The 47,729-nt window shown below is 72.6% G+C and carries 43 protein-coding genes (1 of these 43 cut by a window edge); 27 read left to right on the top strand and 16 right to left on the bottom strand.

Going from position 1 to position 47,729, the window contains the following annotated elements:
* A protein-coding gene (locus tag ACFWVC_RS22855) for an SDR family NAD(P)-dependent oxidoreductase (RefSeq protein ID WP_384288933.1) crosses the window boundary here: on the bottom strand, window positions 1–192 show its start. The gene continues 600 nt to the left of window position 1, outside the view; the window shows 192 of its 792 coding nt (coding positions 1–192); its start codon is at window positions 190–192; its stop codon lies beyond the left edge, outside the window.
* Between the two features lie 357 nt (window positions 193–549).
* Between ACFWVC_RS22855 and ACFWVC_RS22860 the strand changes: the two genes are divergently transcribed.
* The 4 genes from ACFWVC_RS22860 to ACFWVC_RS22875 all read left to right on the top strand — a co-directional run bounded on the left by ACFWVC_RS22860 (window position 550) and on the right by ACFWVC_RS22875 (window position 3,991).
* Entirely contained in the window at window positions 550–972 is a 423-nt protein-coding gene (locus ACFWVC_RS22860; protein ID WP_384288935.1) for a VOC family protein, read from the top strand.
* Window positions 969–2,057: an adenosine deaminase gene (locus ACFWVC_RS22865; protein WP_384288937.1), complete on the top strand. Its 1,089-nt coding sequence runs from the start codon at window positions 969–971 to the stop codon at window positions 2,055–2,057. The genes ACFWVC_RS22860 and ACFWVC_RS22865 overlap by 4 nt, the downstream gene beginning before the upstream one ends.
* Before the next feature lie 242 nt (window positions 2,058–2,299).
* Complete coding sequence (locus ACFWVC_RS22870) at window positions 2,300–2,866, top strand: hypothetical protein (protein WP_384288939.1); 567 nt, start codon at window positions 2,300–2,302, stop codon at window positions 2,864–2,866.
* Between the two features lie 144 nt (window positions 2,867–3,010).
* Window positions 3,011–3,991 carry a hydroxyacid dehydrogenase gene (locus ACFWVC_RS22875; protein WP_384288941.1) on the top strand — a complete coding sequence of 327 codons (981 nt, stop codon included), beginning with the start codon at window positions 3,011–3,013 and terminating at the stop codon, window positions 3,989–3,991.
* 26 nt (window positions 3,992–4,017) lie between these two features.
* Here ACFWVC_RS22875 and ACFWVC_RS22880 read toward each other — a convergent pair whose 3' ends face one another.
* The 5 genes from ACFWVC_RS22880 to ACFWVC_RS22900 all read right to left on the bottom strand — a co-directional run bounded on the left by ACFWVC_RS22880 (window position 4,018) and on the right by ACFWVC_RS22900 (window position 10,535).
* The gene (locus ACFWVC_RS22880) at window positions 4,018–5,289 is read right to left on the bottom strand and encodes an alpha-L-fucosidase (RefSeq protein WP_384288944.1); all 1,272 of its coding nucleotides are present in this window, start codon (window positions 5,287–5,289) and stop codon (window positions 4,018–4,020) included.
* Window positions 5,290–5,419: 130 nt separating this feature from the next.
* Entirely contained in the window at window positions 5,420–6,346 is a 927-nt protein-coding gene (locus ACFWVC_RS22885; protein WP_384288947.1) for a carbohydrate ABC transporter permease, read from the bottom strand.
* Window positions 6,343–7,692, bottom strand: coding sequence for a carbohydrate ABC transporter permease (locus tag ACFWVC_RS22890; RefSeq protein ID WP_384288949.1), 1,350 nt, complete (start codon window positions 7,690–7,692; stop codon window positions 6,343–6,345). The genes ACFWVC_RS22885 and ACFWVC_RS22890 overlap by 4 nt, the downstream gene beginning before the upstream one ends.
* A gap of 9 nt (window positions 7,693–7,701) precedes the next feature.
* Window positions 7,702–9,033 carry an ABC transporter substrate-binding protein gene (locus ACFWVC_RS22895; RefSeq protein WP_384288951.1) on the bottom strand — a complete coding sequence of 444 codons (1,332 nt, stop codon included), beginning with the start codon at window positions 9,031–9,033 and terminating at the stop codon, window positions 7,702–7,704.
* A gap of 224 nt (window positions 9,034–9,257) precedes the next feature.
* Window positions 9,258–10,535: an ABC transporter substrate-binding protein gene (locus ACFWVC_RS22900; protein ID WP_384288954.1), complete on the bottom strand. Its 1,278-nt coding sequence runs from the start codon at window positions 10,533–10,535 to the stop codon at window positions 9,258–9,260.
* A gap of 170 nt (window positions 10,536–10,705) precedes the next feature.
* Here ACFWVC_RS22900 and ACFWVC_RS22905 point away from each other — a divergent pair, with 170 nt between their 5' ends.
* From ACFWVC_RS22905 to ACFWVC_RS22925, 5 genes are all read left to right on the top strand, one after another.
* Window positions 10,706–11,212, top strand: coding sequence for a PadR family transcriptional regulator (locus ACFWVC_RS22905; protein WP_384288956.1), 507 nt, complete (start codon window positions 10,706–10,708; stop codon window positions 11,210–11,212).
* Entirely contained in the window at window positions 11,209–11,985 is a 777-nt protein-coding gene (locus ACFWVC_RS22910; RefSeq protein ID WP_384288958.1) for an ABC transporter ATP-binding protein, read from the top strand. Before ACFWVC_RS22905 ends, ACFWVC_RS22910 begins: the two co-directional genes overlap by 4 nt.
* 5 nt (window positions 11,986–11,990) lie before the next feature.
* The gene (locus ACFWVC_RS22915) at window positions 11,991–14,318 is read left to right on the top strand and encodes an FtsX-like permease family protein (protein ID WP_384288961.1); all 2,328 of its coding nucleotides are present in this window, start codon (window positions 11,991–11,993) and stop codon (window positions 14,316–14,318) included.
* Between the two features lie 174 nt (window positions 14,319–14,492).
* Window positions 14,493–15,578, top strand: coding sequence for an S-(hydroxymethyl)mycothiol dehydrogenase (locus ACFWVC_RS22920; protein WP_384288965.1), 1,086 nt, complete (start codon window positions 14,493–14,495; stop codon window positions 15,576–15,578).
* Window positions 15,578–16,207 (top strand): MBL fold metallo-hydrolase, encoded by a 630-nt coding sequence (locus tag ACFWVC_RS22925; protein ID WP_384288968.1) that lies wholly within the window; start codon window positions 15,578–15,580, stop codon window positions 16,205–16,207. Before ACFWVC_RS22920 ends, ACFWVC_RS22925 begins: the two co-directional genes overlap by 1 nt.
* Before the next feature lie 47 nt (window positions 16,208–16,254).
* On the opposite strand, the gene ACFWVC_RS22930 is transcribed toward ACFWVC_RS22925, so the two are convergent.
* From ACFWVC_RS22930 to ACFWVC_RS22945, 4 genes are all read right to left on the bottom strand, one after another.
* Window positions 16,255–16,518, bottom strand: a complete 264-nt coding sequence (locus ACFWVC_RS22930) for a DUF4190 domain-containing protein (RefSeq protein WP_384288970.1) — start codon at window positions 16,516–16,518, stop codon at window positions 16,255–16,257.
* Window positions 16,515–16,673 (bottom strand): hypothetical protein, encoded by a 159-nt coding sequence (locus ACFWVC_RS22935; RefSeq protein ID WP_384288973.1) that lies wholly within the window; start codon window positions 16,671–16,673, stop codon window positions 16,515–16,517. Before ACFWVC_RS22935 ends, ACFWVC_RS22930 begins: the two co-directional genes overlap by 4 nt.
* Before the next feature lie 84 nt (window positions 16,674–16,757).
* Entirely contained in the window at window positions 16,758–17,702 is a 945-nt protein-coding gene (locus ACFWVC_RS22940; protein ID WP_384288979.1) for a D-2-hydroxyacid dehydrogenase family protein, read from the bottom strand.
* A 118-nt stretch (window positions 17,703–17,820) separates the two neighbouring features.
* Entirely contained in the window at window positions 17,821–20,769 is a 2,949-nt protein-coding gene (locus ACFWVC_RS22945) for a SpoIIE family protein phosphatase (RefSeq protein ID WP_384288984.1), read from the bottom strand.
* Between the two features lie 373 nt (window positions 20,770–21,142).
* Here ACFWVC_RS22945 and ACFWVC_RS22950 point away from each other — a divergent pair, with 373 nt between their 5' ends.
* Window positions 21,143–21,670 (top strand): GNAT family N-acetyltransferase, encoded by a 528-nt coding sequence (locus ACFWVC_RS22950; RefSeq protein ID WP_384288987.1) that lies wholly within the window; start codon window positions 21,143–21,145, stop codon window positions 21,668–21,670.
* A gap of 144 nt (window positions 21,671–21,814) precedes the next feature.
* On the opposite strand, the gene ACFWVC_RS22955 is transcribed toward ACFWVC_RS22950, so the two are convergent.
* From ACFWVC_RS22955 to ACFWVC_RS22965, 3 genes are read right to left on the bottom strand one after another with little or no spacing between them, the layout of a single operon-like run.
* The gene (locus ACFWVC_RS22955; protein WP_384288989.1) at window positions 21,815–23,908 is read right to left on the bottom strand and encodes a prolyl oligopeptidase family serine peptidase; all 2,094 of its coding nucleotides are present in this window, start codon (window positions 23,906–23,908) and stop codon (window positions 21,815–21,817) included.
* Entirely contained in the window at window positions 23,905–25,332 is a 1,428-nt protein-coding gene (gene lysA, locus ACFWVC_RS22960; RefSeq protein ID WP_384288992.1) for a diaminopimelate decarboxylase, read from the bottom strand. The genes ACFWVC_RS22955 and lysA overlap by 4 nt, the downstream gene beginning before the upstream one ends.
* Before the next feature lie 5 nt (window positions 25,333–25,337).
* Window positions 25,338–25,988, bottom strand: coding sequence for a helix-turn-helix domain-containing protein (locus ACFWVC_RS22965; RefSeq protein WP_384288997.1), 651 nt, complete (start codon window positions 25,986–25,988; stop codon window positions 25,338–25,340).
* 123 nt (window positions 25,989–26,111) lie between these two features.
* On the opposite strand from ACFWVC_RS22965, the gene ACFWVC_RS22970 reads away from it, so the two are divergent.
* The 15 genes from ACFWVC_RS22970 (at window position 26,112) to ACFWVC_RS23040 (ending at window position 41,929) form a co-directional block, all read left to right on the top strand.
* On the top strand, window positions 26,112–27,053 hold the full coding sequence (locus tag ACFWVC_RS22970) for a MurR/RpiR family transcriptional regulator (RefSeq protein WP_384289002.1): 942 nt from the start codon (window positions 26,112–26,114) through the stop codon (window positions 27,051–27,053).
* Between the two features lie 59 nt (window positions 27,054–27,112).
* The gene (locus ACFWVC_RS22975) at window positions 27,113–28,459 is read left to right on the top strand and encodes a M20/M25/M40 family metallo-hydrolase (RefSeq protein ID WP_384289005.1); all 1,347 of its coding nucleotides are present in this window, start codon (window positions 27,113–27,115) and stop codon (window positions 28,457–28,459) included.
* 55 nt (window positions 28,460–28,514) lie between these two features.
* Entirely contained in the window at window positions 28,515–30,371 is a 1,857-nt protein-coding gene (locus tag ACFWVC_RS22980; protein ID WP_384289009.1) for an ABC transporter substrate-binding protein, read from the top strand.
* A gap of 3 nt (window positions 30,372–30,374) precedes the next feature.
* Window positions 30,375–31,484 (top strand): ABC transporter permease, encoded by a 1,110-nt coding sequence (locus tag ACFWVC_RS22985; protein ID WP_384289011.1) that lies wholly within the window; start codon window positions 30,375–30,377, stop codon window positions 31,482–31,484.
* Window positions 31,481–32,398, top strand: a complete 918-nt coding sequence (locus tag ACFWVC_RS22990) for an ABC transporter permease (RefSeq protein WP_384289014.1) — start codon at window positions 31,481–31,483, stop codon at window positions 32,396–32,398. The genes ACFWVC_RS22985 and ACFWVC_RS22990 overlap by 4 nt, the downstream gene beginning before the upstream one ends.
* Window positions 32,395–33,411, top strand: coding sequence for an ABC transporter ATP-binding protein (locus ACFWVC_RS22995; RefSeq protein WP_384289016.1), 1,017 nt, complete (start codon window positions 32,395–32,397; stop codon window positions 33,409–33,411). Before ACFWVC_RS22990 ends, ACFWVC_RS22995 begins: the two co-directional genes overlap by 4 nt.
* Window positions 33,408–34,496, top strand: coding sequence for an ABC transporter ATP-binding protein (locus tag ACFWVC_RS23000; protein ID WP_384289020.1), 1,089 nt, complete (start codon window positions 33,408–33,410; stop codon window positions 34,494–34,496). The genes ACFWVC_RS22995 and ACFWVC_RS23000 overlap by 4 nt, the downstream gene beginning before the upstream one ends.
* Window positions 34,493–35,344: a hypothetical protein gene (locus tag ACFWVC_RS23005; RefSeq protein WP_384289022.1), complete on the top strand. Its 852-nt coding sequence runs from the start codon at window positions 34,493–34,495 to the stop codon at window positions 35,342–35,344. Before ACFWVC_RS23000 ends, ACFWVC_RS23005 begins: the two co-directional genes overlap by 4 nt.
* 11 nt (window positions 35,345–35,355) lie before the next feature.
* Window positions 35,356–36,507 (top strand): o-succinylbenzoate synthase, encoded by a 1,152-nt coding sequence (gene menC, locus ACFWVC_RS23010; RefSeq protein WP_384289025.1) that lies wholly within the window; start codon window positions 35,356–35,358, stop codon window positions 36,505–36,507.
* A complete protein-coding gene (locus ACFWVC_RS23015) occupies window positions 36,504–37,343 on the top strand; it encodes a M55 family metallopeptidase (protein ID WP_384289029.1) in 840 nt (279 codons plus the stop codon). The genes menC and ACFWVC_RS23015 overlap by 4 nt, the downstream gene beginning before the upstream one ends.
* The gene (locus tag ACFWVC_RS23020) at window positions 37,336–38,541 is read left to right on the top strand and encodes a M20/M25/M40 family metallo-hydrolase (protein WP_384289031.1); all 1,206 of its coding nucleotides are present in this window, start codon (window positions 37,336–37,338) and stop codon (window positions 38,539–38,541) included. Before ACFWVC_RS23015 ends, ACFWVC_RS23020 begins: the two co-directional genes overlap by 8 nt.
* Complete coding sequence (locus ACFWVC_RS23025) at window positions 38,538–39,467, top strand: LD-carboxypeptidase (protein WP_384289033.1); 930 nt, start codon at window positions 38,538–38,540, stop codon at window positions 39,465–39,467. Before ACFWVC_RS23020 ends, ACFWVC_RS23025 begins: the two co-directional genes overlap by 4 nt.
* A 155-nt stretch (window positions 39,468–39,622) precedes the next feature.
* Window positions 39,623–40,072 carry an RrF2 family transcriptional regulator gene (locus ACFWVC_RS23030; RefSeq protein ID WP_384289036.1) on the top strand — a complete coding sequence of 150 codons (450 nt, stop codon included), beginning with the start codon at window positions 39,623–39,625 and terminating at the stop codon, window positions 40,070–40,072.
* A gap of 82 nt (window positions 40,073–40,154) precedes the next feature.
* The gene (locus tag ACFWVC_RS23035; RefSeq protein ID WP_384289038.1) at window positions 40,155–41,354 is read left to right on the top strand and encodes a globin domain-containing protein; all 1,200 of its coding nucleotides are present in this window, start codon (window positions 40,155–40,157) and stop codon (window positions 41,352–41,354) included.
* Window positions 41,355–41,371: 17 nt separating this feature from the next.
* Window positions 41,372–41,929 carry an NUDIX domain-containing protein gene (locus ACFWVC_RS23040; protein WP_384289042.1) on the top strand — a complete coding sequence of 186 codons (558 nt, stop codon included), beginning with the start codon at window positions 41,372–41,374 and terminating at the stop codon, window positions 41,927–41,929.
* On the opposite strand, the gene ACFWVC_RS23045 is transcribed toward ACFWVC_RS23040, so the two are convergent.
* Together ACFWVC_RS23045 and ACFWVC_RS23050 are read right to left on the bottom strand one after the other, a co-directional pair.
* Window positions 41,881–43,713 carry an AMP-dependent synthetase/ligase gene (locus tag ACFWVC_RS23045; RefSeq protein WP_384289046.1) on the bottom strand — a complete coding sequence of 611 codons (1,833 nt, stop codon included), beginning with the start codon at window positions 43,711–43,713 and terminating at the stop codon, window positions 41,881–41,883. The two genes, ACFWVC_RS23040 and ACFWVC_RS23045, sit on opposite strands and share 49 nt — an antisense overlap.
* 192 nt (window positions 43,714–43,905) lie before the next feature.
* Window positions 43,906–44,853, bottom strand: a complete 948-nt coding sequence (locus ACFWVC_RS23050) for an alpha/beta fold hydrolase (RefSeq protein ID WP_384289051.1) — start codon at window positions 44,851–44,853, stop codon at window positions 43,906–43,908.
* Window positions 44,854–45,140: 287 nt separating this feature from the next.
* On the opposite strand from ACFWVC_RS23050, the gene panD reads away from it, so the two are divergent.
* Together panD and ACFWVC_RS23060 are read left to right on the top strand one after the other, a co-directional pair.
* On the top strand, window positions 45,141–45,563 hold the full coding sequence (gene panD, locus ACFWVC_RS23055) for an aspartate 1-decarboxylase (RefSeq protein WP_384289056.1): 423 nt from the start codon (window positions 45,141–45,143) through the stop codon (window positions 45,561–45,563).
* Between the two features lie 271 nt (window positions 45,564–45,834).
* Window positions 45,835–46,947 (top strand): substrate-binding domain-containing protein, encoded by a 1,113-nt coding sequence (locus ACFWVC_RS23060; protein WP_384289060.1) that lies wholly within the window; start codon window positions 45,835–45,837, stop codon window positions 46,945–46,947.
* 70 nt (window positions 46,948–47,017) lie between these two features.
* Here the strand turns inward: ACFWVC_RS23060 and ACFWVC_RS23065 are convergent.
* Window positions 47,018–47,729 (bottom strand): hypothetical protein (locus ACFWVC_RS23065; RefSeq protein WP_384289063.1); only part of this gene is annotated, 712 nt, incomplete at its 5' end.

Raw genomic sequence — 47,729 nt, forward strand, 5'->3', positions numbered from 1 at the left:
CAGATCGGCGACGACGACGTGCGCCGGGCGGCCGTGACGGCTCTCCAGCTCCGCGGCGAGTTCCGCGAGGCGCTGCTCACGGCGTGCCACCAGGACGACCTGGCATCCGCGCGCCGCGAGTTCCCGCGCGAACGCGGCTCCGATTCCCGATGAGGCTCCGGTGATGAGGGCGGTGCGCCCTTTGTAGTCCATGCAAAGGCCTGTCTGCGAAGGGGAGGGATACGGGGGATGAGCCCCGCCGGAGCGAGGTGTCATGCCGGGAAGGATTTCGGGCCGTCGCGGACCGTCGGCCGGACCGGAAACGCCCGCCTGAATTCGCCTCCTTGTCAAGGGGAATGAAGCGGGATCCGGGTGGCGCGCCGGAATCCGCCAGGACCGGGATCCCGCCGGGGGCGCTCCGGGACCGCCCGTGCGATCGCGTTCACACAGGCACGTGATGCGAACCTGCTGGATGGGCGGCGGCACTGCCAGGCCCAATCTGTACCCGGCAGCCGTCGTCGCGCGGGGCGCGCCTTGCCCGTCCGGAGGTGTTACGTATAACGTTGGCGTATGTCCCGCATAGCCCTGGTCACCCTCGTCGTCCCCGACCAAGACGAGGCCATCGCCTTCTACACCGGCCCGCTCGCCTTCGAACTCGCCGAGGACGAGCCGCGTCCCCGCGGCGGCCGGTGGGTCGTCGTGCGCCCGCGCGGCGCGGGGGAGGGGAGCGGGCTGCTGCTCGCGCGGGCGAAGAACGAGGCGGAGCTCGCCCGCGTCGGCGACCAGACCGGGGGGCGGGTCGGCTTCTTCCTGCACACCGAGGACTTCGCCGGCGACTACGCCCGGATGCGCGCCGCCGGGGTGACCTTCCTGGAGGAGCCCCGCCACGAGGCGTACGGCTCGGTCGTCGTCTTCCAGGACCCCTGGGGGAACCGCTGGGACCTCCTCCAGCCCGCCGCCCCCACGACCGCCGACCAGGAGCCCACCGCGTGACCACGGCCGCCCCCGACACCGCCACCGATCTCATCCGCCGGCTGCCCAAGGCCGTGCTGCACGACCACCTCGACGGCGGCCTGCGCCCGGCGACGCTCGTGGAGCTGGCGGGGCGGATCGGGCACACGCTGCCCGCCACCGACCCCGCCGCGCTGGCGGCCTGGTACTACGACGCCGCGAACTCCGGCGACCTGGTCCGCTACATCGCCACGTTCGAGCACACCATCGCCGTGATGGGCACCCGCGAGGGCCTGCTGCGCGTCGCCGAGGAGTACGTGCTCGACCTGGCCGCCGACGGCGTCGTCTACGGCGAGGTCCGCTACGCCCCCGAACTGCTCGTCCACAGCGGGCTGGCGCTCGCCGAGGTCGTGGAGACCGTCCAGGAGGGCCTGGCCGCGGGCATGGCCAGGGCCGCCGCGGCGGGCACCCCGGTCCGGGTGGGCACACTGCTGTGCGCGATGCGGATGACCGACCGCAGCCGCGAGATCGCGGGCCTGGCCGTCGCCTACCGGGACGCGGGCGTGGTCGGCTTTGACATCGCGGGAGCCGAGGACGGCTTCCCGCCCGCCGACCACCTGGCCGCCTTCGCGTACCTGCGCGAGGAGAACATGCCGTTCACCATCCACGCCGGCGAGGCCCACGGCCTGCCCAGCATCCACCAGGCCGTGCAGGTCTGCGGGGCGCTGCGGATCGGCCACGGCGTCCGGCTGGCCGACGACATCGTGGACGGCAAGCCGGGCCGCCTCGCCCACTGGATACGCGACCGCCGCATCGCCCTGGAGGTCTGCCCGACCTCCAACCTGCAGACCGGCGCGGCGGTCTCCGTGGCCGACCACCCCATCACCCTCCTGCGCGACCTGGGCTTCCGGGTCACCGTCAACACCGACAACCGCCTGGTGTCCGGCACGACGATGACGCGCGAGATGGAACGCCTGGTCACGGAGGCCGGCTGGACCGTGCCGGACCTGCGGACAGCGACCGTGGACGCCCTCAAGAGCGCGTTCATCCCCTTCGACGAGCGCAACGCGCTCATCCGCGACGTCGTCCTGCCGGGCTACGAGGCCGCGCTCGCCGGCGGCCGCTGACCGGGCCCGCCCCGACTGGCCGGGCGGCGCGGCGCCCTGACGCGGCATCGGTCCTGACATGCGGGCACGGAGGGTGTGCCGCAGCATGGAGGGGCCGGTACGGGCAGGCGGGAGGCGCCATGGACGGGGACGACGCTGAGGCATCCGCATCCGCATCCGCATCCGCATCCGCATCCGCATCCGCATCCGCGCGGGGCGCGGGCAAGCGCGCCGCGCGGCGGTCCGCGGGCGGGCGCGCCGGGGTGTTCTTCGCATTCGTGCCGTGGATCGCCTTCGACATCGTCGCCGGGCCCAGCACCTGGAAGCTCGCCGCCCTCGTGGGCCTGATCGCGTCCGTCGTGCTGAGCGTGCCGGACGTCGCGCACGGCAGTGTGAAGCTGCTGGACGTCACCGGGATCGTCTTCTTCACCGTCATCACGCTGCTGGGGCTGTCCCTCGACCGGCAGGACCTGCTGTGGCTGGAGACCTACGCCCAGGTGCTCGCCAACGCGGTCATCGCGGCCGTCGCCCTGGGGTCGCTCGCCTTCGTGCCCTTCACCGAGCAGTACGCCCGCGAGTCCACGCCCCCGGAGATCTGGGAGACGCCCGCCTTCCATCGCACCAACCGGGTGCTGACGCTCGTGTGGGGCGGGGTCTTCCTGGTCACCGCGGTCCTGGGGCTGGTCGCCGTGCACGTCACCGCGGGGACGGACTGGCTCAACTGGGTGATCCCGATCGCGCTGCTGGTGCTCGCGGTGCGCTTCACCAACTGGTACCCGCAGTACGTGCACGAGCAAGTCCACAAGGGCGAGGGCGAGCCCGCCCGCTGACCCGGCCCGCCCTCCTCGCAGGGTGCGGTCCGTCCTTGACTTCGTCCGGCGCCCTGCGAATGATGGCGGTCGCTCGCCTTGCCCGCCCGCTCCGGCCACAGGACGGTCCTCCTCGTGCAGCCTGCCCCCCGTACCGTTCTGGCGATGAGCGCGCGGACCCGGGACGCCGTGTTCGACGCCCGCGCCATGGAAGGCCTCGCGCGCGTCGCGCGCTTCGAACCGGGCCTGCTCGTCGAGGACTTCGCCGCGCCGGTGGCGCAGGAGGCGCTCGCCGCGGCCGAAGTGCTGCTCACCGGCTGGGGCTGCCCGCCGCTGGACGAGGGCGCACTCGCCCGGATGCCGCGGCTGCGGCTGGTCGCGCACGCGGCCGGCACCGTCAGGCACCACGTCACCGGGGCCGTGTGGTCGCGGGGCGTGCTCGTCTCCACCGCGGCCGCGGCCAACGCGCTGCCGGTCGCCGAGTACACGGTGGCCGCGGTGCTTCTCTCCAACAAGCGCGTCCTGGACGCGGCCCGCGCCTACCGCGAGACCCGGGGCGACATCGGGGCGTTCGACGCGCTCGCCGGGGCGGGCAACTACCGCCGCACGGTGGGCGTCGTCGGCGCCTCACGAATCGGCCGGCGGGTGCTCGAACTGCTCCGCCCGTACGATCTGCGGCTGCTGGTCCACGACCCGTACCTCGACCCGGCCGGGGCGGCGGCGCTGGGCGTGGAGTCCGTCGGACTCGACCAACTGTGCCGGGCCAGTGACGTGGTGAGCATCCACGCCCCCGAACTGCCGGAGACCCGGCACCTGTTCGACGCCGCGCGGCTCGCGTTGCTGCGTGACGGGGCCACCCTGGTCAACACCGCGCGCGGTTCGCTCGTCGACACCGCCGCGCTCACCGCCGAGCTGGTCACCGGGCGCCTCCACGCGGTTCTCGACGTGACCGACCCCGAGCCGCTGCCCGCGGACTCCCCGCTGTGGGACCTGCCCAACGTGCTGCTCACCCCGCACGTCGCCGGGTCGCTCGGCACCGAGCTGGCCCGGCTGGCCGACACGGCGATCGACGAGATCCGGCGGTACGCCCGCGGCGTACCCCTGGAGCACGCCGTGCGGGCCGAGGACCTCGAACGCTCCGCCTGACCCGCGGAGCTTTGGAGGACCGCGGGTCAGGACCGGCCGGTGCCGCGGTAGAGGTCGAGTTCGCCGTCGAGTTCGACCGCGAGCACGGTCGCGTGGGGGTCCACGTCGGTGGCGGGCGGGGCGTCGATCCAGGTGACGCCGGGCACCTCGTGCAGTCCGCCGGTGACGTCGTGGCCCAGCTCGGTGCCGGTTCCGACCACCGACACCCGGCGCACGCGGTTGCGCAGGCCCCGTACCGACACGGCCTCGCGCGGGGCGTCGAAGCAGACCAGGTAGAGGGTGCGGCGGTCCGCGGACAGGGTGCTGGGGCCGTAGTGGTGGCCGGGGGGCAGTCCGGCGACCGTGCCGTGGACGGCGTCGGCGTGCGCGCGGATCCAGGTGCCGAGGCCCTCCAGGCGCTCGGTCTGCTCGGGGGTGATCGTGCCGTCCTCACGGGGGCCGACGTCCAGCAGCAGGTTGCCGCCCGCGCCGATGGTCTCGGTGAAGTAACGGACCAGCCGGGACACCGACTTGTGGTGGTGGTCGCCGTGCTGGAACCCCCAGGAGTCGTTCACGGTCAGGCACAGCTCCCAGGGCCCGGACGGGGGCTCGACCGGGATGCCCTGCTCGGGGGTGGCGTAGTCGCCGTGGCTCATCATCCGGGCGTTGAGCACGGTGTCCGGGTTCCCGGCCAGGATCACGGCGGCGAGCGCGTCCAGGCCCCACTGCTCCTCGCTGCGCTCCCACTCGCCGTCGAACCACAGCAGGTCGGGCCGGAACCGGTGGACGAGTTCGGCCACTTGGGCATCCCGGTAGGCGAGGTAGCGCCGCCAGGCGGCCAGGTCCTGCCGGCCGTCCGCGGGGACGACCCAGCGGCTGGTGGACACGTCCGGCATGGGCGGGTCGGGGTGCGTCACGCTGGCGTAGTCGGGGTGGTTCCAGTCCGAGTGCGAGTAGTACAGGCCGACCTTCAGGCCCTCCTCGCGCAGCGCCCGCGCGTACGGGTCGATCAGGTCGCGCCCGGCCGGGGTGCGGCGTGCCACCGACAGGTCGCCCTCGGCCGTGTCCCACAGCGCGACGCCGTCGTGGTGGCGGGCGGTGAGGACGGCGTACCGGGCGCCCGCGCGGGCGAACAGCCGGGCCCAGGAACCCGGGTCGTAGCGCGCGGCGGTGAAGCCGTCGAGCTGGCGCATGTACCGCTCGTGGCTGACCCGGCCGTCGTAGAAGGACCACGACTCGGGGACGCCGTCGACCGCGTAGATCCCGTAGTGGACGAAGATGCCGAGCTTGGCGTCGGGGAACCAGGGCTGCATGGGCATGGGGGCGGGGTCCTTGCCGGTCGGGGCGGAGACGTCGGAGGGTTCCGGCCTGCCGGGCCGACTCTAAAGTGGTATGGACCACCTGGCAAGCAAGTCCTCCGATGTCTCCGCCCGGCCGGTTCGCCGCGCGTCACTTCACCGAACCGGCCATGACCCCCTCCACGAAGTGCCGTTGGAAGGCGAAGAAGACCGCCAGCGGCACGATCAGCGACAGGAAGGCGCCCGGCGCCAGCACGTCGATGTTGGAGCCGAACTGCCGCATCTGCGACTGGAGGGCGACGGTGAGCGGCTGCGACCCGGGGTCCGCGAAGATCAGCGCGACGAGCATGTCGTTCCAGACCCACAGGAACTGGAAGATGGCCAGGCTCGCGATCGCCGGACGTCCCACCGGCAGGACGAGCTTGCGGAAGATCGTCCACTCGCTGCCGCCGTCCATCCGCGCCGCCTCCAGCATCTCGCGCGGGATCTCGGCGAAGTAGTTGCGCAGCAGGAAGATCGCGAACGGCAGCCCGTACGCGACGTGGAAGAGCACCACGCCCGCGGTCGTCCCGAACAGGCCGACCGCCCCGAAGAGCCGGGCGACCGGCAGCAGGCCGATCTGCACCGGCACCACCAGCATGGCGACGACGACCAGGAACACCCAGTCCCGGCCCGGGAACTCCAGCCAGGCGAAGGCGTATCCGGCCAGCGCGGCGAGCACCACGACGGTCGCGGTCGCGGGGACCGAGATCAGCACGGTGTTCCAGAAGGCCTGGGTGATGCTGCTGTCGGCCAGGATGGCCGAGTAGTTGCCGAAGCCGAGCGATCCGGGGTGCAGCAGCCCGGTCCACCAGCCGGACGTGGAGGTGTCGTCGGAGTCGCGCAGCGAGGAGACGAACAGCCCGGCGGTCGGCGTGAGCCAGACCAGCGCGATGACGGTCAGCAGCGCCTGGACCAGCCCGCCGCGCAGCAAGCCGGCGATCCGGCGGGCTGCCGAGGGCCGGCCGGAGCCGCCGCCGGAGCGCGTGGCGGATGTGCTGGGCGGGGCGGGCCGCGGCGCGGCGCTCTGCACGGTCATCGCGAACTCCTGCGGAAGCGTCGGATGTTGAGGGCCATCGCGGGGAGCACGAGCAGCAGCAGGACGACGCCGATCGCGCTGCCCAGGCCCTGGTTGTTGCCGCCGCCGAAGGAGACCAGCCACATCTGGAGGGCCAGCACGTTGGCGTCCTCCTGCACCGGGCCCGGGGCGATGATGTACACGAGGTCGAAGACCTTCATCACGTTGATCACGAGCGTCACGAAGACCACACCGAGCACGGGGGCGAGCAGGGGCACCGTGATGCGGCGGAAGATCTGCCACTCGCCCGCCCCGTCCATCCGGGCCGCCTCCAGGGTCTCGCGCGGCAGCGAGGACAGTCCGGCGCCGATGAGCACCATTGCGAAACCGGTCCAGATCCACAGGTAGGCGCCGATGATCGCCGGGGTGATCAGCGTCGGGCCGAGCCACGAGACGCCCGTGTACGGGGGCGCGAAGTTCTTCGCCGGGAGCCGGACCTCCCCGCCTCCGGCGGCGTCGGTGAAGCGGAAGGAGCCGTCGTCGGCGGTGGTGGTCGTGGCGACGACCCCGCCGGGCTTCACCAGCTCCACCGCCATGTGCGGCAGGCCCTTCTCCTGCGGGTCGACCTCACCCGGTTTGCCACCGCCGCCCGGGACGAAGTCCAGGTAGACCACGCCGCTGATGGCGTCGTCGCTCGCCGCGGCGGGTGCGGCGGCGTGGGCCGTCGTGGGAAGCGACGCGGGCGGGAGGCCGACCAGGCCGAGGACGAGGCTCTCGCCGGGTTCCGCGGGCTTCACGGTCCTGAAGCCGCCGTCGGACGCCGTGAGCACGTCGTTCCCGCGCGGCCGGGCGCCGGGGTAGGCCGAGGCGTCGCTGAAGGAGTCGTGGATCGCGACCGCCGCCGCGTTCAGGACGCCGCGCTGCGGGTCCTGGTCGTACACCAGGCGGAAGGTGATTCCCGCGGCCAGGAAGGAGACTGCCATCGGCATGAAGATCAGCAGTTTGAACGCGGTGGCCCAGCGGATCCTCTCGGTGAGCACGGCCAGGATCAGGCCCACGCCGGTGAGCAGCGCCGGCGCGACCACGACCCAGATCGCGGTGTTCCGGACGGCCTTCAGCGTGGCCGGATCGGCGAAGATCTCCTGGTAGTTGTCCAGCCCCACGAAACGGTCGCCGCTCGCGTCGAAGAGGCTGCGGCCGACCGAGAAGAGGATGGGGTAGCCGACCAGGGCGCCGAGCAGTGCCAGCGCCGGCAGCGCGAAGGCGACCGCGGTGACCTTGGCCCGGCGCGAACGGCGCCGTACGGCCGGCGGGGCGGTGCCGCCCGCCGGGGCGGACGGCACCTTGCGGTTGAGCGCGGAGGACATGACGGGACCTCAGCCCTGGTAGGCCTTGGCGGCCGCGGCCTCGAGCTTGGCCGCGGTGGCCTTGGGGTCCTTCGGGTCGGCCAGGAAGTCCTGGAGGATCTTCCACTCGCCCTTGCCGGGCGTGCCGCCGAAGGCGGGAGGGGTCTGGTCGGACATGTCGAAGCGCACCGTGTCCCCGGCGCCGACCAGGGACTTGGCCGTCTCGCGCGTCGTGTCGTCCGCGTACGAGGCCGGGTCGAGCTTCTGGTTGGGGGACAGGAAGCCGCCCGCCTTCGCCCAGATCTCCGCCGCCTCGGGGGTCGCCAGGTACTCCAGCAGCTTCATCCCGGCCTTGGTGTTCTTGCCGGACTTCAGCGCCACCGCGGCGTCACCGCCGCCGACCACCGGCGCGGGACCGCCGTCCACGGAGGGGAACGGGAAGAACTTGGCGTCCTCGCCGACCGTGCGGCCCAGGTCGCCGGAGACGACACCGGCGACGAAGTCGCCCTCGTAGACCATGCCGGCCTTCTGGGTCTTGCCGAAGACCTGCGCGACGGAGTCGGGGAAGCTGGTGGCCAGGGCGCCCTTGCGGCCGCCCGCGATGAGGTCGTCCTTGCCGAACAGCTTGCCCAGGGTGCCGAGCGCCTTGACGACGGTCGGGTCGCTCCAGGGGATCTCGTGCGCGGTCAGCTTGTCGTAGTTCTCCGGGCCGGCCTGCGAGAGGTAGACGTTCTCGAACCAGTCGGTGAGCGTCCAGCCGTCCGAGCCGCCCACGGCGAAGGCGGGCAGGCCCGAGTCGGATATCGCGCCGGCGGCGTCCAGCAGCTCCTGGAAGGTCTTCGGCGGCTGCACGCCCGCGGTGTCCAGCGCCTGGGGGCTGTACCAGACGGTCGACTTGTCGGAGGCCTTGAAGTACAGGCCGTAGTAGGTGTCGTCGACCGTGCCGAACTTCTGCCAGACCTTCGCGAAGTTCTGCTCCGCGGCGCTCTTCACGGCCGGGGACAGCGGCAGGAGCCAGCCCTTGCCCGCGAACTGCTGGACCACGCCGGGCTGCGGCGCCATGGCGACGTCGGGCGAGTCGCCGCCCTCGATCTTGCTGCCCAGGACGGTGGCGAAGTTGTCGCCGGTGGACACGTAGGCCACCTTCGCCCCGGTCTTCGCGGTGAAGCCGTCCAGGACCTTCTGGAAGTTCTTCTGCTCGGTGCCGGTCCACACGGCGGCGACCGTCACCGTCTGGCCCTTGAGCTCCTGACTGCCGGAACTCGCACCGGAGTCGGAGGCCGTCTTCGTGTCGCCGCCGCAGGCGGTGGTGGTGAGGGCCAGGCCGCACAGGGCGGTGGCCGCGACGAGCGTGCGCTTCATCGGGGTGGTGTCCTTTCCTCGGCGGAGTGGTGCGTGAACGGACACGGCACGCCGCGTCAACTGGCTCGTTATACATGCATGTTAAGTAGCCGTGTCGGGACGATGTCAATGGAGCTGCCGACAGTCGACGCACACTGGGGGCATTTGTGGTGATAGATGCAGGACGCGCGAAGGCAGGCTGCCTCAGCCAATACCTAACAAGTAACTAGTAAAGAAGGAGGGGTTCAACCGCCCCGCACGATCTCCCGCAGCTCGCGGTCCAGCCGCGCCACCGCCTGCTCCGGCGTCGCGTGCTGCGCCAGCGCGTCCCGGCTCACCGCCGCGACCGCCAGGCTCACTTGCTCGTACCGCGCGCTCTTCGGACGCGGCTTGGCCGCCCGCACGCTCTGCTCCAGCACCGGCAGGTACGGATAACGGCGCACCAGCACCGGGTCGCGGTACAGGTCCGCCCACACCGGCGGCAGCGAGCCCTCGGTGAGCACCTGCCGCTGCACGGACTCGCCCGTCATGTACGCCATCAGATCGGCCGCCGTGCGCGGATGCCGCGCGTGCGCGTTGACCGCCAGGTTGGAACCGCCGAGCACACTGGAGCCCGGACCGTCCGGGCCGGGCAGCGGCACGGCGCCGAACCGGCCCGCCACCTTCGAGTCCGGCCCGGACGCCAGGTCGTACACGTACGGCCAGTTGCGCAGGAACAGCAACTCGCCGTCCTGGAAGGCGCGCCGGGACTCCTCCTCCTTGAACCGCAGTGCCGCGCGCGGGATCCAGCCCTCGCGCACCCCCCGGACGAGGAAGCCCAGCCCCTCCCGCGCCGCCGCCGAGTCCACCGTGACGCGGCTTCCCTCGCCGCCGAGGATGGCGCCGCCGGCCGACTGCACGGCCTCGGTGACATTGACCGTGAGCCCCTCGTACGGCAGGAACTGCCCGGCGTAGCCGCCGATCCGGTACTTCGGGGCGAGCGTCTTCGCCTGCTCCTCCAGCTCCGCCCAGGTACGCGGCGGGGCCAGGTGCTCCCGGTCGAGGATGTCCTTGCGGTAGTACAGCAGCCCGGCGTTGGTCACGTACGGCACCGCGTACAGCCGGCCGTGGAAGGTCGCGGTGTCCACGACCGAGGGCAGCAGCCGGTCCAGCGGGAGCCCGCGCGGGTCGACCGGCGCGATCCACCCCGCGCCCGCGAACTCCGAGGTCCACGCCACGTCGATGTTGAGGACGTCGAAGCGGTCGCTGCCGGAACGCAGGCTGTCCGCCATCTGCGCGCGCACCTCGTCGGCCGCCTCCGGCAGTTCCACCAGCGTGGCCCGCTCCAGGGGATGGGCGCGGTTCCAGCCGTCCAGGACGTGCTGGAGGTACCCGGTCAGATCTCGTCCGGTGGCCAGCGTCACGGGCCCCCGGCCGCCCTCGCCGGGCGGTCCGTCGGAGGCGCGGGCGCCGGCGCCTCCGTACCCGGTGAGCAGCAGGGCAGCGAGGAGCAGAGCTCTGCCCCCGGCCCGCGCCCAGCGCATGTGTTCCTCCAGGTCCCGCCCCGGCACGACGTCGTCGTCGTCCGAAGGGCCATGTATACCTGTTGGACATGCGCGATACTAGCCATTGCGGCAATATGGCCTGCCCGACGACGGGCCGGGGCGACTGGGGCCCCTAACACGCAGGTAGCCGGGGAGGAGGCGGGACGAGCGTGCGTCTTCCCCTCATGGCACTGCTCGCCAAGGGGCCCGCCCATGGTTACGAGCTCAAAACGGAGCTTGAGAAGCTTTTCGGCGCTGCCTATCCTCAACCGAACATCGGCCAGATCTACGTGACGCTGGCGCGCCTGGAGAAGTCGGGACTGATCCGGGGCGAGGACGTCACCCAGTCCGGCCGCCCCAACAAGCGGATCTACGAACTCACCGACGCCGGGCGGGAGGCGGTCTCCGCCTGGTTCGAGGAGCCCTCCAGCGAGCCGCGGGTGCGCGACGAGTTCTTCATGAAGCTCGCCCTCGCCCCGGCCACGGGAATGGCCGACCAGGTCTCCCTGATCAACAGGCAGCGCCGCCACTACCTCAACCTGATGCGGGCCATGTCACGGCTCGCCGCGGGGGAGGACCGGGACAACCGCATCGCGCAACTGCTCATCGAGGGCGCGACCCTGCATCTGCAGGCCGACCTCGACTGGCTGGAGCGCTGCCAGGAGGAGCTGGAATGAGACGGGCCGAGCCGCCCCTCCCGCGGGCACCCCACATGCTCCGGGTCGAGGGCCTGATCAAGACGCACCGCGTGGACGGCGGCGAGGTCAGGGCGGTGCGCGGGGTCGACCTGGAGGTGCGGCCCGGCGAGTTCGTCGCCGTCACCGGGCCGTCGGGCGCGGGCAAGTCCACCCTGCTGCATCTGCTCGGCGGCCTGGAGCGGCCCGACCGCGGCCGTATATGGCTGGACGGGCAGCGGGTCGACGAGCTCAGCGAGGCACGCTGGGCGGTGCTGCGGCGGCGCGGCGTCGGCATCGTCTTCCAGTTCTTCAACCTCGTCTCCACCCTCACCGTCGCCGACAACATCGAGCTGCCCGCCCTGCTGGCCGGCCGCTCACCGCGCCAGGTGCGCGCCGCCCGGCAGGAACTGCTGGCCGAACTCGGCCTGGAGGGCAAGGAGGACAGCACTCCCGCGGACCTGTCCGGCGGCGAGCAGCAGCGCGTCGCCCTCGCCCGGGCCCTGGTCAACCGCCCGGCCCTGCTTCTGGCCGACGAGCCCACCGGCAGCCTGGACAGCAAGGGCAGCCGGGAGGTCCTGCGGCTGCTCGCCCGCTGCCATGAACGCGGTCAGACCATCCTGCTGGTCACGCACGACGCCAAGGTGGCCAGCGCCGCGGACCGGGTGATCAGCCTCTTCGACGGCGAGATCGTCGACGACGTCGTCCTCGACGGACCGGCGGCCGGCGCACGTCCCTCCCGCGCCGCCGCCGACGTCGTGAAGCTGCAGGGCTGACCGCCGTGCGCGCCACCGTCCGCTGGGCCCTCGCCGATCTGCGCACCCACCGCGGGCAGGCCCTGTCCATCGTCCTGGCCACCGCGGGGATCACCGTGGCGCTGCTGCTGTCCGTGGCACTGCTGGTCTACGCTGCCAATCCCTGGCAGCGGATGTTCGCCGCCACGGAGGGCGCCCACGTGTGGCTGCGCACCGACGGCACCGGCACCGCCGCCGGCACCGCGGCGCTGTCCCGGCTCGACGGTGTCACCGGCGTCTCCGGCCCCTTCCGCACGCTCACCGTCACCGCCCAGCACGGCCGCGAGAAGGCCGCCCTCGACCTGCGCGCCTCGGGTGCGACCCCGCCGCGAGTGGGCCGCCCGTTGCTGGACCGCGGCCGCTGGCTCGACGGCGGCGCCGGCGACGGTCTCGTGCTGGAAGAGTCGGTGGCCACCGCGCTGTGGGCCGAGCCCGGCGACGAGATCACCCTCACCGGGGGCGGACGGCGCAGCACCGTACGGGTGGTGGGCGTCGCCGCGACCGCGGAGCCGCGCTACGCCCCCGGCGACACACCGGGCGTCGGCTGGGCCGCCTCCGCCCTCGTCGGCTCTCTCGACTCGGGGGCGGGGGCGGGGGCCGTACGTCCGGGGGAGACGGTCGGGCTGCGGCTCGCGGACCCCGCGGACGCGGCCTTCGTCGTGCAGCGGGCCGTCACCGCCGTGGGCTCCGACCGGGTGCTGACGGTCTCCACCTGGCGCGAGGCGCGCGCCGACGCCGAAGGCGACAACCACCTTCTCGGGCTGCTGCTCGGGCTGTTCGGGCTGGCCGCGCTGCTGGCCGCGGCGATCGCGGTGACCGGCGGCATCGGCACGCGCGTGCTGGCGTACGTGCGCGACATCGCGGTGCTGAAAGCCGTCGGCTTCACCCCGGCGCAGGTCGTGCGGATGTTCCTGGTGCAGCACGCCGTGCTCGCCACGGCCGGGGTGCTGCTCGGCGCGGTCGCCGCGGAGACCCTGGCACCGGGCATCCCGGGCCCGATGGGCGAGGCCGTCGCGCTGTGGCAGGGGCTGCCGCAGCACACCTGGGCGCTGCCCGGCACGGCCGCCGCCACCGTGCTGGTCATCGCCCTGGCCACCGTGCTGGCCGCGTGGCGCGCCGGCCGGGTGCCACCGATTCCCGCCGCGCGCGGGGCCGTTCCGGGCCGGCGGCGGATGTCGGGCGCGGCCAGGGCCGCGCTGCGGCTGCGCACCCCGCCCGCCCTCGTCCTGGGCTGCCGCGGGGTGCTGCACCGGCCGCTGCGGTCGGCGGTCGCGGTCGCCCGGCTGGCGCTGCCGGTGCTGATGATCACCGTGGCGCTCGGCACGTGGGCCACCCTGGACCGCTTCGAGCGGCACCCAGAACAGGTCGGCCAGGCAGGGGCGTTGACCGCCCGCCCCAACGGGCTGACCGACGCGGCCGTCCACCGGCTGCTGGCCGCGGAGCCGGCGGTGACCGCCGTCCACCCGGGCGCCGAACTCACCGCGCTGGCGCCCGGCCAGTCGCAGTCCGTCACGCTGCGCGGTATCGGCACCGTCGCGGATCCGTACCCGTTCGCCGTCGCCGAGGGCCGCCGCCCCACCGGGCCCGACGAGGCCGTCGCCGGGCAGGGCCTGCTCGACGCGCTGCACGCCGGTGTCGGGCAGTGGGTGCGGGTGACGGTCGGCGGGACCCCGCACATCCTCCACATCGTGGGGCGCAGCATCGAGACCGGGCACGGCGGCCGGGTGATCTCGGCGCCGCTGGACGTGCTGCGGGCCCAGGACGGTTCGATCCGCCCCGCGTACTACAGCCTGGTGCTGCGGCCGGACGCGGACCGGGCGGCCGTGCGCACGCGGCTGTCGGAGATCTCGGGCGGTGCGCTGGAGGTGCGCGAGGTCGCCGGGCCCGGAGCCGAACTCTCCCCGGTGCGCGGGGTCGTCATCGGCCTGGTGACCGTGCTGACGCTGATCGCGCTGGCGGAGCTCTCCACGGCCGTCGGCACCGGCATCCGCGACCACGCCCGCGACATGCGCGCCTACCGCGCGGTGGGCCTGACGCCCCAGCAGACCGTGGCGACCGTGGTGACGGGCATCGGGCTGACCGCGCTGACGGCCGCGGTCGCCGGTGTCACGGCCGGGGTGTACGCGTCGGACTGGCTGATCGACCTCCAGGGGCGGTCCAGCGGCGTCGGTGCGGGCATCGCCCAGTCGCCGCCGTGGGCGGTGCTCCTGCTGGTCGGTTTCGTGTGCGTGACGGTCGCCGTGACGGCAGCGCTCCTCCCGGCCGCCCGCGCGGCGGGCGACCGCGGCGCACGCGTGCTGCGGCACACCGCCTGACGGGCGCCCCGCTCGCGGGGAAAGGTCCCTGGTAAGAATGGACCAGGTCGGCCGGGCGGTGCGATCCTTGACCGTTCTGTCCGGAGTCGCCGATGCTTGCGTTGCGATACGTGCGTTGTGTGCCGCAATGAGAAACATCCGTCTGCAGGATTCGTACCAGCCGAGGAGTGCCCCATGGCTCACCAGGTCCGTGCCGTCGTCGCCCGGGAGAAGGGTTCCCCCGTCAGCCTGGAGACGATCGTCGTGCCCGACCCGGGGCCGGGCGAGGCGCTGGTGAAGATCCAGGCGTGTGGGGTCTGCCACACCGACCTGCACTACCGCGAGGGCGGCATCAACGACGACTTCCCCTTCCTCCTCGGCCATGAGGCGGCGGGCGTCGTGGAGTCCGTCGGCGAGGGCGTGACCGACGTGGCCCCCGGCGACTTCGTCATCCTCAACTGGCGTGCGGTGTGCGGCCAGTGCCGTGCCTGTCTGCGCGGCCGCCCCTGGTACTGCTTCAACACCCACAACGCCAAGCAGAAGATGACGCTGCTGGACGGCACGGAGCTCTCCCCGGCCCTGGGTATCGGCGCCTTCGCGGAGAAGACCCTCGTCCACGCGGGCCAGTGCACCAAGGTCGACCCCGCCGCCAGCCCGGCCGTCGCCGGGCTGCTCGGCTGCGGCGTCATGGCCGGCATCGGGGCCGCCCTCAACACCGGCAATGTCGACCGCGGGGACAGCGTCGCGGTCATCGGCTGCGGCGGCGTCGGCGGGGCCGCGGTGATGGGCTCGCGGCTGGCGGGCGCTTCGAAGATCATCGCGATCGACATCGACCCGCGGAAGCTGGAGACGGCGAAGAGGCTCGGCGCCACCCACACCGTCAACTCCAAGGAGACCGACCCCGTCGAGGCGGTCCGCGAGCTGACCGGCGGCTTCGGCGCCGATGTCGTCATCGAGGCGGTCGGCCGCCCGGAGACCTACAAGCAGGCCTTCTACGCCCGCGACCTGGCCGGCACCGTCGTCCTGGTCGGCGTCCCGACCCCGGAGATGAAGCTGGATCTCCCGCTGCTGGACGTCTTCGGCCGCGGCGGCGCCCTGAAGTCCTCCTGGTACGGCGACTGCCTGCCCTCCCGCGACTTCCCCATGCTCATCGACCTTTACCAGCAGGGCCGGCTCGACCTGGGAGCCTTCGTCACCGAGACCATCGCCCTGGACGAGGTGGAGAAGGCCTTCGAGCGCATGCACGGCGGCGACGTCCTGCGTTCGGTGGTGGTCTTCTGATGGCCGCCCGCGTGGACCACCTCGTCACCTCCGGCACCTTCTCCCTCGACGGCGGCACCTGGGACGTCGACAACAACGTCTGGATCGTCGGCGACGACAGCGAGGCGATCGTCATCGACGCCGCCCACGACGCCGACGCCATCGCCGGCGCGCTCGACGGGCGGCGTCTGCTCGCCATCGTCAGCACCCACGCCCACAACGACCACATCGACGCGGCCCCCGCGCTCGCGTCGCTGACCGGCGCGCCGGTCCTGCTGCACGGCGACGACCTGCCGTTGTGGAAGCACACCCACCCCGACCGCGCCCCCGACGGCGAGTTGACGGACGGTCAGCGGTTCACCGTGGCCGGCACGAGCCTCACGGTCCTGCACACCCCGGGCCATGCTCCGGGCGCCGTCTGCCTGTACGCACCGGAACTCGGCACGGTCTTCACCGGCGACACCCTCTTCCAGGGCGGCCCGGGTGCCACGGGGCGGTCCTTCTCGGACTTCCCCACGATCGTCGACTCGATCCGCGACCGTCTGCTGACGCTGCCGCCGGAGACGGTCGTCCGCACCGGCCACGGCGACAGCACGACGATCGGCGCCGAGGCGCCGCATCTCGAGGAGTGGATCGCCCGCGGCCACTGAGCCGCGTGACGCTGTCGGGGGGAGGACCGCCAGGTCCTCCCCCCGAGTCAGAACGACCAGACGAAGGTGTGGTCGTGCGCGGCGACCACGGCCAGTACCACCAGGTCGGCCGCGCCGAGGACCAGCCCCAGCACGGCCCGGGCCCGGTGGGCGGTGCCCTGGAGCAGGGCCAGGGCGCCGAGCACCAGGGCGGAGGGGCCGAGGACCACGCTGAAGACCAGCAGTCCCGTCAGCCCCAGGACGAACGAGGCCGCCGCCGCGCCGTCCGCCTGGCCGCGGCGGGTGCGTGCGGGGGGCGTTGCGATGGTCATCCCTCCCCGCGGTGCGCCGGCCGCCGGCGGATCCCGTAGAGGGCCGGCCAGAGACCGATCGCGCCGGCCGCGATGAGGGTGATGTGCAGGGGCAGGTGTGCGACCGGTCCGAGCACCAGCCCGAACAGGGCCAGTGCGACCACCAGAAACAGCATGCCGGTCCTTCCCGGTTGCTCGCGGTTTCAGTGAACAGTTGTGCACCTGCCCGGCCGGGCCGCCGTGAAACCGTGCCGTACGCCTCAGGACGTCAGCACCCGCAGCGGCGTCCCGTCCCGGAAGGCCGCGATGTCCTCTACGGCCTGCCGGTAGAAGACGTCGTAGGTGGCCTCCGTGACATAGCCGAGATGCGGGGTGAGCAGGGTGTTGGGCAGGGTGCGCAGCTCGTCCCGCGGGGGCAGCGGCTCGGTGTCGTAGACGTCCAGCGCCGCGCCCGCGATCCGGCCCCCGCGCAGCGCGGCCACCAGGGCGGGTGTGTCGACGAGCGGGCCGCGCGAGGTGTTCACCAGCAACGCGGTCGGCTTCATCAGGGCCAGTTCCGCGGCACCCACCAGGCCGGTGCTGCGCTCGCTGAGCTTGTAGTGCACGGTGACGACGTCGGACGCCGAGAACAGCTCCTCCTTGCCCACCGCCACAGCTCCGTGCCCGGCCGCCCGTGCCGGGTCGAGATGGGCGCTCCACGCCAGCACCCGCATGCCGAAGGCGGTCCCGATCGCCGCGACGCGCGCCCCGAGCCGGCCGAGGCCCACGATGCCGAGGGTGCGGCCGGCGAGGTCCCCGCCGATGCTGTGCTGCCACTCGCCGCGCCGCATCCCGGCCGCCTCCTGGTGGATGTGCCGGGTGAGCGACAGGATCAGCCCCCACGTCAGCTCCGCCGTGGCGTGCGCGGGGCTGTCGGTGCCGCAGACCGTCACCCCGTGCCGCCCGGCCGCCTCCAGGTCGATGGAGGCGTTGGCCATGCCCGTCGTCACCAGCAGCCGCAGTGCGGGCAGTGCCGCGAAGCGCTCGGCGGTGAAGGGGGTGCGTTCCCGCATCGCCACCACCACGTCGAACCCGTCCAGCGCCGCGACCAGCGCGTCCGTGGTCGCGAGGTGGTCCTGGCGGAAGACCACCTCCGCGCCCAGAGCGCTCCAGTCGGCGAAGCGGTGGGCCGCCCTCTGGTAGTCGTCCAGCACTGCGATGCGCATCGCTCGGCTCCTTGGCTCGGGACCGGTGCTCCGCCGGCCGGTTTCTTGATCGCTGCCGCCGAGGGTAATCCGCCGGGTCACGCCGCCCGTGGACACCCCCTGCGGAGCGGCCGCGGGATCAGAGCTCCCGCCGGCCGTCCGGCTCCGGGATCGCCTGCTCGGTCCAGATGCTCTTGCCGTACGGGGTGTAGCGGGTGCCCCACCGCTGGGACAGCGCGGCGACCAGCTGCAGTCCGCGGCCGCCCTCGTCGCTGGGGGCGGCGTGCCGGATGCGCGGCGTGGTGAGGCTGCCGTCCGACACCTCGCACACCAGGGCGCGGCTGCGGATCAGACGCAGGCCCACCGGTCCGCGCGCGTGCCGGACGACGTTGCCGACCAGCTCGCTGGCGATCAGTTCCGTGGTCGTGATCAGGTCGTCCAGGCCCCACCGCTCCAGCTGGCGCCGTACGTGGTCGCGGGCCTGGCCGGCGGCGACCGGCTCCCCGGGCAGTGACCACGAGGCCATGTCCTCGGGCGCCAGCGCGTGGGTGCAGGCCAGCAGCAGCGCCGCGTCGTCGGCGTGCTCCTTGCCGATGTCCAGCGCGGTGCACACGTCATCGCACAGGCGCTCCAGACGCCCTACCTCCTCCCGCCGCTCGTCCCCCCGGCCGCCGCTCCCGGGAGCCGCCGGCGCGTTCGCCAGGGCCCGGGTCAGGGCCTCGGCGAGCGCGGTCATGCCGGTGTCGATGTCCCGCTGGGAGGACTCGACCAGGCCGTCGGAGTACAGGGCCAGCAGACTGCCGTCCGGCACCTCGAACTCCACCAGCGCGAAGGGCGGGGTGGCCGCCCCCAAAGGGGCGTCGGGCGGGCCGCCGACGAAGTGCACGGTGCCGTCGGGACGGACCAGCGCGGGCGGGGGGTGGCCCGCCCGCGCGAGGGCGCAGCGGCCCGCGGCGGGGTCGTACACGGCGTACAGACAGGTCGCGTAGAAGTCGTCGCCGAGGTCGCTCACCAGGTCGTTGAGGTGCGCCATCAGCTCGTCGGGCGGCAGTTCCAGACCCGCCAGGGTGTGCACGGCGGTGCGCAGCCGGCCCATCGTGACGGCCTCGGAGATCCCGTGGCCCATCACGTCGCCGATGACCAGCGCGGTGCGGTCGGCGGAGAGCGGGATGACGTCGTACCAGTCGCCGCCGGCCGTCGTCCCTTCCGTGGCCGGCAGGTAGCGCGCGGCGGCGGTGACCGCGGGGAGCACGGGCAGCGTGCGGGGGAGCAGTCCGCGTTGCAGCTCCTGAGCCCTGCCGTGCTCGGCGTCGTACAGCCGGGCGCGCTCCAGCGCCTGGGCGATCAGCCCGGCGAGCGCGGTGAGCAGGGTGCGCTCCTCCTCGGTGAACGGGCGCGGCTCGGAGAAGGAGACGACACAGCAGCCGACCGGTTTGCCGGACACGATCAGCGGCAGGAACGCCCAGGCGTGCTTCTGCGCCCACTCGCGCAGTTCGGCGCGGGCCGGGTAGAGGGAGACGTACTCGCGGGCCGAGGTGATGTAGAGCGGCCCCTTGGCGCGGAGCGCGTCGGCGCCCGGGGTGCCCTGGGCGAGCCGCTCCCGGCCGGTGCGCCGCATGAGGTCCGGGGGATAGCCGACGAAGCCGACGGCGCGCAGGAAGTCGCCCTCCAGCGTCTGGATGATCAGACCGGTCGCGTCGAACAACGGCAGCACGCGCTCGGCGACGGCGTGCACGACGTCGTTCACGGTCACCGCCTCGGCCAGCGCCGTGGTCAGCCGCCCGATGTGCGCGGCGCGGTCGACGGCGGCCTCAGCCGCCTTGGCCTGCGCCTCCTCCGCCCGGCGCTGCTCGGACACATCGGTGAGGTAGAGGGTCAGGCCGTCGGGCACGGGCATCACCCGGACCCGGTACGTGCGCTGCCCGCCGTCCCAGGCGATGTCGCCGCTGACCGGTGTCCCGGAATCGGCGGCCTCCCGGCAGCGTGCCTCCAGCCCCGAGGGACGGACCCCCGGCAGATCCCACAGGATCCGGCCGCCGGTCCTGCCGTGGGCGCCGAGCAGCCGCTCGGCCTGGGCGTTGGCGAAGACGATCCGCCCGTCCGGGGCGAGGGCGAGGAAGCCGTCGCTCATGTGCCGCAGCGCGCGCCCCACCGTGTCCATGGCGACCCGGGTCTCGGTGCTGTCCCACAGCACCCCGCGCAGCAGCAGCGGTCTGCCGTCGTCGCCGTGCACGCTGCGCCCGCGCGCCTGCACCCAGCGGAAACCGCCGTCGGGGCGGCGGACCCGGTACTCGGAGGCGTAGCCGCCGACGGTCCGGGCGGCGTCCTCCGCGTCGGCGATCACCCAGGGCAGGTCCTCGGGGTGGACCAGTTCCACCCAGGTCTCGATGCGCCCGTCGTACATGTCGGGGGGCATGCCGAAGACGTGCTGGGCGGCGTCGTCGAGGAAGGCCTCGCCGGTACGGACGTTCCACTCCCAGGTGCCCACGCCCACGTCGGTGGCGGTGGTGGGGAGCCGGGTGCCGGGCCTGCGCTCCGCGAGGCGCCAGCGCTGGCGCGGCTCGGCGGGCGCGGGCCGTCCGAGCCGGTCGCCGACCCAGGCCGCGATGCGTTCGAGCAGGTCCCACTGGCCGTCGGTGGGCGGCAGGTCGCCGGCCGTCACCACGGACAGCGCGCCGAGCGGGCCCTCGGGCCCGGGCAGCGGGACGGACGCGACGCCGGAGCGCGGTGGGAGGGGGCCCGGGGTGACCGCGGTCGTGGGCAGCCACAGGCGGGTGTTCTCGGCGGTGGCCCTGCCGGGGGCGGTGCGGTCGTGGTCGGCGAGGTAGACCCAGCCCCGGGTGAGATTCCGGGGCAGCCCGATGCTGGTCGAGAGCCGCAGCGGGATGCCGCCGCGGGCCTGCCGCCCGCGCAGGTGCACCAGCCCGCCCAGCCCGGCCAGGGCGCCCACCGCCTGTTGCAGCCCCAGCCGCAGCGCATCGCGTTCGCCCTGATCGTCGCCCGTGGACAGGAGCAGCCGCAGCCTGTCCTCTCCGGGCTGCTCCGATGGTGCTCGCGGTTCCTGGGCGGAGGCTTCGTTCGGGATCATGCCCTCATTCCGTCGGATACTCCTCCGGAGGCCAACATAGCGCCGAGCGCGCGCGGCGTCAGTGCGAGCCGGCCGCTACAGCATGCCCGACGGCGACCGTGCGCCCGGCCCCGCGGACCTTGCCGGGGAGTCTGGGGAAGGTACGGCAGCGCGGCCGTGGTGCCGGGAACGCGTCGACGCGAGCGGCGATCCCGTGAATGCCGAACGGCTTGATGCCGAGGTCGTGGCCGCCGGCTGCTCAGCGGGCGGCGTGGTGTGGGGAGCTGTCCGGTACCGCCCGGCGCCCAAATCGGTTGAGCGCGCGAAATCGGCCGTGCTACCTCTTGCGGGTTCCGCGAATCCGATCGCGGAGACGCGAAGGGGAGACCGCCGCATGGTGCTTGGAGAGCTCGTCAAACTGCGTCCCATGGAGCCCTCGGACGCCGACGCGCTGTGGCGGTGGAACAACGACCCCGAGGTCATGCGCTGGATGGACGACGGATACGCGCAGCCGCTCGCCCAGATGCGCAAGCGCTTGGAGGAGCGGCCGCGCAACGCCTACGGCGAGGTGCTCTACGGGATCGAGGTCCGGGACGACGGTGTGCTCATCGGGCTCGTACGGCTGCGTGACGCCGAGCCCGAGACCGGCTGCGCCGAACTCGACATCTACCTCGGCGAGAAGGAGTACTGGGGGCGCGGCTACGCCACCGACGCCATGCGCACGATGTGCCGGTACGGCTTCGGCAAGATGCGTTTGCACAAGATCTCGCTCACCGTCGTGACCGACAACGAGGCGGCGCACCACGTCTACCGCAAGGTCGGCTTCGTCGACGAGGGCCGGCTGCGGCAGGTCTTCCGGCGTGACGGCCGGTGGTACGACATGTTCACCATGGGTCTGCTGGAGGACGATTTCCGCGACTGAGCGGCCCCACGGCCACGGGGGCGGCGACCCATCGGCGCGATGTCCGTGGCCCACTCGGGGACCATGCAGGTGCCCGGTGTCGACGGGGTAGCCCGCCGAGCTGGGACCCGGTGCGGGACGGGCAGGTCCCGCACCAGGTCCTCGTCAGGCGTCCTGGTGGCCCACGTCGACCGTGACCCCCATGACATGGCTGTACAGCTCCGCCTCGGCCTGCAGCGACCGCGCGACACTGGACGCCATGCGGAAGCCGTGCCCCTCGCCGTCGAAGAGCAGATAGCGGTGCCACAGGCCGCGGGCCGCGACCGCCGCGACGATCACCTCCGCCTGGTCCGGGCGGCAGATGAAGTCGTCGGCGCCCTGGAGCATCACCAGCGGGCTGCTGATGCGTGCCGCGTTCGCCAGTGGTGAGACCCGCTCGTACCGCTCGCGGTCCCGGGGCAGTTCGCCGATCAGGCTCTGGAGGTAGCGCGACTCGAAGTCGTGCGTGTGGCCGCCGGACCAGGCCAGCGGATCGCTGATCGGGTAGTACACGGATCCGCAGGCGAACACATCGGTCGAGCTCAGGCAGGCCAGCGAGGTCCACCCGCCGGCCGAGCCGCCCCGGATCGCGGTGCGGGCGGGGTCCGCCAGCCCGAGCGCCGCCAGCTCGCGTGCCACGGTCACGCTGTCCTCGACGTCGACCACGCCCCAGGCGTGCCGGAGCCGGTCGCGGTAGGCCCGGCCGTATCCGGTGGAACCGCCGTAGTCCACGCTCGCGACCGCGAAGCCGCGGCTGCAGAACAGCGAGAACTCCAGGTCGGGGGTGGCGCCGGTGCTGCTGGTCGGGCCGCCGTGGACATGGATCAGCAGGGGCGGCGCCTCGCCCGCCGGGCCCTCGAAGTCGGGGTTGACGGGCGGGTGGTAGACGTAGTGCACCTCACGGCCGTCCGCCGCGCGGGCAGTCCGCCGTTGCGGTACGGAGTGCCAGGCGGCATGCGGGGCGTGACCCGCCGGAGTGCAGTCGATGGCCGGGGCCAGGGGGGTCCCGGGTGGCGCCAGAGGCACCCACAGCACCGTGCGGCCCCGGTCGGCGGCGCCGGCGAGGACCACGGCATGCGAGTCCTCGGCCCACAGGTCCGAGCCGAACTCGGTCCATCCGGAGGCGAGTTCGGTGAGCGTTCCGGTCCCCGGACGCCACAGGGCGAGTTGCTGGTCGCCGACGCCGTGGCGCAGGACGACACCGGCGGCGGTGACCGCGAACCAGCTCGCGCCCACCCGCCACAGCGCGCCGGCGCACTCACGCGCCATCGGCAGGACGCACTCGGCCTCCGCCGTGCCGTCCGGTACCAGCGAGACGCGGTGCAGGTTCCACCAGCCGTCCGGGTCCGCCATCGCGTACAGCGTGTCCGGGGAGGCCCATTCCGCCTGCGGTACGGACACCCCGTTACCGCCGAGCACCCGCACGGCGCCGGTCGCGACACCGTCCACCAGGTCGGCGACCATCAGATCGGTGGCGTCCCACGGCATCAGCGGATGGTCCCAGCCGATCCAGGCCAGCCGGCGGCCGTCGGGGCTGACGCGGGCACCGGACAGGAAGTGGTGCGAGCGCGCGACGACCCGGACCGCTCCGGGGTCGTCGGCCGCCGCCCCGGACAGGGGTACGGCCACGATGTCGCGGCGGGTGCGGGGGGCCGGGTCGTCGTCCTCCGGGCCGGTCGGCGCGGCGGTCACCTCACGGACGCACCAGACCTCGGTGCCGTCCTGAGTGATCGTCATGTCGGCGTAGCAGGTGGTGGCTTCGGGACCGTCCGGCGGTGTCAGCGGGCGCGGCTCGGTCCCGGCCGGCACGTCGCGCGCCGACGCGGCTTCGACCGTGATGGACGCGACATCGGCGCGGTAGAGCCGCTGGTCCCGGTGGTCGGTGAAGACCAGCAGGTGCTGTCCGGCTCCCTGCCGGAGGACGTACGGGCGTCCGCCGTACCCGAGCGCGCGGTTGCGCACGGACCAGCCCTCGCCCAGCACCGGCCGCGGTTCCGGCGCGGCGGGGTGCGTGCGCAGCAGCCGTACGGTGGCGGTCCGCGGATCCAGGGCGCACCACCACGTCTCCGCACCGGCACCGGAGGGCCAGCTCTTGGATCCCGAGCCGGCCGCGGCCATGTCCGCGGTGATCGGCGAGGGCCACTCCCCATGGGGCAGCACCCGCTTGCCGCCGGAGTGCCGTTCCACCGGTTGCCCGCCGAATGCCTGACGGTCCGTCAACGCGGGCTCCCCTCGAGGTCGACGGCCTGTCCGGCCGCGTCGCGGGCCAGCAGGTCGGCCGGCGTCTCCCGGCGCACCATCAGCCGGGCGCGGCCGTCGGCGACCGCGACCACGGCCGGACGCGGCTGGAAGTTGTAGTTGCTCGCCATCACATGGTGATAGGCACCCGTGGCCGGGACCGCCAGCAGATCGCCGACCGCGACGTCCTCGGGCAGGGCGATGTCGGGAACGACCACGTCCCCGCTCTCACAGTGCTTGCCGACGACGACCGAATGCCGGGGCGGGCCGGTCAGGCTGCGGTTGGCGGTCCACGCGGTGTACTGGGCGGCGTACAGCGAGGGGCGCAGGGCGTCGCTCATGCCGCCGTCGACGGAGACGAAGCGGCGCCGCAAGCCGTCCTTGACCACGCCGACCCGGTACAGCGTCACCCCGGCCGTACCGATCATCGACCGGCCGGGTTCGACGGCCAGGCGCACCTCGCGGGGATCGAGCACCTCGGCGATCCCCGCGCGCAGGGCCGCGACCGCGTCGGCCGGACGCAGCCGCGGCCGGCCCGGCAGATAGGGGATTCCGGCCCCGCCGCCGAGGTCGATCTCGGTGATGGTGATGCCGTGGCGCTCGGCGAGCATCCGTACGAAGGCCGCGATCCGGGCGGCCGCGGTGCGCAGCCCCGAGGTGTCCACGATCTGCGAGCCGATGTGCGAGTGGACGCCCACGAACCGCAGTCCCGGGGTGCGGTGGACGGTCAGGGCGGCCTGCTCCGCGTGGCCGCCGGAGATCGGGAACCCGAACTTGACGTCGTCGCTGCCGGTGGCCATGTAGTCGTGGGTCTCCGCCGCGACCCCGGGGGCGATCCGCAGATAGACGTCCTGGACCCGGCCGGCGGCCCGCGCCTGCGCGGACAGCCGCTCGATCTCCTCCAGGCAGTCGACGACCACGACGCCGACCCCGTGCCGCACGGCGGCGGCGAGTTCGGCCGGCAGCTTGTTGTTGCCGTGCAGGACGATCCGGGCCGGGTCGAAGCCGGTGGCGACGGCGAGTTCGAGTTCGCCCCCGCTGCACACGTCCAGGTGCAGGCCCTCGGCATCCACCCAGCGGACCATCTCGGCGCACAGGAAGGCCTTGGAGGCGTAGTGCACCCGGTCGGCCCCGGCGGCCCGCCACTGGCGGGCCCGTTCCCGGAAGTCGGCCTCGTCGACGACGTACAGGGGCGTGCCGCAGGCCTCGGCCAGAGCGGGCAGGGAGACCCCGCCGACGTGCAGTTCGCCGCCGACGGCACGGGCGGTCAGCGGCCAGACCTCGGGTGCCTCCTCCGGACCGGCGGCCGGGGCCAGACCGTCGGCCGCCCCCTCGCGCGCGGGGGACACGGTGCCGGCGTCGGGTGCCGGGCGCGGGGCGGGCGGGGCCGCGTGGGCCGAAGACATGGGTGCTACTCCTCGGTGAGGACGACCAGCAGCAGCAGGTCGCCGCTGGACTCGGTGATCTGATGTTCGTCCGACGCCGCCAGGTGGCAGACGTCGGCACGGCGCAAGACTCGCACGGAGTCGGCGACCCGCACCGTGCACCCCCCGGCCAGGACGACGAGGACCTCCTCGCCGGTGTGGCGGACCGGCTCCCCGTGGTCCCCGTGGTCCCCGTGGTCCCCGGGGTCGCCGTGGACCAGCCGGACCTGGAGCCGGGACGCGCCGTCCGCGGTCCGGTCCCAGATGCCGGAGGCGCCCGGCACCTGGGCGAGCAGCGGGGCGGCCGCGAACCGGGCCGGGAACGCGGGGGCGCTTCCGGTCTCCCGTCCCGCCGCGCCGAACAGCTCGCCCACATCGCACCCGAGGCCCGCCGCCACTTGTGCCAGCGTGCGCGCGGTCGGGTTCGCCGAGCCCGACTCGATCTGGGAAATGTACGCCGGAGAGAAGCCCGCGCGGCCGGCCACGGTGGACAGGGTCAGGCCGGATGCCCGTCTGACCTGGGCCACGGACCCGGCGAGTGTGGCGATCGCCCGGTTCGCGACCTCGTCCAGCGCGGCACGGGGCGACCCGTCCGGCGGTGGTGGTGCCCCGGGTGATTCAACCCTTGACGGTGTCATCGGGCGACAGTAATACTCGCCGAGCACTTAGGGCAATCGATCCGTCAGATGCGTTAACTCCCAGTAAATCGACTTCGCTTAACGGACCAGCCCACCGCGAAACGGACATGAGGGAGGTCGCGGATGGCCACGGCATTCGCCCCGACGCCGGTGCTCACCCTGCTGGGTGCCGCGGCCGCGCAGTGCGGCCCGGCCGGTGAACGCCTGGTCGCGGTCATCGCCGCGGACTACCCCGCGGCGCTGGAACGCAGACCGGCGCAACTGCTGCGCGCCGCCGAGGCCGGGGCCGAGGACCTCGACCGGCTGCTGGCCATGGCGGGGTTCGCCGACACCGACGATCTGCGGCGTCAGGCGGGCCGGGAGGCCAACCGCCGGCTCACCTCACCGGATCTGCGGTTCACCAGCCGGGACGGTGAGGCGCAGGACCGTTCTCCGCTGCGCCGCACGCTCGACCGGGAGCAGCAGAACCTCGCCGGCACCCTCAACTCCCTCCAGGCCAACGGCGCTCTGGAGTTGGCGGCCGAGGCGATCCTCGCCGGCCGCCGCCGCTGGATCTTCGGCGATCTCAAGTCGATCGGCTATGCCGCACTGCTCGCCTCCGACCTGACCTCGTCGCTGCGCGACGTCACCCTGATCCAGCCGGGCAGCGGGGCGGCCGTCAACGCGATCAGTGACGCCCACCCCAGCGATGTACTTGTTGCATACAGCTTTCGCAGTTACAGTCAGCTCACCCTGGGCGTGGCCCGGCAGTTCCAGGCGCTCGGTGCGACGGTGATCGCGCTCACCGACAGCTACGACAGCCCGGTCTGTGCGACGGCGCACCACGTGCTCGCCATCAATACGAGAAGTGAGTCGCCCCGCCACTCGCCCACAGCGGTCACCGCGGTGGGCCACATCCTGGCCTCGCTGGCCGCCGCGGGCGCCAAAGGCGCCGGCCGCCGCGACCGGCGCCGGGCCGAAGTCGCACGAGCACTGCAGTGCTACGCCGACGACGCCGTGACCGGCGCCCCCGCCGTCCCCCGCCCGGCCACCCCGGGCCCGGCCGATGCCGTCCCCCGCCCGTAGGCAGACCCCGAGGGAAGCACTTCGTGACCGCACAGTCCTCTCCCGCACAGTCCTCTCCCATGACCGCGCAGCCCACCCCGACCGAGCACGACGTCATGGCCGCCGACACCGTCGACCTGTGCTCCCGGCTCATCACCTTCGACACCAGCAACTTCGGCGGCGGCGACTCGCGGGGTGAGCGCGCCGCGGCGGAATGGGTCGCCGAGACCCTCGCCGACGCGGGTTTCGCGCCCACCGTCCTGGAGTCCGCCCCCGGCCGGGCCAGCACCGTGGTGCGCATCCCCGGTACCGATCCCACCGCCCCGGCCCTGCTGGTCCACGGCCACCTGGACGTGGTGCCGGCCGAGCCGGCCGACTGGAGCTTCGACCCCTTCTGCGGCGAGGTGCGGGACGGGGCCGTCTGGGGCCGCGGTGCCCTGGACATGAAGGACATGGACGCGATGATGCTGGCCGTGGCCCGCTCGTTCGGCCGCACCGGCCACCGGCCGCCGCGCGACATCGTGATGGCCTTCGTCGCGGACGAGGAGGACACCGGCGTGTACGGGGCGGGTTTCCTGACGGAGAAGCATCCCGAGCTGTTCGAGGGTGTCACCACCGCGATCAGCGAGTCCGGCGGCTACGCGGTGCACCTGCCGAACGGCACGCGGCTGTATCCGATCGCCACGGGCGAGCGGGGCAGCGCCTGGATGACCCTCACCGCCCGCGGAACCGCGGGCCACGGTTCCCGCCGCAATCCCGACAACGCTGTCAGCACCCTTGTCCGTGTGCTCGCCGAACTGGCCGACCACCCCTGGCCCGTGCACATCACGCCCACGGTGGGCGCCCTCCTCGACGGGCTGAGCGCGCATCTCGGGGTCGTGATCGACCCGGCGGAGCCCGCCTCCCTGGCTCAACTCGGCGAAGCGGCCCGGCTGGTGGAGGCGACGGTGTCCAACAGCCTGAACCCCACCATGCTGCAGGCCGGCTACAAGCACAACGTCATCCCCAGCGAGGCCACCGCCGGCGTGGACGGCCGGATCCTGCCCGGCGCGGAGGACGCCTTCTTCGAGGTCGTCGACGGCATCCTGGGCTCCGCGGTGACCCGGGAGTTCGCCAGCTTCGCCGCCCCGGTCTCCGCCGACCACACCACCGCGGAGTTCGCCGCGATGGCGGCGGCACTGCGGGCCCACGACCCCGAGGCGCTGGTGCTGCCGTTCTGCATGTCCGGGGGCACCGACGCCAAGGCGTTCGCACGGCTGGGCATCGCCGGCTACGGCTTCGCCCCCGGCACCACCCCGCCGGGTTTCTCCCACTGGGACTTCGTCCATGGCGTCGACGAGCGGGTGCTCGTGGACAGCCTTGCCTTCGGAGTCCGGGTCCTCGACAGCTATCTGCGAACGGACCCCCGTACCGGCTCGGCCCTCTGAGCCGACGTCCCCCCTGCCATGGCACCACCACGGCACTGAGAAGGAGAAAGATTCCGTGACGACAGGCACCGCCACGCCTTCGAGACCACGCGGCCGCGGATTCGCACGCGCCGCGTCCGCTCTCGGCGCCTCCCTGCTGCTGGGCGCCGCCACGATCGGCATCGCGCCGACGGCGTCCGCCGCCCAGGGCACCACCCTGCGGTCCGCGATGGCCGGCCAGGTGGACTCCCTGAATCCCTTCCTCGGGTACTTCAAGGGCTCGCTCGACGTCTACGCAGCCGTCTATCCGACCCTCAACACCCTGAAGGCCGACGGCACCCCCGGTCCGTACCTGGCGACCTCGTGGAGCACCTCGGCGGACAAGCTGACCTGGACGTTCAAGATCCGGGACGGCCTGAAGTGGAGCGACGGCAAGCCGCTCACCGCCGAGGATGCGGCCTGGACGCTCAACCTCATCATGACCGACGACATCGCCGGCACCGCCAACGGGTCGCTGGTCGAGAACTTCGCGTCGGTCACCGCCCCGGACCCCACCACCCTGGTCATCAAGACCAAGGCCCCGCAGGCGAACATGCTGTACGTCAGCATCCCGGTCAGCGGCATCCCGATCGTGCCGAAGCACATCTGGGAGTCGCACGTCGCCGGTCTCAAGGACTACAAGAACGACAGCTTCCCGATCGTCGGCTACGGCCCGTGGACGCTGACGCAGTACAAGACCGAGCAGTACGCCAAGTTCGACGCCAACAAGAAGTTCGTCCTGGGCGCCCCGAAGTTCGACCACCTGATCCAGCAGTCCTTCAAGACCTCCGACGCCGCTGTCGCCGCCCTGCGCAGTGGCCAGCTCGACTTCGTCAACAACGCGAACCTCAACTCGACGCTGTACGAGTCGCTGAAGGGCCAGAAGTCGGTCCAGACCTTCCAGGAGGTCGGCAACCGCTGGACCGCCGTCGAGATCAACGCGGGCGCCAAGACCCGCACCGGGAAGAAGATCGGCACCGGCAATCCGGCGCTGGCCGACGCGACCCTGCGCACTGCGATCGCGCTGGCCACCGACAAGCAGACGCTGGTCGACAAGGTGCTCGGCGGTCTCGGCACGGTCAGCCACAGCTACCTGCCGCCGGCCTGGCCCCAGTGGTCCTGGAGCCCCGCGGCCGGGGAGAAGCTCGACCACGACCCGGCCAAGGCGAACCGGATGCTGGACGACGCCGGCTACAAGAAGGGGGCCGACGGCGTACGGATCGACCCCAGGACCAAGAAGCCGCTGGCCCTGCGCCTCGGGATCCACTCCGACACCGCGCGTGACACCCAGATCTCGACCTACATGTCGGGCTGGCTGAAGCAGATCGGCATCAAGGTCGACATCCAGGCGCTGAGCTCCACCAAGCTCAACGACGACCTGGCCAAGGGCGACTGGGACATGCTCATGGACTCCTGGAGCACCGGCGCGGACCCGACGTACCTGCTCGGCATCCAGACCTGCGACGCCCGGCCGAACGACGACGGCTCCGCCGGCAGCACCGACGCGTTCTTCTGCGACCCGGCGTACGACCAGCTCTTCAAGCAACAGGTCGTCACCTTCGACCCGGCCGAGCGGGCGAAGATCATCGGCCAGATGCAGTCCATCCTCTACAAGGCCAACAGCGACCTGACCCTGTACTACGCCAACGGCCTGAACGCGGTCCGCACCGACACGGTGAGCGGCCTCGCCGAGGGCAAGCCCGGCGCAGGCGGCCTGTACCAGCCGCAGACCACCTTCTGGAACTACCTGAACGCCACTCCGGTGGGCGGTGACAAGGCCGCCTCCTCCGGCAACGGCACGCTCATAGGCGTGGGTGTCGCGGTCGTGGTCGTCGTGCTCGCCGGGGCCGTGTTCGTGATCAGGCGCCGAGCCGGCGCGGACGAGCGTGAGTAGCCGATGACCAGTAACACGGACGCCGCCCGGCCTACCGGCCCGGACACCGTGGGGGAGGCGCCTTCGGGCGCCCCCCGCCCGGGGCCGGCACAGCCGCGAGCACCGCGCAGCTTGCGAACATCGCCGCAATTCGGCCTGCTTCGCTACATCGGCTCCAAACTCGCCGCCGCCGCGGTGAGCTTCGCCGTCACCCTCGTCATCTGCTTCGTGATGTTCAGCCTGATGCCGGCCGACCCGGTGCAGGCACTCACCCGCGGGCGCGCGGTGAGCGACGCCCAGATGATCCAGCTGCGCCACCAGCTCGGCGTCGACCAGCCGTTGTGGCGGCAGTTCCTCTCGTTCGTGACCGACACCCTGCAGGGGAAGCTCGGTTACTCGTGGGGACTGAAGGACTCGGTGGCGCACCTGATCGGCGAGCGCATCGGCCCCACCCTGCTGCTGATGGGGACCGCCACCGCGATCTCCGTCGTGCTCGGCCTCTGGCTCGGCGTCCGCAGCGGCTGGCGGCACGGCAGCCTCCTGGACCGGATCACCTCCGGCACCTCGCTGACGCTGTGGTCGGTGCCAACCTTCTGGCTCGGCATGATCCTCCTGATCCTCTTCAGTGTCGGCGTCGGGCCGATCCCCAGTCTGTTCCCCGCCGGCCAGATGAGCGACCCGTCCCTGGACGGCGGCGGGATCGAGCACGTCCTCGACGTGGCCCGGCATCTGGTGCTTCCCGCGACGACCCTGGTCCTGGTGGTGTTCGCGCAGTACGTGACCATCATGCGGTCCTCCATCATCGACGAGCTGGGCAGCCCGTACCTGTTGACCGCGCGCGCCAAGGGCCTGCGGGACGACGTCGTGCGGCGGCACCACGCGGTGCCCAACGCCCTGCTGCCCTCGGTGACCGTGATCTTCCTCCACCTCGGCACCATCGTCGGCGGGGCGATCACGGTGGAGACCGTCTACTCGTGGCCGGGGCTGGGCTATCTGACGTATCAGGCCCTCCAGGTCCCCGATCTCCCGCTGCTCCGGGGGACCTTCATCATCTTCAGCGCCTCGGTGATCATCATGAACCTTCTCGCCGATGTGGTGTACCGCTTCCTCGACCCACGGGTGCGTGCCCAGTGACCCACCTCGACACCGCGCTCGACACGGCACTCGACACCGCGCACGCGCCGCCGCGGTTCCACGCGCTGCGCCGCTTCGCCCGCGCCTTCGCGCAGCGCCCCTCCGGCCTGGCGGGCCTCGGCATCCTGCTGGCCTTCGGCCTGCTGGCGCTGTGCGCCCCGCTGTTCATCGGCGACGACCAGCTCGACGTGGTCAAGGTTGACGGCCCCCTGCTCGCGGCGCCGAGCGGGGACTACCTGCTGGGCACCGACCAGGCGGGCCGCTCGATCCTGCTGATGACGATCTGGGGCGCCCGCTCCTCGCTGGCGATCGGCATCATCGCCACGCTGCTGACCGTGCTCCTCGGCAGCGCGATCGGGCTGCTGGCCGGCCACTACCAGGGCCGGATCGGCAAGGCGCTGATGCACGTCACCGACTGGTTCATCGCGCTGCCCAGCCTGCCGCTGGCCATCTCGCTGTCCGCGGTGATCGGGCAGGGCTCGGCGTCCATCACCATCGCCATCGCGGTGACCTCCTGGACCGGCACCGCGCGTCTGATCCGCGCCCAGACGCTCGCCGTCGAGGCGCGGCCGTTCATCGAGCGGGCGAAGGCTCTCGGGGCCAGTGACGCCCAGGTGATGCTGCGGCACGTGCTGCCCAACGTGGCACCGCTGATCCTGGTCTCCAGCACCCTGACCGTGGCCTCGGCCATCCTGTCCCAGGCGACCCTGACCTTCCTCGGCCTCGGCGACCCGATCAGTGTGTCCTGGGGCTCGATGCTCAACGCGGCACTCGCGCAGGGGGCCGTGAGCGCCGGGGACTGGTGGTGGCTGCTGCCGCCCGGCGTCGCGATCCTCATCGTCGTCCTGGGCTTCACCCTCACCGGACGGGCCGTCGAGCACGTCCTCAACCCCCGGATGGTGAGCGGCTCATGAGCATGCTCGAGGTGAGCGACCTCAAGGTCACCTACCGCAACGGCAAGAACGGCAGCGACATACCCGCCGTGCGCGGAGTGAGCTTCGCCCTGGACGGCGGCCAGACCCTCGGCCTGGCCGGCGAGTCGGGCTCCGGCAAGTCGACCATGGCGCTGAGCCTGCTGCGGCTGCTGCCCGCGTCCGCCCGGATCAGCGGTGAGGTGCGGTTCCAGGGCGAGGACGTCCTGACCGCCTCCTGGAGCCGGCTCCGTGCGGTGCGCTGGGCACAGGCCTCGGTGGTGTTCCAAGGGGCGATGAGCGCCCTCAACCCGGTCCAGACCATCGGCGACCAGATCTGCGAACCGATCGTGCTGCACGAGAAGGTCGGCCGGCGGGTGGCACGTGCCCGCGCGACCGAACTCCTCGACAGCGTGGGCGTGCCGGCCCGCCGGCTGGGCAGCTATCCGCACGAGTTCTCCGGGGGCCAGCGGCAGCGCATCATGATCGCCATGGCGCTGGCCTGCCGTCCCGACCTGATCATCGCGGACGAGCCGACCACCGCCCTGGACGTGATGGTGCAGGCGCAGATCCTGCAACTGCTCTCGGACCTGGTCCGGGAGCGGAACATCGGCGTGATCATGATCAGCCACGACCTGTCGGTGCTCTCGCAGATGTGCGACCGCCTCGCGGTGATGTACGCGGGGAAGATGGTGGAGACCGGGCCGTCCACCGAGCTGTTCGGCGACCCGCGCCACCCGTACACCCGGGCGCTCGGGCGGGCCTTCCCGACCATCGGCGATCCGGCCTCGCGCCGCGCGCCCGCCGGGCTGCCCGGCGACCCGCCCAACCTGTCGCAACTCGGCGAGGGCTGCGCGTTCGCGCCCCGCTGCCCGGAGGCGGCCGACGCCTGCCGGACCCGTCCGGTCGAGCTGTGGCCGAGCGGCCCCGGGCGGCACGCGGCCTGTCTTCGCGTACTGCCCGATTTCCAGGCGGAGCCGGCAGGTCTCACCGTCAGCGAAGGGAGCGAGAAGTGAGCACCACCACCGAGCGTGCCGTCGCCGACGCCCGTACGGACGCGGACGCGGATGCGGACGCGCCGGCGCTCGAGGTCCGCGATCTGAGGATCACCTATCCGCCCCGGGGCGGCCGCGGTCCGGCGCACGCCGTGGACGGCGCCGACCTGCGGGTCGGACAGGGCGAGATCGTGGCGCTGATCGGCGAGTCCGGCTGCGGCAAGAGCACGCTGGCCAGGGCGCTGGTCGGGCTGGTCAAGCCCACCGGCGGTGAGGTCCGGTACCGGGGCGGCCGGCTGGGCCACTCCAGTGCCGCGCTCAAGGAGCACCGCCGCCACGTCCAGCTGGTGCTGCAGGACCCCGGCGGCGCGCTGAACCCCCGGCAGACCGTCTATGACGCCGTCGCGGAGGGGCCGCGTCTGCACGGGATGACCGGCGACCTCAACGCTCGTGTGTACAAGGCCCTGTCCCAGGCGGGGCTGCGGCCCCCCGAGGACTTCATGCGGCGGTATCCGCACGAGATGTCGGGCGGCCAGCAGCAGCGTGTGGTGATCGCCGGCGCGCTGGCGCTCGGCCCGTCGGTCGTCGTCGCCGACGAACCGGTCGCCTCCCTGGACGCCTCCGTCCGCGGCGAGATCCTGAAGCTGCTGCTGGACCTTCGCGACGAACTGGGCCTGTCCGCCCTCGTGGTGAGCCACGATCTGGGTCTCGCCTGGAACATCGCCGACCGGGTGGCGGTGATGTACCTCGGGCGGATCGTCGAGGTCGGCACCGTGGAGGAGGTGCTGCTGCATCCGCGACATCCCTACACCAAGGCACTGCTGTCGGTGCTCCCGGACTCCGGACGGGACCGGCGGCCCACCCTGCTGACCGGCGAGCCGCCGGACCCCACGGCGATCCCGGACGGCTGCCGGTTCCACCCGCGCTGCCCGCTGTTCGCCGGGCTGGACGAGGACGGGCGGCGCGCGGCCAAGTGCGCCACGGACGACCTGCCGGTGCTCTCCGCGGATCCGTCCCTCGGCGCCCAGGTCGCCTGTCACCTGGCCGGGGAGAGCCGGGACGAGGACGAGGACGACCGGTACGAGGACACCGGAGCCGCCCGATGACGGGCGGCGACACCATCGTCCGGGGCCGCTCCCGCCCCGGCGCTTCCGGCGACGACTTCGTGGTCGGCGACGTCGACGGCCCTGAGGCGATGGCCTCCTGCATGGCGCTGTACGCCGACGTCATGGGCCTGCGCCCGGGGGACGGCGGCGTCAACCCCCGGCTGCTGACCGCCCTTCAGGCCAACAGCGGCGTGGTGGTCGACGCGCACTGGGGCCGGGAACTGGTCGGCTTCGCCTACAGCTTCCTGGCCCGCGAGCCGCTGAACGGCGGGGTCTGCGCGGCGGGGGAGCCGGCCTGGCGCTTCTACCAGTACTCCCAACTCGCCGTCGTGGCCCGAGCCCACCAGGGCAAGGGGATCGGCAGGCGGCTGAAGCACGCCCAGCGGGACCGCTGTCTGGCGGAGGGGATCACCCTGATGCGCTGGACCTTCGACCCGGTCAAGACCCGCAACGCACATTTCAACCTGGACGTCCTGGGCGGCCGGCTGACCGCGGTCAAGCCCGCCTTGTACGGCACGGACGGCTTCGGAGACGACACCGGCGAGGTGACCGACCGGTTCCTCGTGGACTGGCACCTGACCGAGCCGCCCCGCGCCGTCCGGCCCCTGATCCCCCGGGCCGGCTGGCGGCCGGGCTCGGTCCACCACGACGGGGAGGACGTGATCGTCGTCGTTCCCGCCCAATGGCAGAACCACCGGGCCGAGCACGGCGCCGCAGCCGCGGCCGACCTGCGCCGGCGGCTGTGCGAGACCTTCGAGGCTGTCCTCACCGAGCACGAAGGGGTGTCCTGCCGGCGGCTGGACGAAGAACTCGCGGCCTACCGGTTCGTGCCCCGCCGGGCAGACTAGGAATGCACCACATGCTCATCACCATCACCGAGGTCGAGCTCTCGCTGACACGACTCGACCTCGTCCACGAGTTCGAGACGAGCTCGCACCGCAAGTCGCACCTCGACCACATCCTGATCCGGGCCACCGCGTCGGACGGCACCGTGGGCTGGGGCGAGTGCGCCTCGCCCAGCGACCCGTACTACTGCGGCGAGTCCACCTGGAGCTGCTGGCACCTCCTGAGCGAATACCTCGTCCCCCTGCTGCTGGGCAAGCCCTGGGAGACACCGCAGGACGCGGCACGCCACACCGCCGTCGTCTCCGGGAACAACTTCGCCCGCGCCGGCCTGGAGATGGCCTGCTGGGACCTGTACGGCAAGTCCCGCGGCACGCCGCTGGCCGATCTGCTCGGCGGGACGGCCGACCGGGTCGCCGCCGGAGTGAGCCTGGGCATCGAACCGACCGTCGACGAGCTGCTGGAGCAGGTGTCCCGCCACGTCGGCGACGGATACCGGCGGGTCAAGCTCAAGATCCGGCCGGGCTGGGACATCGAGCCGGTCAGGGCCGTGCGCGCCGCCTTCCCCGGCGTCGCCCTGCAGGTGGACGCCAACACCGGCTACACCCCCGGCCAGTCGGAGCTGCTGACCGCGCTGGACGGCTTCGGCCTGCTGATGATCGAGCAGCCGTACGCGGAGGACGACCTGCTCTCCCACGCGGAACTGGCCGCCCGCCTCGACACCCCGGTCTGTCTGGACGAGAGCATCACCTCGGTTCCGGTGCTCAGGACCGCGCTGCGGCTCGGGGCCGCGGACATCGTGAACATCAAGGTCTCCCGGCTGGGCGGGCTGTACCCGGCCAAGTCCGTGCACGACGTGTGCGCCGAGGCCGGGGTCCCGGTCTGGTGCGGCGGCATGCACGAGTTCGGGATCGGCCGCGCCGCGAACCTGGCGCTGGCCGCGCTGCCGGGATTCACGCTGCCGTCCGACGTGTCCGGTTCCGACAAGTACTACCGGAGGGACGTCGTGTCGCCACCGATCCGGGCCGTCGACGGCACGGTCGAGGTGCCCCGCGCGGAACCCGGGATCGGGGTCACCGTCGAGGAGCACGTCGTGGCCGAGCACACCCTGCGCACCTGGACCGGATCGGTGGACCGTACCAGTACGACCGAGGGGAGCCGCGTGTGAAGGTCCTCATCTCCGCTGACATGGAAGGCGTCACCGGCGTCACCTTCCCCGACGACGTCCGGCCGGGCCACGCCCGCTGGGAGTACCACCGGCGGTTCCTCACCGCCGACGTCAACGCCGCGGTCGCGGGCTTCGCCGCGGCCGGGGCCACCGAGATCCTCGTCAACGAGGCCCACTCCGACCAGCGCAACCTGCTGCTCGACCAACTGGACGAACGGGCCACGCTGCTGATCGGCAGCCACAAGCCGCTCGGCATGATGGAGGGCATCGACCGCTCTCCCGACGCGGTGGCCCTCGTCGGCTACCACACGGGCGCCGGACAGCCCGGTGTGCTGGCCCACACCTATCTGCCGAACACCATCACCGAGGTGCGCATCGACGGCCGACCCGCGTCGGAGGGACGGATGAACGCCCTGCTCGCCGACGAATACGGGGTGCCCGTCGCCCTCGTGACCGGCGACGACCTGTGCTGCCTGGACTCCGAGGACTGGGCCCCGCACGCCGCCCGCGCCGTGGTGAAGACCTGTGTCGACCGCTACTCGGCGATCTGCCTGCCGCCCGTCCACAGCGCTGCCCGGATCACCGAGGCAGCCCGCGAGGGACTGCGGGCGCTGCCTGAGCCCGTGGGCCCCAAGGCACCGCCGACGGGCGGCCACACCTACGAGGTGGCCTTCGACGCCGCCCACCTCGCACCGGCCGCGAGCTGGATCCCCGGGGTCGAGCAGACCGACCCGCTGACCGTGCGCTTCACCCTGCCCACCATGTACGAGGCGATCCGCTGTTTCCGGGCGGTGACCCGGGTGGCCACATCCGCGATGGAGAGCTGTTATGGCTGAGCCGATGGACGAACTGCTCGCCCGGGCCGTCCTGCTGAGGGAGCAGGCGATGCGCCGCCTGGAGACCCTGGTGAACGCCGAGAGCCCGTCCGGCGACGCCGGGCGCATCGACGTCGTCAACAGGGAACTGGAGGCCGCCTACACCGCCGTCGGCGCCCGGGCCGAGCGTGTTCCCGGCGCGGACGGCGACCACCTGGTGTGCCACTGGCCCGGCGGCCCGGAGCGGAGCGGCGCGGAGCATGCCGGCTCCGGCGACGGCCACATCCTGATGATCGGCCACTCCGACACCGTGTTCCCCGCGGGAACCACGGCCGAGCGGCCGTTCCGGCTGGAGCCCGACGGCGACACCGTCACCGGCCCGGGGGTGTTCGACATGAAGGGGTCCCTGGTCGAGGTCGAACTGGCGATGCGCCTGCTGGCCGACACCGGCTCCAGGCCCTTCCGGCCGGTCCGGCTGGTCGTCGTCAACGACGAGGAGATCGGCAGCCCCGACGGCCGCCGTCTGGTGGCCGAGCACGCCGAGGGGGCCGTCGCCGTCCTCGGCCTCGAAGCGCCGCTGCCCGGTGGCGCGTTGAAGACCGGACGGCGCGGCGTGGCCCGGATCAGGATCGACGTGGAGGGCGTCAGCGTCCACGCGGGCCTCGACGCCGCCCTCGGCGTCTCGGCCATCGACGAGCTGGTCGACCAGCTGACCGCCCTGCGCGCGGCGGTCCCCGCCCCGCCCGCCGCCGAACTCAATGTGGGCACTGTCCAGGGCGGCACCCGGGCCAACGTGGTGTCCGGCCACGCCCGGGCGGAACTGGGTCTGCGCTTCGCCGACCAGGAGGCGGAGACCGCCGCCCTGGCCGCGGTGGAGTCGCTCGTCCCGATCCGCGCCGGCGCGCGGATCAGCACCACGCGGCTGTCCCACCGGCCCGCCTGGGCCGACGACCCGGCCAACCCGCTCGCCGCCGAACTGATCCGGCTGGCCGGGGCCCTCGGGCTGGAGCCGGGCACCGGCACCTCCGGCGGCGCCGGGGACACCAACCACACCGGAGCGGCCGGAATCCCCACGGCGGACGGGCTCGGCCCCGAGGGCGGCGGTGCGCACAGTGTGACCGAACACGCCTCGGTGCGCTCCCTGCTGCACCGGGCGGCACTGCTGGCCGCCTACCTCGGCGGGCACGCCGCCGCGGCGGCAGACAAGGAGAACTCGTGAGCAGCGAAGCCGGATACGTCCGCCCCCGGGCCCTGCGCGCCGGTGACCGCGTCGCGGTCATCGCCGCCAGCGGCCCGCCGAACCAGGAGCGGCTGGACCGCGGAGTGCGGGCCCTGCTCGATCTGGGCCTGCGGCCCGACGTCCTGGCCTCGGCACGGGCCTCCGGCGAGTACCTGGCCGGGGACGACGACCTGCGGGCGGCCGACCTCACCACCGCGCTCGGCGATCCGGCCTACGCCGCCGTGCTGTGCGCCTGCGGCGGCTACGGCGCCCAGCGCACCCTGGAACGGGTCGACTGGGACAAGATCGGGACCCCGTCCCCCCGGGTCCTGGTGGGCTACTCCGACGTGACGTCCCTGCTGGAGGCGGTCGCCGTCAAGCTGGGCTGGGCCTCGCTGTTCGGGCCCATGGTCGCGGGCCGGGACTTCCACCAGGGCCAGTACGCCTTCGACACCCTCGCCCGCCTGCTGACCGCCCCCGAGTCGGTCCGCGAACTCGTCTTCCCCGGCGCGAGGACGCTGGTGCCGGGCGTCGCGGAGGGCACCACCCTGGGCGGCACCGCAAGCATGCTGGCCAGTTCGCTGGGCAGTGACACCTCGCTGCCCGCCCGGGGCGGCATCCTCTTCCTCGAGGACGTGGACGAGGAGCCGTACCGGCTCGACCGCATCCTCACCCAACTGCGCCGTTCCGGGTATCTGGAGGGTGTGGCCGGCATCCTCTGCGGCACCTGGACGGGCTGCGGCGAGCCGGAGCGGGTCGAGCGGCTGCTCCGCGACCGGCTCGGCGACCTCGGCGTCCCGGTGCTCGCGGGGGCCGACATCGGCCACGGCGTGCCGATGCAGACCTTCCCCGTCGGCGTACGGGCGCAACTCGACGCCACAGCGGGAGTGCTGCGGTTCCGGGAGCCCGTGCTGTCGGTGTCCTGAGCCCGGAGCCCGGCTGCTCGCACGCACAAGGAAGGTCCTTCGCCGGGTACCCGGCGGACCGGCCGCCGGACGTGGCGGTGGAGCACATGTGACGTGGGCCGCACTGGCCCCGCCTTAACTTGAATCTCCGTTGCGCATTATCTAGCCTCCAAGGTATGCGCCTCACGAAGTCCACCGACCTCGCGCTCCGCGCGGTGATGGCCCTCGCCGTCAACGACCAGCCGTCCACCGCGCGGGACGTCGCCGACGCGGTACGGGTGCCGTACTCGCACCTGGCCAAGGTCGTGGCCCGGCTGCAGCACCTCGGGGTCGTCGAGACCCGGCGGGGCCGCGGCGGGGGCCTCGCCCTCACCGCCGCCGGGCGCACGGCCTCGGTCGGCGCCCTGGTCCGGGAGCTGGAGGGGTCCGGGGACGTGGTGGACTGCGAGGGGGAGGTGCCGTGCCCGCTCGCCGGCGCCTGCCGGCTGCGCGGGGCGCTGCGTCGCGCCCAGGAGGCCTTCTATGCCTCCCTGGACCCGCTCACGGTCGAGGACCTGACGGCCGCGCCGACCGGACCCGTCCTGGTGGGCCTGGTCGGACGGGGGCCGTCGCGCCCCGCCGGCTGAGGTGATCCGTTCCACCCCCTGCCGGGGGCGGGTTCCGTACGTCCTTTAATGCGAATCTCACATGCCTATTAAGGAGCCGTCCATGCTCAGCGAGAAGTCCGCCGCGACCGTCCGCGCCACCCTGCCCGCCGTCGGCGCGGCGATCTCCGAGATCTCCGAGCGCTTCTACCACCGGCTCTTCGCCGCCCACCCCGAACTGCTGCGCGACCTGTTCAACCGCGGCAACCAGGCGGACGGCACCCAGCGGCAGGCGCTCGCGGCGGCCATCGCCCACTTCGCGACCGCCCTCGTCGAGCACCCCGGACAGCGCCCGGACGCCATGCTGGCCCGCATCGCGCACAAGCACGCCTCCCTGGGCATCAGCCCCGGCCAGTACGAGGTCGTCCACACACATCTGTTCGCCGCCATCGCCGAAGTCCTGGGCGACGCCGTCACCGAGGAGGTCGGCGCGGCCTGGGACGAGGTGTACTGGCTCATGGCGAACGCCCTCATCGCCATCGAGCAGCGCCTGTACGCCGAGCGGGGCGTACTCCTCGGCGACACCTGGCGCCCGTGGGAGGTCGTCGAACGCGTCCGTGAGACCGAGGACGTCGTCACCTTCCGGCTGCGCCCCGCCGACGGCCGCCCCCTGCCCGACTTCGGCCCCGGCCAGTACGTGTCCGTGCGGGTCGAACTCCCCGACGGCGCCCGCCAGATCCGCCAGTACAGCCTCTCCGGCGCCCCGGGCGAGCCCACCCGCCAGTTCAGCGTCAAGCGGGTGCGCGGCGACGCCGGCGATCCGGCGGGCGAGGTCTCCGGGCACCTCCACGACCACGTGGCCGAGGGCGCGCGGGTCGAACTGTCCGCCCCCTACGGCGATGTCGTCCTGCGCGAAGAGGGCGCGCCGCTGCTGCTGGCGTCCGCCGGCATCGGCTGCACCCCCATGCTCGCGATGCTCCACCGGCTGGCCGGCTCCGGCTACGAGGCCCCCGTCGCGGTCGTCCACGGCGACCGCTCGCCGGCCGACCACGCACTGGCCGCCGACCACCGCGCCCTGACCGGGAAACTGCCCCGTGGCAGCGCCCACTTCTGGTACCAGGACCCTCAGGGGGCCGCGTACGGCGACCGGAGCGGACGGGTGGACCTCAGCGACGTCCCGCTGCCCGACGGTCTCCAGGCGTACCTCTGCGGCCCGCTGCCGTTCCTGCGCGCCGTCCGCACCCAGCTGCTGGAGCGCGGGGTGCCCGCCTCGGCCGTGCACTACGAGGTCTTCGGCCCCGATCTGTGGCTGGGCCGCGACTGACCGGCCACACTGGTCGGATGACAGCAGCGGAGAAGGCCGGTGGCAAGGCGGTCAAGCGCAGCGCGGGAATCCTGCTCTACCGCGGCACCCCGGGCCCGGCGCCCGAAGTGCTGCTGGGCCACATGGGCGGCCCCTTCTGGGCGTCGAAGGACGCCGGCGGATGGACCATCCCCAAGGGCGAGTACGAGCCGGACGAGACCGCCGAGGCCGCCGCCCGGCGCGAGTTCCTGGAGGAGCTGGGCCTGCCGGTCCCGGACGGCGCGCTGCTGCCACTGGGCGAGAACACCCAGTCCAACGGCAAGATCGTCACCATCTGGGCCCTGGAGGGCGACCTCGACACCGCACTCGTCGTACCCGGCACCTTCACCATGGAGTGGCCCAGGGGCTCGGGGAACGTCCGTGAGTTCCCAGAGGTCGACCGCGCCGCGTGGTTCCCCCTCGACGCGGCCGGCGACAAGATCCTCCCGGCCCAGCTCACCTTCCTCGACCGCCTCGGCCGGCTGCTCGACGGCGACGGGGTAGCCCCCTATGGGTCCCCGGGCAGGCCGCCGTTGCCGCGCGGGGACGAGGCGTAGATCGACTCGATCTGCTCCGCGTACTCGCGCAGGATCGCGTCCCGGCGCAGCTTCAAGGACGGCGTCAGCAGCCCGTTGGCCACGGAGAACTCCTGGGGCAGCACGCGGAACGCGCGGATGGACTCGGCACGCGAGACGACGGCGTTGGCGACCGACACCGCGCGCTGGAGTTGGGCCCGCAGGTCGCGCTCGGACATGGCCGACCCGAACTGCACGGTCTCCGGGTCGAGCGTGATCAGCGCGGCGATGAAGGGGCGGTTGTCGCCAATGACGACGCACTGCGAGACGAACGGGTGCGCCCGCAGCCGCTCCTCCAGCACCAGCGGGGCGACGCTCTTGCCGCTGCTGGTGATGATGATGTCCTTCTTGCGCCCGGTGATCGTGAGATAGCCGTCCGGGTCGAGCCGTCCCACGTCGCCGGTGGCCATCCAGCCGCCGTGCCGCCAGACGGCCTGGTTGGCCGCTGGGTTGGCGTGGTACCCGGCGAAGATCGTGCTCCCGCGCACCAGGACCTCCCCGTCCGGCGCGATACGCACGGCGCAGCCCGGCAGAGCCCGGCCCACCGTGCCGAAACGCACCCTGCCCCGCGGCTGGGCGGTGACGGCCGCCGTCGTCTCGGTCAGCCCGTAGCCGTCGTAGATGGTCAGCCCCGCGCCGGCGAACAGCAGTGCCAGGTCGCGGCTGAGCGGCGAGCCGCCGGAGACGGTGTAGTGCACCCGGCCGCCCAGCGCGCCGCGGATACGGCCGTAGACCATGCGCTCGAAGGCCGAATGCGCCGCCCGCAGCAGCGGACCGGGACCGGGACCGCCCTCCACGGCATGGCGCTCCACGGCCTCGGCCCAGCGCACGGCGACGTCGGCGGCCCGGTCGAACACCTGGGCCTTGCCGGCCTGCTCGGCGGCCCGGCGGGCACCTTGGAGGACCTTCTCGAAGATGTACGGGACGGCCAGGACGATCGTCGGCCGGAAGGTCGCCAGGGCCGGCAGCAGCGCGCCGGGGGACAGGTCCGGCTGGTGTCCCAGCAGCACGCCGCCGCGCAGCGCGCAGACCGCGATCATCAGGCCGTAGATGTGCGACATGGGCAGGAAGGCCAGGACCGACGGCCGTTGCCCGGGCGGCGCGAACAGCGAGCCGTAGCCGGCCAGCAGGGTGTCGCACTCCGCGGCCAGGTTGGCGTGCGTGATCAGGCAGCCCTTGGGCGGCCCGGTGGTGCCCGAGGTGTAGGCCACGACCGCGACCGACTGCGGCTCCACCTCCCAGCGCCGCTGCTCCACCAGCACCGCGGGAACCCCTTCGCCGTGCTCCCCCAGCCACCGCACACAGCCCGCGTCGAGCTGCCAGATCCGGCGCAGCGCGGGCAGGGTGTCGCAGACGGCGCCCACCGTCATGGCGTGGTCCTCGTGCTCCACCACGATCGCCACGGCCCCGGAGTCGGCGAGGATCCAGCGGACCTGCTCGGCCGAGGACGTCGGGTAGACCGGCACGACGCGTGCGCCCACCGACCAGAGGGCATAGGCGAACAACGTCCACTCGTACCGGGTCCTGGCCATCACCGCGACCGGGTCGCCGAAGCCGATCCCCTCGGCGACCAGCCCCTTCGCGAGTTCGACCACCTCGTCGCGGAAGCCGGCCGCGGACACCTCGTGCCAGACCTCGCCGCCCGGTTCGTCGCGGCGGGCGAGGGCGGGCGTGCCGGGCCGCTTCCAGGCCGCCTCGTACACCGATTCCGCGAGTCCCCCCGACTGCAGCGGCTCCGCCAGGGGCGGAAGGCCGAATTCGCGCAAGGTGCCCCCTTCCCCGGGCCAGTGCCACGCCGCACCGGGATCCGGCGTGGACGGAAGATATCCGGCCAATGGGCCACCTGCCTAGAGGTGGGGCGGAAGCGGCGGTCCCGGTGCGAACGGGAACCTCCGGTGCGCCGGGCTTCCGGCGGCGCGGGGGCGGTGCCCCGGACGCCCCGGCGCACCGACGCCGTCTCAGGCGGGCAGCCCGGCCAGCCAGTCGGTCAGGATCCGGTTCACCTCGTCCGGCCGTTCCTGCTGGACCCAGTGACCGCAGTCGTCGAGGAAGCGGGAGGCGACCAGGCCCGGCAGGGTGCCGGGGAAGGCATCGATGGCGTCGGCCATCCACGCGACGGAGGCGTCCAGGGCGCCGGCGACGAACAGCGACGGCTGGACGAGGGGGGCGCCGTCGTAGGGGGCGAGGTCCGCCCAGTCGCGGTCCATGTTCCGGTAGCGGTTCAGCGCCCCGGTCATGCCGGTCCGCTCGAACTCCCCGGCGCAGACGTCGAGGCCGTCCTCGCCGAGCCACGCGGGAGGCGGGCCGGCGGGGAAGCGGTCGCGCAGGGTGCCGCCCTTGCCGACGAAGTACGGGCTCGCGGCGCCCGGCGGCGGCATGTTGCCCGCGGACAGAGCCGCGTAGAAGCCCGCCAGCCAGCCCCGTACGTCGGGTTCGATCTCGGCCTCCGCGCGGTCCGCCCGCTGGAAGTAGGAGACGTAGAACTCCTCCTCCCCGCCCATCCGCGCGAAGACCTCACCGGGCCGCGGTCCGCCGCGCGGCGCGTAGGGGACCCCGAGCATCCCCACCGCGCGGAAGACATCCGGTTCGGTCAGGGCGGAGTTGGCGGCGATGGCCGACCCCCAGTCGTGGCCGACCACGACGGCCGTCTCCTCGCCCGAAGCGCGTACCACCGCGACGTTGTCGGCCACCAGGTCGAGCATCCGGTAGGCCTCCACGGCGTCCGGCCGTGAGGACCGACCGTAGCCGCGGACGTCGACGGCGACCGCGCGGTACCCGGCCGCCGCGAGCGCCGGCAACTGGTGGCGCCAGGAGTACCAGCCCTCCGGGAAACCGTGCACGAGCAGCACCAGCGGCCCTTCGCCCTGCTCCACCACGTGGATGCGGCCCGCCGGCGACGAAACCATCCGATGCCTTGCCTGACTGCCCTGTTGCGTCACAAATCCTCCACAACCGCCGATACGTCATGACGTGGAACGGCGTCCACCGGCCGTTCCGCGCCCACTGCCGATCCTGCGCGGGGTCCCCTGCGGCAGGCCAGTCTTCTTGCCGTTCCGGCAAGCCGGCCCGCGGTGACCGGGGGGAGCGCGGGCGCGGGGGGTGGCCGCCGCTCGGCAGGTGGCCCGGCGTATCCTGTGAAGTCGCCCTTGACCTGCAATAACGCGGGCAGGGAGCCGAGTCCGGGAGTGTCACGATGCTGCGCACCATGTTCAAGTCCAAGATCCACCGTGCCACGGTGACCGAGGCCGACCTCGACTATGTCGGATCCGTCACCATTGACGCCGAGTTGATGGAGGCCGCCGACCTTCTCCCCGGTGAGCTGGTCCACATCGTCGACGTCACCAACGGTGCCCGGCTGGAGACCTACGTCATCGAGGGGCGGCGCGGTTCCGGGGTCATCGGCATCAATGGCGCGGCGGCCCATCTGGTGCACCCCGGCGACCTCGTGATCCTCATCAGCTACGCGCAGGTTGACGATGCCGAAGCCCGTGACCTGCGCCCGAAGGTGGTCCATGTCGACGCCGCCAACGGCATCGTGGCCCTCGGCGACGAACTCGCGGAACCCGTGCCGGGAAGCGGCACCATGGCGAGCCCGCAGGTGGCGTATGGGGCCTGAGGGGGTCCTGTGAAGGCTGTGCTATTGTCCGCTCAACTTCGAGGTATCCGTCCTGGTACAGCCCGTGACCACGGGCGGTACACCAGTGGGGGGGCGCGGCCGGCGGCCGTACCCGCACAACACTGCCTCGGGCCTGACGTACCAGCAGTTCTCCGTGCCCCGGTGGATCAGCTGGGCGGACACGGAACCCTCGTGCCCGGGCCCGGACACCACTGTCCGCGTGAGTGGATGGCGGGGCACCGTTATGTTCGGCCCGAAAGGAACTGAGTCCATGCACGCTGGCGGAGCTGCCAGACTGCGCACCGCGATATTCGTGGTCCTCACTCTCACCGCGTCGACCGCCGCCACCGGCTGCGGCGGCAACTCGGGGAGCGACGGGGGCCCCGTCAAGGTGGGCATCGCGCTTCCCACCACGAAGCAGACGCGGTGGATCGACGACGGCAACAACATGGTCAAGCTGTTCAAGGACAAGGGGTTCGCCCCGGACCTCCAGTTCGCCGAAGACGACGTTGACAAGCAGATCGCCCAGGTTCAGAAGATGATCGACGACGGCGACAAGGTCCTGGTCATCGGCGCGGTCGACGCCTTCGGGCTGGGTGAGGTGCTCCAGCAGGCGCACCGGGCGGGCGTCAAGGTCATCTCGTATGACCGGCTCCTGCTCGGCACCAGCAACGTCGACTACTACGCGAGCTTCAACAACAAGAAGGTCGGCCAGCTGCAGGCGCAGTACATCATCAACAAGCTCGGCCTCGAGCAGAACCCGGACCGCCATTTCAATCTGGAGGTCTTCGCCGGCGACAGCGACGACAACAACGCGACGGCCTTCTTCAGCGGCGCGATGGACACCTTCAGCGACTCGAAGCACAATTACTTCAAGAGGAAGCAGCTGGTGATCCCGAGCGGCCTCAACCGGAACAGCCAGGTTTCCACGCTCAGGTGGGACGCCGAGATCGCCGGCGATACGATGACCACCAGGCTGAAGAAGTACTACGCGTCGTCCAGGGTCGATGCTGTCCTCGCCCCCAACGACGGCATCGCGCGCGGGGTCATCAAGGCTCTGAAGGAGGCCGGGTACGGGACGGCCGACAAGCCGATGCCGGTCATCACCGGCCAGGACGCCGAGGTCGACTCCGTGAAGGAGATCATCAACGGCGAGCAGTCGATGACCGTCTACAAGGACACCCGCAAGCTCGCGGAGCGCGCCGTGGACATGGCCGAGGCGGTCCTCAAGGGCGAGAAGCCGGAGATCAACGACACCACCACCTATGACAACGGCAACAAGGTCGTGCCCGCGTATCTGATCACCCCGGTCAGCGTCGACAAGTCCAACTACAAGAAGGCGCTCATCGACAGCGGCTACATCAAGGCCTCCGCCTTGAAGTGACCCACGACGAGGGGCCGGTCGGAACACAACGTTCCGACCGGCCCTCGTTGTTTCTGTCGTGGGGAAAGTGTCAGAAGATCACGTTGAGCAGACCGAAGTTGGAGAAGCCGCGGCCGTAGCCGAAGCCACCGCCGTAGCCGCCACCGTGGCCGCCGAACTTGTGGCCCTTGCCGCCGTGGTTGCCGCCGAAGCCACGGCCGCCGTGGCCGCCCTCGCCGAAGCCACCGCCGAAGCCGCGGCCGCCCTCGCCGAAGCCGAAGCCGCCGAGCCCGAAGCCACGGCCCAGGCCGAAGCCGCCGAGCCCGAAGCCACGACCGAGGCCGAACCCGCCGAAGCCGAAGCCACGGCCCAGGCCGTAGCCGCCGAAGCCGAAGCCACGGCCGAAGCCGTTGCCAAAGCCATAGTCGTCAATACGGATCACGCTGTACCCGAAGCCGTTGTTCCTGCCGTGCCCACCACCCTTGCCGCCGAAGCCGCCACGGCCGCCTTCACCGAAGCCGCCGAAGTTGCCGCTGCCGATGTTCCCGCGGCCGAAGTTGCCGCTGCCGATGTTCCCGCGGCCGAAGTTGCCGGCGCCGAGGTTGCCGCCGCCGAAGTTGCCGGCGCCGATGTTCCCGCCGCCGAAGCCGCCACGGCCGCCTTCACCGAAGCCGCCGCCGCCGAAGCCGCCGCCGCCGAAGCCGCCGCCGCCGAAGCCGCCCTCGCCGCCGCCACCGAAGCCGCCACCGTTGCCGCCGCCGAAGCCTCCGCCACCGTTGCCGCCGCCGAAGCCTCCGCCACCG

It is taken from the genome of Streptomyces sp. NPDC058691, assembly GCF_042714775.1.
In the GTDB taxonomy this organism is placed as follows: domain Bacteria; phylum Actinomycetota; class Actinomycetes; order Streptomycetales; family Streptomycetaceae; genus Actinacidiphila.

Coding starts and splice junctions, on each gene's coding strand:
- ACFWVC_RS22860 (WP_384288935.1), top strand. CDS start 550: ATGTCCCGCATAGCCCTGGTCACCCTCGTCGTCCCCGACCAAGACGAG.
- ACFWVC_RS22875 (WP_384288941.1), top strand. CDS start 3,011: ATGAGCGCGCGGACCCGGGACGCCGTGTTCGACGCCCGCGCCATGGAA.
- ACFWVC_RS22880 (WP_384288944.1), bottom strand. CDS start 5,289: ATGCCCATGCAGCCCTGGTTCCCCGACGCCAAGCTCGGCATCTTCGTC.
- ACFWVC_RS22885 (WP_384288947.1), bottom strand. CDS start 6,346: ATGACCGTGCAGAGCGCCGCGCCGCGGCCCGCCCCGCCCAGCACATCC.
- ACFWVC_RS22890 (WP_384288949.1), bottom strand. CDS start 7,692: ATGTCCTCCGCGCTCAACCGCAAGGTGCCGTCCGCCCCGGCGGGCGGC.
- ACFWVC_RS22895 (WP_384288951.1), bottom strand. CDS start 9,033: ATGAAGCGCACGCTCGTCGCGGCCACCGCCCTGTGCGGCCTGGCCCTC.
- ACFWVC_RS22900 (WP_384288954.1), bottom strand. CDS start 10,535: ATGCGCTGGGCGCGGGCCGGGGGCAGAGCTCTGCTCCTCGCTGCCCTG.
- ACFWVC_RS22910 (WP_384288958.1), top strand. CDS start 11,209: ATGAGACGGGCCGAGCCGCCCCTCCCGCGGGCACCCCACATGCTCCGG.
- ACFWVC_RS22920 (WP_384288965.1), top strand. CDS start 14,493: ATGGCTCACCAGGTCCGTGCCGTCGTCGCCCGGGAGAAGGGTTCCCCC.
- ACFWVC_RS22925 (WP_384288968.1), top strand. CDS start 15,578: ATGGCCGCCCGCGTGGACCACCTCGTCACCTCCGGCACCTTCTCCCTC.
- ACFWVC_RS22930 (WP_384288970.1), bottom strand. CDS start 16,518: ATGACCATCGCAACGCCCCCCGCACGCACCCGCCGCGGCCAGGCGGAC.
- ACFWVC_RS22935 (WP_384288973.1), bottom strand. CDS start 16,673: ATGCTGTTTCTGGTGGTCGCACTGGCCCTGTTCGGGCTGGTGCTCGGA.
- ACFWVC_RS22940 (WP_384288979.1), bottom strand. CDS start 17,702: ATGCGCATCGCAGTGCTGGACGACTACCAGAGGGCGGCCCACCGCTTC.
- ACFWVC_RS22945 (WP_384288984.1), bottom strand. CDS start 20,769: ATGATCCCGAACGAAGCCTCCGCCCAGGAACCGCGAGCACCATCGGAG.
- ACFWVC_RS22950 (WP_384288987.1), top strand. CDS start 21,143: ATGGTGCTTGGAGAGCTCGTCAAACTGCGTCCCATGGAGCCCTCGGAC.
- lysA (WP_384288992.1), bottom strand. CDS start 25,332: ATGTCTTCGGCCCACGCGGCCCCGCCCGCCCCGCGCCCGGCACCCGAC.
- ACFWVC_RS22965 (WP_384288997.1), bottom strand. CDS start 25,988: ATGACACCGTCAAGGGTTGAATCACCCGGGGCACCACCACCGCCGGAC.
- ACFWVC_RS22970 (WP_384289002.1), top strand. CDS start 26,112: ATGGCCACGGCATTCGCCCCGACGCCGGTGCTCACCCTGCTGGGTGCC.
- ACFWVC_RS22975 (WP_384289005.1), top strand. CDS start 27,113: ATGACCGCGCAGCCCACCCCGACCGAGCACGACGTCATGGCCGCCGAC.
- ACFWVC_RS22985 (WP_384289011.1), top strand. CDS start 30,375: ATGACCAGTAACACGGACGCCGCCCGGCCTACCGGCCCGGACACCGTG.
- ACFWVC_RS22995 (WP_384289016.1), top strand. CDS start 32,395: ATGAGCATGCTCGAGGTGAGCGACCTCAAGGTCACCTACCGCAACGGC.
- ACFWVC_RS23005 (WP_384289022.1), top strand. CDS start 34,493: ATGACGGGCGGCGACACCATCGTCCGGGGCCGCTCCCGCCCCGGCGCT.
- menC (WP_384289025.1), top strand. CDS start 35,356: ATGCTCATCACCATCACCGAGGTCGAGCTCTCGCTGACACGACTCGAC.
- ACFWVC_RS23020 (WP_384289031.1), top strand. CDS start 37,336: ATGGCTGAGCCGATGGACGAACTGCTCGCCCGGGCCGTCCTGCTGAGG.
- ACFWVC_RS23030 (WP_384289036.1), top strand. CDS start 39,623: ATGCGCCTCACGAAGTCCACCGACCTCGCGCTCCGCGCGGTGATGGCC.
- ACFWVC_RS23035 (WP_384289038.1), top strand. CDS start 40,155: ATGCTCAGCGAGAAGTCCGCCGCGACCGTCCGCGCCACCCTGCCCGCC.
- ACFWVC_RS23040 (WP_384289042.1), top strand. CDS start 41,372: ATGACAGCAGCGGAGAAGGCCGGTGGCAAGGCGGTCAAGCGCAGCGCG.
- ACFWVC_RS23050 (WP_384289051.1), bottom strand. CDS start 44,853: ATGGTTTCGTCGCCGGCGGGCCGCATCCACGTGGTGGAGCAGGGCGAA.
- panD (WP_384289056.1), top strand. CDS start 45,141: ATGCTGCGCACCATGTTCAAGTCCAAGATCCACCGTGCCACGGTGACC.
- ACFWVC_RS23060 (WP_384289060.1), top strand. CDS start 45,835: ATGCACGCTGGCGGAGCTGCCAGACTGCGCACCGCGATATTCGTGGTC.